Annotated in this window: 37 protein-coding genes, 6 tRNA genes and 6 pseudogenes; 44 read left to right on the plus strand and 5 right to left on the minus strand. The window is 39.3% G+C overall.

Annotation, left to right across the window (positions count from 1 at the left end; translation table 11 throughout):
• The first annotated feature begins 16 nt into the window (after positions 1–16).
• The 22 genes and pseudogenes from HSISS2_RS00005 (at position 17) to HSISS2_RS12095 (ending at position 18,846) form a co-directional block, all read left to right on the plus strand.
• Positions 17–106 (plus strand) — tRNA-Ser (locus HSISS2_RS00005).
• 10 nt (positions 107–116) lie between these two features.
• Positions 117–190: transfer RNA gene (locus tag HSISS2_RS00010), tRNA-Met, on the plus strand.
• 3 nt (positions 191–193) lie between these two features.
• A tRNA-Phe gene (locus HSISS2_RS00015) sits at positions 194–266 on the plus strand.
• A 9-nt stretch (positions 267–275) separates the two neighbouring features.
• Positions 276–346, plus strand: a tRNA-Gly gene (locus HSISS2_RS00020).
• A gap of 32 nt (positions 347–378) precedes the next feature.
• A tRNA-Ile gene (locus HSISS2_RS00025) sits at positions 379–452 on the plus strand.
• 4 nt (positions 453–456) lie between these two features.
• A tRNA-Ser gene (locus HSISS2_RS00030) sits at positions 457–544 on the plus strand.
• Positions 545–606: 62 nt separating this feature from the next.
• Entirely contained in the window at positions 607–1,437 is an 831-nt protein-coding gene (gene mreC, locus HSISS2_RS00035; RefSeq protein ID WP_002888621.1) for a rod shape-determining protein MreC, read from the plus strand.
• Position 1,438: 1 nt separating this feature from the next.
• Positions 1,439–1,965 (plus strand): annotated as a pseudogene (mreD, locus tag HSISS2_RS10550) (rod shape-determining protein MreD).
• A gap of 84 nt (positions 1,966–2,049) precedes the next feature.
• On the plus strand, positions 2,050–3,522 hold the full coding sequence (locus HSISS2_RS00040; RefSeq protein ID WP_021144776.1) for a CHAP domain-containing protein: 1,473 nt from the start codon (positions 2,050–2,052) through the stop codon (positions 3,520–3,522).
• Between the two features lie 208 nt (positions 3,523–3,730).
• Positions 3,731–4,696, plus strand: a complete 966-nt coding sequence (locus HSISS2_RS00045; protein WP_008536329.1) for a ribose-phosphate diphosphokinase — start codon at positions 3,731–3,733, stop codon at positions 4,694–4,696.
• A 91-nt stretch (positions 4,697–4,787) separates the two neighbouring features.
• A pseudogene (locus HSISS2_RS00050) lies at positions 4,788–5,962 on the plus strand (pyridoxal phosphate-dependent aminotransferase).
• Positions 5,949–6,722, plus strand: a complete 774-nt coding sequence (gene recO / locus HSISS2_RS00055) for a DNA repair protein RecO (protein WP_021144779.1) — start codon at positions 5,949–5,951, stop codon at positions 6,720–6,722. The pseudogene HSISS2_RS00050 and the gene recO overlap by 14 nt, the downstream one beginning before the upstream one ends.
• A 214-nt stretch (positions 6,723–6,936) precedes the next feature.
• Complete coding sequence (plsX, locus tag HSISS2_RS00060) at positions 6,937–7,941, plus strand: phosphate acyltransferase PlsX (protein ID WP_021144780.1); 1,005 nt, start codon at positions 6,937–6,939, stop codon at positions 7,939–7,941.
• Positions 7,941–8,186: a phosphopantetheine-binding protein gene (locus tag HSISS2_RS00065; RefSeq protein ID WP_002888609.1), complete on the plus strand. Its 246-nt coding sequence runs from the start codon at positions 7,941–7,943 to the stop codon at positions 8,184–8,186. Before plsX ends, HSISS2_RS00065 begins: the two co-directional genes overlap by 1 nt.
• A gap of 282 nt (positions 8,187–8,468) precedes the next feature.
• Positions 8,469–9,176, plus strand: a complete 708-nt coding sequence (gene purC / locus HSISS2_RS00070) for a phosphoribosylaminoimidazolesuccinocarboxamide synthase (protein WP_002888608.1) — start codon at positions 8,469–8,471, stop codon at positions 9,174–9,176.
• Between the two features lie 56 nt (positions 9,177–9,232).
• Positions 9,233–12,958 carry a phosphoribosylformylglycinamidine synthase gene (locus HSISS2_RS00075; protein ID WP_021144782.1) on the plus strand — a complete coding sequence of 1,242 codons (3,726 nt, stop codon included), beginning with the start codon at positions 9,233–9,235 and terminating at the stop codon, positions 12,956–12,958.
• A 163-nt stretch (positions 12,959–13,121) separates the two neighbouring features.
• Positions 13,122–14,561 carry an amidophosphoribosyltransferase gene (purF, locus tag HSISS2_RS00080; protein WP_021144783.1) on the plus strand — a complete coding sequence of 480 codons (1,440 nt, stop codon included), beginning with the start codon at positions 13,122–13,124 and terminating at the stop codon, positions 14,559–14,561.
• A 207-nt stretch (positions 14,562–14,768) separates the two neighbouring features.
• Positions 14,769–15,791 carry a phosphoribosylformylglycinamidine cyclo-ligase gene (gene purM / locus HSISS2_RS00085; RefSeq protein ID WP_021144784.1) on the plus strand — a complete coding sequence of 341 codons (1,023 nt, stop codon included), beginning with the start codon at positions 14,769–14,771 and terminating at the stop codon, positions 15,789–15,791.
• A gap of 184 nt (positions 15,792–15,975) precedes the next feature.
• Positions 15,976–16,523 (plus strand): annotated as a pseudogene (gene purN / locus HSISS2_RS00090) (phosphoribosylglycinamide formyltransferase).
• Complete coding sequence (locus HSISS2_RS11525) at positions 16,523–17,290, plus strand: hypothetical protein (protein ID WP_021144786.1); 768 nt, start codon at positions 16,523–16,525, stop codon at positions 17,288–17,290. The pseudogene purN and the gene HSISS2_RS11525 overlap by 1 nt, the downstream one beginning before the upstream one ends.
• 9 nt (positions 17,291–17,299) lie before the next feature.
• Positions 17,300–18,439 (plus strand): annotated as a pseudogene (gene purH / locus HSISS2_RS00100) (bifunctional phosphoribosylaminoimidazolecarboxamide formyltransferase/IMP cyclohydrolase); the annotation flags it as partial.
• Positions 18,358–18,846 (plus strand): IMP cyclohydrolase, encoded by a 489-nt coding sequence (locus tag HSISS2_RS12095; RefSeq protein ID WP_276201980.1) that lies wholly within the window; start codon positions 18,358–18,360, stop codon positions 18,844–18,846. The pseudogene purH and the gene HSISS2_RS12095, both read left to right, overlap by 82 nt.
• Positions 18,847–19,027: 181 nt before the next feature.
• Here HSISS2_RS12095 and HSISS2_RS00105 read toward each other — a convergent pair whose 3' ends face one another.
• Positions 19,028–19,570: a TetR/AcrR family transcriptional regulator gene (locus HSISS2_RS00105; RefSeq protein WP_021144789.1), complete on the minus strand. Its 543-nt coding sequence runs from the start codon at positions 19,568–19,570 to the stop codon at positions 19,028–19,030.
• Positions 19,571–19,737: 167 nt separating this feature from the next.
• On the opposite strand from HSISS2_RS00105, the gene HSISS2_RS00110 reads away from it, so the two are divergent.
• A complete protein-coding gene (locus tag HSISS2_RS00110; RefSeq protein ID WP_021144790.1) occupies positions 19,738–20,247 on the plus strand; it encodes an HXXEE domain-containing protein in 510 nt (169 codons plus the stop codon).
• A 318-nt stretch (positions 20,248–20,565) separates the two neighbouring features.
• Here the strand turns inward: HSISS2_RS00110 and HSISS2_RS00115 are convergent, their stop codons facing one another.
• Positions 20,566–21,405 (minus strand): CHAP domain-containing protein, encoded by an 840-nt coding sequence (locus HSISS2_RS00115; protein ID WP_021144791.1) that lies wholly within the window; start codon positions 21,403–21,405, stop codon positions 20,566–20,568.
• A gap of 1,398 nt (positions 21,406–22,803) precedes the next feature.
• On the opposite strand from HSISS2_RS00115, the gene HSISS2_RS00130 reads away from it, so the two are divergent.
• The 10 genes from HSISS2_RS00130 to purB all read left to right on the plus strand — a co-directional run bounded on the left by HSISS2_RS00130 (position 22,804) and on the right by purB (position 31,006).
• Positions 22,804–23,127, plus strand: coding sequence for a hypothetical protein (locus HSISS2_RS00130; RefSeq protein WP_042766861.1), 324 nt, complete (start codon positions 22,804–22,806; stop codon positions 23,125–23,127).
• A 186-nt stretch (positions 23,128–23,313) separates the two neighbouring features.
• Positions 23,314–24,579: a phosphoribosylamine--glycine ligase gene (gene purD / locus HSISS2_RS00135; RefSeq protein ID WP_021144794.1), complete on the plus strand. Its 1,266-nt coding sequence runs from the start codon at positions 23,314–23,316 to the stop codon at positions 24,577–24,579.
• A gap of 201 nt (positions 24,580–24,780) precedes the next feature.
• Positions 24,781–25,269 (plus strand): 5-(carboxyamino)imidazole ribonucleotide mutase, encoded by a 489-nt coding sequence (gene purE / locus HSISS2_RS00140; RefSeq protein WP_014633767.1) that lies wholly within the window; start codon positions 24,781–24,783, stop codon positions 25,267–25,269.
• Positions 25,256–26,347 carry a 5-(carboxyamino)imidazole ribonucleotide synthase gene (gene purK, locus HSISS2_RS00145; RefSeq protein WP_021144795.1) on the plus strand — a complete coding sequence of 364 codons (1,092 nt, stop codon included), beginning with the start codon at positions 25,256–25,258 and terminating at the stop codon, positions 26,345–26,347. The genes purE and purK overlap by 14 nt, the downstream gene beginning before the upstream one ends.
• 259 nt (positions 26,348–26,606) lie before the next feature.
• Entirely contained in the window at positions 26,607–26,948 is a 342-nt protein-coding gene (locus HSISS2_RS00150) for a hypothetical protein (RefSeq protein ID WP_021144796.1), read from the plus strand.
• Between the two features lie 97 nt (positions 26,949–27,045).
• Complete coding sequence (locus tag HSISS2_RS00155; protein WP_021144797.1) at positions 27,046–27,765, plus strand: hypothetical protein; 720 nt, start codon at positions 27,046–27,048, stop codon at positions 27,763–27,765.
• Positions 27,766–27,982: 217 nt separating this feature from the next.
• Complete coding sequence (locus tag HSISS2_RS00160) at positions 27,983–28,210, plus strand: hypothetical protein (RefSeq protein ID WP_021144798.1); 228 nt, start codon at positions 27,983–27,985, stop codon at positions 28,208–28,210.
• A gap of 9 nt (positions 28,211–28,219) precedes the next feature.
• A complete protein-coding gene (locus HSISS2_RS00165; RefSeq protein WP_021144799.1) occupies positions 28,220–29,464 on the plus strand; it encodes a DUF4041 domain-containing protein in 1,245 nt (414 codons plus the stop codon).
• 6 nt (positions 29,465–29,470) lie between these two features.
• Positions 29,471–29,689, plus strand: a complete 219-nt coding sequence (locus tag HSISS2_RS00170) for a hypothetical protein (RefSeq protein ID WP_042766863.1) — start codon at positions 29,471–29,473, stop codon at positions 29,687–29,689.
• An 18-nt stretch (positions 29,690–29,707) separates the two neighbouring features.
• The gene (gene purB / locus HSISS2_RS00175) at positions 29,708–31,006 is read left to right on the plus strand and encodes an adenylosuccinate lyase (RefSeq protein ID WP_021144800.1); all 1,299 of its coding nucleotides are present in this window, start codon (positions 29,708–29,710) and stop codon (positions 31,004–31,006) included.
• Between the two features lie 874 nt (positions 31,007–31,880).
• Here purB and argS read toward each other — a convergent pair.
• A complete protein-coding gene (argS, locus tag HSISS2_RS00180; protein WP_021144801.1) occupies positions 31,881–33,572 on the minus strand; it encodes an arginine--tRNA ligase in 1,692 nt (563 codons plus the stop codon).
• A gap of 154 nt (positions 33,573–33,726) precedes the next feature.
• Here argS and argR point away from each other — a divergent pair, with 154 nt between their 5' ends.
• The 3 genes from argR to mutS are packed head-to-tail and all read left to right on the plus strand — an operon-like array spanning position 33,727 to position 37,064.
• The gene (argR, locus tag HSISS2_RS00185; protein WP_192805705.1) at positions 33,727–34,155 is read left to right on the plus strand and encodes an arginine repressor; all 429 of its coding nucleotides are present in this window, start codon (positions 33,727–33,729) and stop codon (positions 34,153–34,155) included.
• Positions 34,155–34,514, plus strand: coding sequence for a YlbF family regulator (locus tag HSISS2_RS00190; RefSeq protein WP_021144802.1), 360 nt, complete (start codon positions 34,155–34,157; stop codon positions 34,512–34,514). Before argR ends, HSISS2_RS00190 begins: the two co-directional genes overlap by 1 nt.
• An 18-nt stretch (positions 34,515–34,532) precedes the next feature.
• Positions 34,533–37,064 carry a DNA mismatch repair protein MutS gene (mutS, locus tag HSISS2_RS00195; RefSeq protein WP_021144803.1) on the plus strand — a complete coding sequence of 844 codons (2,532 nt, stop codon included), beginning with the start codon at positions 34,533–34,535 and terminating at the stop codon, positions 37,062–37,064.
• 33 nt (positions 37,065–37,097) lie between these two features.
• Here mutS and HSISS2_RS00200 read toward each other — a convergent pair whose 3' ends face one another.
• Together HSISS2_RS00200 and HSISS2_RS00205 are read right to left on the minus strand one after the other, a co-directional pair.
• Positions 37,098–37,553, minus strand: a complete 456-nt coding sequence (locus HSISS2_RS00200) for a DUF3021 domain-containing protein (RefSeq protein WP_021144804.1) — start codon at positions 37,551–37,553, stop codon at positions 37,098–37,100.
• A pseudogene (locus tag HSISS2_RS00205) lies at positions 37,550–37,986 on the minus strand (LytTR family DNA-binding domain-containing protein). Before HSISS2_RS00205 ends, HSISS2_RS00200 begins: the two are co-directional and overlap by 4 nt.
• Positions 37,987–38,164: 178 nt before the next feature.
• Here HSISS2_RS00205 and HSISS2_RS11530 point away from each other — a divergent pair.
• The 8 genes and pseudogenes from HSISS2_RS11530 (at position 38,165) to spx (ending at position 45,238) form a co-directional block, all read left to right on the plus strand.
• Positions 38,165–38,470, plus strand: a complete 306-nt coding sequence (locus HSISS2_RS11530) for a hypothetical protein (protein WP_042766864.1) — start codon at positions 38,165–38,167, stop codon at positions 38,468–38,470.
• A gap of 46 nt (positions 38,471–38,516) precedes the next feature.
• Positions 38,517–40,460: a DNA mismatch repair endonuclease MutL gene (gene mutL / locus HSISS2_RS00215; protein ID WP_021144806.1), complete on the plus strand. Its 1,944-nt coding sequence runs from the start codon at positions 38,517–38,519 to the stop codon at positions 40,458–40,460.
• Between the two features lie 130 nt (positions 40,461–40,590).
• Entirely contained in the window at positions 40,591–40,812 is a 222-nt protein-coding gene (locus HSISS2_RS00220) for a hypothetical protein (RefSeq protein WP_008536296.1), read from the plus strand.
• A 157-nt stretch (positions 40,813–40,969) separates the two neighbouring features.
• Positions 40,970–41,559: pseudogene (ruvA, locus tag HSISS2_RS00225) on the plus strand (Holliday junction branch migration protein RuvA).
• An 8-nt stretch (positions 41,560–41,567) separates the two neighbouring features.
• On the plus strand, positions 41,568–42,122 hold the full coding sequence (locus HSISS2_RS00230) for a DNA-3-methyladenine glycosylase I (protein WP_008536294.1): 555 nt from the start codon (positions 41,568–41,570) through the stop codon (positions 42,120–42,122).
• Positions 42,123–42,216: 94 nt separating this feature from the next.
• Complete coding sequence (locus HSISS2_RS00235; protein ID WP_021144809.1) at positions 42,217–43,488, plus strand: competence/damage-inducible protein A; 1,272 nt, start codon at positions 42,217–42,219, stop codon at positions 43,486–43,488.
• 64 nt (positions 43,489–43,552) lie between these two features.
• Positions 43,553–44,662 carry a recombinase RecA gene (gene recA, locus HSISS2_RS00240; protein WP_042766865.1) on the plus strand — a complete coding sequence of 370 codons (1,110 nt, stop codon included), beginning with the start codon at positions 43,553–43,555 and terminating at the stop codon, positions 44,660–44,662.
• 177 nt (positions 44,663–44,839) lie between these two features.
• Complete coding sequence (spx, locus tag HSISS2_RS00245) at positions 44,840–45,238, plus strand: transcriptional regulator Spx (RefSeq protein WP_002886328.1); 399 nt, start codon at positions 44,840–44,842, stop codon at positions 45,236–45,238.
• Positions 45,239–45,646 lie beyond the last annotated feature (408 nt).

Consider the following 45,646-nt stretch of genomic DNA (forward strand, 5'->3'; position numbering starts at 1 on the left):
ATTGTTTATATTATTTGGAGGATTACCCAAGTCCGGCTGAAGGGAACGGTCTTGAAAACCGTCAGGCGTGTAAAAGCGTGCGTGGGTTCGAATCCCACATCCTCCTTAATTTTTATCGCGGGATGGAGCAGCTAGGTAGCTCGTCGGGCTCATAACCCGAAGGTCGTAGGTTCAAATCCTGCTCCCGCAATTTGGCTCGGTAGCTCAGTTGGTAGAGCAATGGATTGAAGCTCCATGTGTCGGCGGTTCGATTCCGTCTCGCGCCATTTTGTTTAGCGGGTGTAGTTTAGTGGTAAAACTACAGCCTTCCAAGCTGTTGTCGCGAGTTCGATTCTCGTCACCCGCTTTATTTGGAATAAATAGCCAAGCATTTAGCTTGGGCGCGTAGCTCAGATGGTTAGAGCGCACGCCTGATAAGCGTGAGGTCGGTGGTTCGATTCCACTCGTGCCCATATTGGAGAATTACTCAAGAGGCTGAAGAGGACGGTTTGCTAAATCGTTAGGTCGGGTAACTGGCGCGGGGGTTCGAATCCCCCATTCTCCGTATTATGACGAATTATCTTGTAAGATAATTCGTTTTCTTTTACTGTTTACAGAGGTGACAAAATGAAAAATAGTTTTTACAAATTTCTTCTCTATGGATTTATTACTTTTCTATTTTTTGTTATGTTTTTTTCTTTTCTTTTTACAAATAAAAAGTTGACGAAGGATTTATCTTCTAATGTTTCGGGAGTTATTTCTAAGGTGGATTCTGTGGTCTCAATTCCTTTTGTCGCTTTAACTAAATCGCATAATGTCATCTCTGATTTGTTATCAACTTATTCTGAGAACAGGGATTTAAAAAAGTCCTTATCCTCACTTCAGAATCAATCTGCAATCATTTCCAATTTACAAGAAGAAAATGATTCTCTAAGGGCTTCTTTGAATCTTTCAGATAAGCTTAGTCGAGATAATGTTATAACAGCCGAAGTTTCTATGCGACCTTCAGTTAATTGGTTAAAAGAGTTAACGATTAATGTTGGTAAATCTAAGAATGTTAGCAAGTCTATGTTAGCAACATCTAATGGTGGTGTCATAGGTTTTGTGACAAAAGTTTATGATGATAGTACTACCATTTCTTTACTCTCAGGTAGTCTTAGTGATACTTATTTAGCTTCTAGTGTTATTTCTGAGGATGGGAATCAGGTTTTTGGCATCATTTCAAATTATGATAATAAAAAGAAGCTTTTAAAAATGACACAACTTAACTCTTCAGAAAATATTAAGAAGGGTACAGAAGTGGTCACTAGCGGTCTCGATGATGTCTCTGTAAAGGGTGTGCCAATTGGAACTGTTGAATCTGTGAGTGATTATGAAGGAAATCGAACTATTTTTATAAAACCTTATGCAGATTTTGATAAAATTTCTTATGTTACTTTAGTTGGAGATGGTAAATAATATGAATTTCTCTAAGTATTCTTTTGTTCCTTTTTTACTTAGTTTCATTCCTTTTCTATGGGATGGTCATATTTCGATGATACTTAATCATTATTTGTCTCCAGAATTTTTTCTATCATCTCACCTTTTTATTATATATGTCTTTTTAATGACTTTAAACTTATCTACTAGTAGATTGTCATACCTTTATCTCATTTTTCTTGGCTTTATTTATGACACTTACTATTTTAAAACAATTGGTATAGTTATCCTTACTCTTCCCATTTTATGTTTTCTATTGACCCAGTTATCTCGATTTGTTAAACGAAACGCTTACGTTGATTTACTATTAGTCTTCTTATCCTTATTTATTTTTGACATTATCAATTTTGGGTTTGTATTATTATATGGTTACTCAAACGAGTCCATAACTGATTTTATTATTTATCAATTAAGCCCTAGTTTGTTTTTAATCTTTTAATGTTTATTTTAACTAAACCTATTATTGAAAAATTATTTTTGTATCTGTCAGTTGATAGATTTAAATAGAACTGTAATATTGACGTAACAAAGTTTGCGTCATTTTTTGATACAATTATAAGGTCTTATCGAAAAGGAGTAGTATTTTATATTATGAAAAAACGTATTCTTTCAGCAGTGCTGGTAAGTGGTGTAACCCTTTCAGCAGCTGCAACTGTACATGCAGAGGATTATGATTCGCAAATCGCTGCTGCAGATAACACAATTAGTAACCTTGCTTCTCAACAAGAGACTGCGCAAGCTCAAGTTACTACAATTCAATCACAAGTATCAACTCTTAGAACTCAGAAATCAGAATTAGAAGCTAAAAATGCGGAACTTGAAAAAGTATCAGCAGGATTAGAATCTGAGATTCAAGAATTATCAAGTAAAATTGTGGCTCGCCAAGATTCTTTGGCTAAACAAGCTCGTAGTGCTCAACAAAATAATACTGCGACTAGCTACATTAACTCTATTTTGAATTCTAAGTCAATCTCTGAAGCGATTACTCGCATTACAGCTATTTCAAAAGTGGTAACAGCGAATAATGATATGTTGACAAAACAAGAGTCTGATCAAAAAGAGCTTGCTGCTAAGCAAGAAGAAAATCAAGCTGCAATTAATACTATCGCAGCTAATAAGTCAGAACTTGAAACAACAGAAGCTGGTTTGACAACTCAACAAGCAGAACTTGAAGCAGCACAAGTTGCTTTGGCTGCTGAATTGACAACAGCTCAAAATGAGAAAACATCACTTGTTTCTGCTAAATCAACTGCTGAATCTGCAGCAGCTTCAACTGCCGCATCGGTAGCACAATCTCAAGCAGTTGCTGAATCAGAGGCAGCTGCACAAGCTGTGGCTTCTTCAGAAGCGGCAGCATCAGTAGCACAATCAGAAGCGGCAGCAACTTCACAAGCTGTAGCTCAGCCTTCAGAGGCACCAGCTTCTGAAACATCGACAGCTTCAGAGGCTGCACAAGCACCAGCTTCATCAGAAACATCAGAAGCACAAGCACCTGCAGCTTCTACTTCAGAAGCACCAGCAAGTCAAGCGACAGAAACATCAGAAGCAGCACAAGCACCTGCAGCGCCAGCTAGTCAAGAACAACAACCAGAGTCGGCTGCTCCTGCAACTTCAGAAGCTGCTCCTGCCTCTACTTCAGAGGCACCAGCTAGTGAAGCACCAGCTGCATCAGAAGCTCCGGCTCCTGCAGCACCAGCTGAAACAGCTAAAGTTGAAGCCGCTGCGACACCTAACACATATCCAGTTGGACAATGTACTTGGGGTGCAAAATCATTGGCTTCATGGGCTGGTAATAACTGGGGTAATGCTAAAAACTGGATTGCTAGTGCGCAAGCAGCTGGTCACTCAGTAGGTACAACTCCTGTAGCCGGTGCAATTGCAGTTTGGCCAAATGATGGTGGTGGTTACGGTCACGTAGCTTACGTTACATCAGCATCAGGTGCAAACTCAATTCAAGTTATGGAATCAAACTACGCTGGTAACATGTCAATTGGTAATTACCGTGGTACATTTGATCCTACATCATCAGCTCACGGTGGTTCTGTATACTATATTTATCCATAATTGATATTAAAGATACGATTCGAATGTTTTCGAATCGTTTTTTGTTTTTCAAAATGGGTGTTATGATATAGACATTTAGATAGAAAATTACTGTTATTAATAATTGTATCTTATGATACTTGTTAAGTTCCTATGACACCATTTATTTGACGTTGAAAATCAGTTTAAAAAAAGGTAGAATGGAGTAGTAAATATTTTGGAGGAAATCATGTCTTATACGAATTTAAAGTTGTTCGCTTTGTCGTCTAACCAGGAATTGGCAGCAAAAGTTGCTGATAAAATGGGTATTGAACTTGGAAAATCAAGTGTTCGTGAGTTTTCAGATGGCGAGATTCAAGTTAATATTGAAGAGTCTATCCGTGGTCATCACGTCTTTATTCTTCAATCTACAAGCTCTCCTGTAAATGATAATTTGATGGAAATCTTGATCATGGTTGATGCGCTAAAACGTGCGAGTGCTGAGACAGTTAGTGTTGTCATGCCTTACTATGGTTATGCACGTCAAGACCGTAAGGCTCGTTCACGTGAACCAATCACATCTAAATTGGTTGCTAATATGCTTGAGGTGGCTGGTGTTGATCGTCTTTTGACTGTGGACCTTCATGCTGCCCAAATTCAAGGATTCTTTGATATTCCTGTAGACCATTTGATGGGTGCTCCTCTTATTGCTGATTACTTTGATCGTGCTGGTCTTACTGGAGATGATGTAGTTGTTGTTTCTCCGGACCATGGTGGTGTGACTCGTGCGCGTAAATTGGCACAATGTTTGAAAACGCCAATCGCTATCATTGACAAACGTCGTAGTGTTGATAAAATGAACACTTCTGAAGTTATGAATATCATTGGTAATGTTGAAGGTAAAACATGTATCTTGATTGATGATATGATTGATACTGCAGGTACTATCTGTCATGCGGCAGATGCGCTTGCTGAGGCTGGTGCAACTCATGTTTTTGCATCATGTACACACCCTGTATTGTCAGGTCCAGCACTTGATAATATTCAAAAATCTGCTATTGAAAAACTTGTCGTGCTTGACACGATTTATCTTCCAGAAGAACGTTTGATTGATAAGATTGAGCAAATTTCTATTGCTGATTTAATTTCTGAGGCAATCATTCGTATTCATGAAAAACGTCCGTTGTCACCATTGTTTGAAATGGGCCATAAATAGACTAAAGCTAGCCTAGGCTAGCTTTTTTGGTGTTTAAATGCGTTTGAGTTTTTGATATAATGTAAGGCATAATTGCAAAGAGGTGACCGTGATGGATTTAACACAACGTTTTAATAAAAATTTAGATAAGATTGAAGTTTCAATGATTCGTCAGTTTGACCAATCAATTTCAGATGTACCAGGGATCAAAAAGTTGACACTTGGTGAACCTGATTTTACAACTCCAGATCATGTAAAAGAAGCTGCTAAAGCTGCTATCGATGCTAACCAGTCGCACTATACAGGTATGGCAGGTCTTCCTGTTTTACGTCAAGCAGCTGCGGATTTTGTTAAGGAAAAGTATAATCTTACTTATAACCCAGATAATGAGATTTTGGTGACTATTGGGGCAACAGAAGCCCTTTCTGCGACTTTGACAGCTATCTTAGAACCCGGTGATACAGTTCTTCTTCCTGCACCAGCATATCCTGGATACGAACCTATTGCTAATCTAGTTGGTGCTGAAATTGTTGAAATTGATACAACTGCTAATGATTTTGTTTTGACTCCAGAGATGTTAGAAAAGGCAATTTTGGAGCAGAGAGATAATCTTAAAGCAGTTTTGCTTAACTATCCAACCAACCCAACTGGTGTGACCTATTCGCGTCAACAGATTTCAGATTTGGCTGAAGTCTTGAAAAATACGATATTTTTGTTGTTAGTGATGAAGTCTACTCTGAGCTAACTTATGTGGATCAACATGTCTCTATTGCGGAATATTTACCAGAACAAACGATTTTGATCAACGGCTTGTCTAAGTCTCATGCGATGACAGGCTGGCGTATTGGATTGATTTTTGCACCAGCAATTTTGACGGCTCAGTTGATTAAGAGTCACCAGTATTTGGTGACGGCTGCAGCTACTATGGCACAATTTGCAGCTATTGAAGCCTTATCTGCTGGTAAGGATGATGCACAACCAATGAAAGTTGAGTATTTGAAACGTCGTGATTATATTCTTGAAAAAATGTCTGAACTTGGTTTCAAGATTATTAAACCTGATGGTGCTTTCTACATCTTTGCTAAGATTCCAGAAGGCTATACTCAAGATTCCTTTAAGTTCTGCCAAGACTTTGCACGTGAAAAGGCTATTGCGATTATCCCTGGTGTTGCCTTTGGGAAGTATGGTGAAGGCTATGTTCGCTTGTCATATGCAACTAGCATGGATACTATTGAAACAGCTATGACTCGTTTGAAAGAGTTTATGGAAGAACATGCAGAAGCTTGAGAGTAGAGGGCTTGTCCTCTTCAATCGTAATTATCGTGAGAATGATAAGTTGGTTAAGATTTTTACTGAACAAGCTGGTAAACGGATGTTTTTTGTTAGAGGTGGTGGGGCAGGTAAATTAAGTGCTGTTATTCAACCTTTGACCATTGCTGAATTCATGATGACTGTAAATGATGAAGGTCTATCTTTCATAGAAGATTATAGCCAGGCAGAGTCCTTCAAGAAAATTACATGCGATATTTTCAAGCTGTCTTATGCGACTTATTTGGCTGGATTGACGGATGCCGCTATTGCTGATGATATGGTGGATGCGCAATTATTTGCATTTTTGGAGAAGACGCTTGAATTAATGGAAGAAGGTTTAGATTACGAAATTCTGACCAATATCTTTGAGGTTCAGGTTTTGGACCGTTTTGGTGTAAAATTGAATTTTCACGAGTGTGTCTTTTGTCATCGTGTAGGGCTTCCTTTTGATTTCTCGTATAAGTACTCAGGTTTACTTTGTCCAAATCATTATGTTGAGGATGAAAGGCGCAGTCATTTAGACCCTAATGTGCCTTATCTTTTAGATCGCTTTCAGGGACTTTCGTTTAAAGAATTGAGAAGCATATCTGTGAAGGATGACATGAAACGAAAGTTGCGACAATTTATTGATGAGCTATATGATAATTATGTTGGGATACATCTTAAAAGTAAGAAGTTTATTGATAATCTAAATTCATGGGCTCATATCATGGATAAGGAAGATAGTGCTGATTAGGCATTGTCTTTTTTGTTTCACGTGAAACAGTGAATCAAAGGTTTTCAGGCTCAGGGGTTAAAATGCAGGTCAGTTCGTGCTATAATAAGAAGATAATAAGCTGAAAGACTCTGCTTAAAATAGAAAATTGGATATATCTATTTTAATTATAGATTGTTTGATTGATGAAAATTCGAGTCTATTTTTTAGAGCAGAGGATGAGAGGGAGAATGCTATGCATGTAATTGCAGTTGATGCTATGGGTGGCGATAATGCGCCACAAGCAATTGTAGAAGGAGTCAATCAGGCTTTGTCAGATTTCAAAGATATTGAAATCCAGCTTTATGGTGATGAAACTAAAATTAAGACCTATTTGACAGCGTCTGAACGTGTTAGCATTGTACATACCGATGAAAAGATAAATTCAGATGACGAGCCAGCTAAAGCCATTCGCAAGAAAAAGAAAGCATCTATGGTTTTGGGTGCACAAGCTGTTAAGGAGAAAACGGCAGATGCAGTGATTTCTGCAGGGAATACAGGTGCTCTTCTGGCAGCAGGTCTCTTTGTGGTTGGACGTATTAAGGGAGTTGAGCGTCCAGGTCTGATGTCAACAATGCCAAGTTTTACAGGTCAACCCTTTGATATGCTTGATTTAGGTGCTAATGCAGAAAATACAGCTAGTCACTTGCATCAATATGCGATTTTAGGATCCTTCTATGCAAAAAATGTTCGTGGAATTGCCAACCCTCGTGTAGGTCTACTTAATAATGGGACTGAGGAAACTAAGGGTGATAGTCTTCGTAAGGAAGCTTTCGAACTCTTGTCTCAGGAGCCCAGTATTAACTTCGTCGGAAATGTTGAGGCGCGTGAAATCATGTCTGGTGCTGCTGACGTTATTGTGTCTGATGGCTTCACAGGAAATGCGGTTCTTAAAGCAATCGAAGGAACGGGACTTGGTGCCATGAAGACTCTTAAGTCGGCCATCATGAATGGTGGGCTTAAAGCTAAGTTAGGTGCTCTTCTCTTAAAGGATAGTCTACAAGGTATGAAAAAGACTATGGATTACTCAAGTGCCGGAGGTGCGGTTCTCTTTGGTCTTAAAGCTCCCGTAGTAAAATGTCATGGATCTAGTGATGCTAAGGCAGTTTATTACACCATTAAGCAAGTTCGTACGATGCTTGATACTAAGGTAGTTGACCAACTAGTTGAAGCCTTTAGTCCGAAAGAGGAGGCTGAATGATGAGTAGAGTAGAAATTCTTCATAAAATGCAACTTGTTATTCAGGATCAGATGGGGAATAAAGACATTGTTTTAACCGAAGATACTAAATTAGATGACTTGGGTGTGGATTCAATAGAACTTATGGAATTCATTATTAATTTGGAAGATGAGTTTGCTCTTGAAATTTCTGATGATACTATTGATCATATGGATAAGGTAGCCGATTTGTTGGATTATTTGTCTGAGCAATTGAATAACAGATAAGCTAGTTAAACTTTAGTTTCTAGATTTCAAGTGAATCTAGTACTGCAGTTATGCCAGCATTTATAGTTCATATCTTATAGGAGTGGGACAAGAAACTAAATGTTACCTTGATTTAGTTCTGTCAGGCTCCTTTTTTTCTATACATTATTTATTAAAAAATCTAAATAAGCCACTAAACACGAACGATTTAATTTTACCTAAGTAACAAAGTTTGTTATATGTTGGTTTTTTGTTTTTGTATGGTATAATGAAGAAGAAAAAACTTGAAAGGCGAACAATTCCATGTCAAACCAACTGATTTATACTGGGAAAGCTAAAGATATTTATAGTACAGAAGACGAAAATGTGATTAAGTCGGTCTATAAGGACCAAGCAACCATGCTTAATGGTGCTCGTAAGGAGACTATTAAGGGTAAAGGTGTGCTGAATAATCAGATTTCGTCTCTTATTTTTGAAAAATTAAACGCTGCCGGTGTGGCAACACACTTTATCGAACGTATTTCTGACACAGAACAACTCAATAAAAAGGTGAAAATCATTCCTTTGGAGGTTGTTCTTCGTAACGTGACTGCAGGTTCATTTTCAAAGCGTTTTGGTGTTGAAGAAGGAATAAACTTGGATACACCTATTGTTGAGTTTTATTATAAAAACGATGATTTGGATGATCCGTTTATCAACGACGAACACGTGAAATTCTTGGGTGTTGCAAATGATGAACAAATTGCTTATATCAAGGAAGAAACACGTCGTATCAATGAATTGTTGAAAGATTGGTTTGCACAAATTGGTCTTCGTTTGATCGACTTCAAATTGGAGTTTGGCTTTGATAAGGACGGCAAGATTATCTTGGCAGATGAATTTTCACCAGATAACTGCCGTCTTTGGGATGCTAAAGGTCACCACATGGATAAGGATGTTTTCCGTCGTGATCTCGGTAGCTTGACAGATGTTTATGAAGTTGTATTGGAAAAATTACAAGGCTTGAAGTAATTTTTTGAATTCCTCTCCAATGCAGTTTTTAAGTAGAAATAAATAAAGGAAATAAAATGGATAAACGTATTTTCGTTGAGAAAAAAGCTGATTTTCGTGTGAAATCTCACTCTTTAGTAAAGGAATTACAGCATAATCTTCAGTTGAAAACCTTGAAGGACCTTCGTATTGTACAGGTTTACGATGTCTTTAATTTGGCAGAGGATTTGTTTGCGCGTGCAGAAAAACATATCTTCTCTGAACAAGTGACAGATACTGTTTTGGATGAAGCTGCAGTGAAGGCTGATCTTGAGAAGTATGCTTTCTTTGCCATTGAAAGTTTGCCTGGTCAATTTGACCAACGTGCGGCCTCTTCACAAGAAGCTTTGCTATTGCTGGGTAGTTCAAATGATGTAACGGTGAATACTGCTCAATTGTACTTGGTTAACAAGGATATTGCTGCTAATGAATTGGAAGCTGTCAAAAACTACCTATTGAACCCAGTGGACTCTCGTTTCAAAGATATCACTGTTGGCATTGCGAAACAGGATTTCTCTGAGTCCGACAAGACTATTCCAAACTTGGATTTCTTTGAAACTTATACGGCTGAAGATTTTGCTAAGTATAAGGCAGAGCAAGGATTGGCAATGGAAGTGGATGACCTTCTCTTCATTCAAGATTACTTCAAGTCTATTGGACGTGTGCCAACTGAGACTGAGTTGAAGGTTTTGGATACTTACTGGTCTGACCACTGCCGTCATACAACTTTCGAGACTGAGTTGAAAAACATCGACTTCTCAGCTTCTAAATTCCAAAAACAATTGCAAGCGACTTATGATAAATATATCGCCATGCGTGATGAGTTGGGACGTACAGAAAAACCTCAAACTTTGATGGATATGGCGACTATTTTTGGTCGTTATGAGCGTGCCAATGGTCGTTTGGATGACATGGAAGTGTCTGATGAAATCAATGCCTGCTCAGTTGAAATTGAAGTGGATGTCAATGGTGTGAAAGAACCATGGCTTCTTATGTTCAAGAACGAAACTCACAACCACCCAACTGAAATTGAACCATTTGGTGGTGCGGCTACTTGTATCGGTGGTGCCATTCGTGACCCATTGTCAGGTCGTTCATACGTTTACCAAGCTATGCGTATCTCAGGTGCTGGTGATATCACAACACCAATTGCTGAAACTCGTGCTGGTAAATTGCCACAACAAGTGATTTCTAAAACGGCGGCTCATGGTTATTCTTCATACGGTAACCAAATTGGTCTTGCAACAACTTATGTTCGTGAATACTTCCACCCAGGTTTTGTTGCTAAGCGTATGGAGTTAGGTGCCGTTGTTGGTGCGGCTCCTAAGGAAAATGTTGTCCGTGAAAAACCAGAAGCAGGTGATGTGATTATCTTGCTCGGTGGTAAGACTGGACGTGACGGTGTTGGTGGTGCGACAGGTTCTTCTAAAGTTCAAACGGTTGAATCTGTTGAAACAGCTGGTGCTGAGGTTCAAAAAGGGAATGCCATCGAAGAACGTAAGATTCAACGTCTTTTCCGTAATGGTGAAGTGACACGTCTCATCAAGAAATCAAATGACTTTGGTGCTGGTGGTGTCTGTGTGGCTATCGGTGAATTGGCAGATGGTCTTGAAATTGATCTAGACAAAGTGCCATTGAAATACCAAGGTTTGAACGGTACAGAAATTGCCATCTCTGAATCTCAAGAACGTATGGCCGTGGTGGTTCGTCCGGAAGATGTAGATGCCTTCGTTGCTGAATGTAACAAAGAAAATATTGATGCTGTTGTCGTTGCAACAGTGACTGAAAAACCAAATCTTGTCATGCACTGGAATGGCGAAACCATCGTTGATTTGGAACGTCGATTCCTTGATACTAATGGGGTACGTGTAGTTGTAGATGCTAAGGTGGTTGACAAGAATGTCAAGCTTCCAGAAGAACGCCAAACCTCTGCTGAAACCCTTGAAGCAGATACTCTTGAAGTCTTGGCTGACCTTAACCATGCTAGTCAAAAAGGTTTACAAACCATCTTTGATAGCTCAGTTGGTCGTTCAACAGTCAATCACCCACTTGGTGGTCGTTACCAAATCACACCAACTGAAGCTTCAGTACAGAAATTGCCAGTCCAACATGGAGTGACTCATACGGCTTCTGTCATGGCGCAAGGGTTCAACCCATATATCGCAGAATGGTCCCCATATCATGGTGCTGCTTATGCGGTCATCGAAGCAACAGCCCGTTTGGTTGCTGTTGGTGCAAACTGGTCTAAGGCTCGTTTCTCTTATCAAGAATACTTCGAGCGTATGGATAAACAAGCAGCCCGTTTTGGTCAACCAGTATCAGCTCTTCTTGGATCAATCGAAGCTCAGATTCAACTTGGTTTGCCATCTATCGGTGGTAAAGACTCTATGTCTGGTACTTTTGAAGAATTGACAGTACCACCAACCTTGGTTGCCTTTGGTGTGACAACAGCAGATAGCCGTAAGGTTCTTTCTCCGGAGTTTAAAGCTGCTGGTGAAAACATCTATTACATTCCAGGTCAAGCTTTGGCACAAGAAATTGACTTTGATCTTATCAAGTCTAACTTTGCTAAGTTTGAAGCTATCCAAGCCAATCATAAAGTCACATCTGCCTCAGCTGTTAAATATGGTGGTGTCCTTGAAGCTCTTGCCCTTGCAACATTCGGTAACCATATCGGTGTCACTGTAACCCTTGAAGATCTTGAGACTGCCTTAACAGCTCAATTGGGTGGATTTGTCTTCACATCTCCGGAAGATATTGCAGGGGTTGCCAAGATTGGACAAACAGCAGCTGACTTTACACTTACTGTCAATGGTGTAACGCTTGATGGACACAAACTTGACAGTGCCTTCCAAGGTAAATTGGAAGAAGTTTACCCAACGGAATTTGCACAAGCAACTGAGTTGGAAGAAGTACCTGCGGTGGCGTCAGATGCTGTTATCAAAGCTAAAGAAAGAGTCGAGACACCAGTGGTTTACATCCCGGTATTCCCAGGTACTAACTCTGAGTACGATTCAGCTAAGGCCTTTGAAAAAGAAGGTGCAAAAGTCAACTTAGTACCATTTGTAACACTTAACGAAGAGGCTATTGTCAAGTCTGTTGACACCATGGTTGACAATATCGAAAAAGCTAACATTATCTTCTTTGCAGGTGGCTTCTCAGCAGCGGATGAACCAGATGGATCAGCTAAATTCATCGTAAACATCTTGCTCAATGAAAAAGTACGTGCAGCTATCGATAGTTTCATCGAAGGTGGTGGTTTGATCATCGGTATTTGTAACGGATTCCAGGCGCTTGTCAAATCAGGTCTCCTTCCATACGGTAACTTTGAAGATGCAAGCAGTACGAGTCCAACCCTCTTCTACAATGATGCCAACCAACACGTGGCTAAGATGGTTGAAACACGGATTGCCAACACGAACTCACCATGGCTTGCTGGAGTGGAAGTTGGTGACATCCATGCCATCCCAGTATCACACGGTGAAGGTAAATTTGTCGTAACAGCTGAAGAGTTTGCTGAGCTTCGTGACAATGGTCAAATCTTTACACAGTATGTTGACTTCGAAGGTAAACCAAGCATGGATTCTAAATACAATCCTAACGGATCTGTTAATGCTATTGAAGGTATCACAAGCAAGAACGGTCAAATCATTGGTAAGATGGGCCACTCAGAGCGTTTTGAAGACGGACTCTTCCAAAATATTCCAGGAAGCAAAGACCAACACCTCTTTGCCTCAGCTGTGAAATATTTTACTGGGAAATAATCGAGCGTGGTGAGCTCATTAGGGATATTTTTCACTACAGCAGTAGTCTTAGAGAGCTTGAAAATGATGCATTTTTGAGTTCAACACTTAGAAAAAGATGTTAGAAATGTCTGCTTTTGTTTAGGCTAGCTAAGGAAAATATCAAAAATAAAAGGTATAAAAAATGACATACGAAGTTAAATCTCTTAATGAAGAATGTGGTGTTTTTGGTATCTGGGGTCACCCAGATGCTGCCAAATTAACTTATTTCGGACTTCACAGTCTCCAACACCGTGGTCAAGAGGGAGCAGGAATTCTCTCTAATGATGCGGGCCAATTGAAGCGTCATCGTGATATGGGGCTTCTCTCAGAAGTTTTTCGTAATCCAGCCAATTTGGACAAGTTGACTGGTACAGCTGCTATCGGTCATGTCCGCTATGCGACTGCTGGTGAGGCTTCTGTAGATAATATTCAACCTTTCATGTTTAAGTTTCACGATGGACAATTAGGTCTTGCTCATAATGGAAACTTGACTAATGCAGAGTCACTTAGACGAGAGTTGGAAAAGAATGGGGCTATTTTTAGCTCAACTTCTGATTCAGAAATCTTAGCTCACTTGATTCGTCGTAGCCACAACCCATCATTTATGGGTAAAGTTAAAGAAGCTTTGAATACTGTTAAAGGTGGATTTGCTTATCTTCTTATGGTTGAGGATAAGCTCATTGCAGCCTTGGATCCAAATGGGTTCCGTCCACTTTCTATTGGTAAGATGGCCAACGGTGCTATCGTGGTTTCATCTGAAACTTGCGCTTTTGAAGTGGTTGGAGCAGAGTGGATTCGCGATGTAAATCCAGGTGAGGTTGTTATCATCGATGATAATGGCATCACTTACGATACCTATACAACGGATACGCAATTGGCTGTTTGTTCGATGGAGTATATCTACTTTGCCCGTCCTGATTCAAATATCCAAGGGGTCAATGTCCATACAGCTCGTAAACGTATGGGTGCTCAATTGGCACGTGAGTTCAAACATGAAGCAGATATTGTCGTTGGTGTGCCTAATTCATCACTTAGCGCAGCCATGGGATTTGCGGAAGAATCAGGCTTGCCAAATGAAATGGGCTTGATTAAAAACCAATACACCCAACGTACCTTTATCCAACCAACACAAGAATTGCGTGAGCAAGGGGTTCGTATGAAGCTCTCTGCCGTATCAGGTGTTGTTAAAGGAAAACGTGTGGTTATGATTGACGACTCTATTGTACGTGGGACAACATCACGTCGTATCGTTAATTTGCTAAAAGAAGCAGGAGCGACAGAGGTCCACGTAGCAATCGGGAGCCCAGCCCTTGCCTACCCATGTTTCTACGGTATCGATATTCAAACACGTAAGGAATTGATTGCGGCCAATCATACAGTTGAGGAAACACGCGAAATCATTGGAGCGGATAGCTTGACTTACTTGTCTATTGATGGATTGATTGATTCTATTGGAATTGACACAGATGCACCAAACGGTGGCCTTTGTGTGGCTTACTTCGATGGTAAATATCCAACACCATTGTATGACTACGAAGAACGCTATTTGGAAAGTTTGAAAGAACACACTTCTTTCTATTAAGAGCAGTGCAGAAGAAAAAGAGGAAAAAATTATGTCTAAAAATGCTTACGCTCCACGTCTCACTACTAACTAAAAGCTAAAGCATTTGTCAGTAGACACTTTGCCCTATGGGGTCAAAGCTAGAGACCTGACTAGTATTTTTAGATAAAAAGATGGTTCATCTAAAAATACGTCGCACTCTTTCTCGAAAAAAAAGGAATAAATAAAATGACAAATAAAAATGCTTACGCTCAATCGGGTGTGGATGTTGAAGCAGGTTATGAAGTTGTTGAACGTATCAAAAAACACGTTGCCCGTACAGAGCGTGCAGGTGTTATGGGAGCTCTCGGTGGCTTCGGTGGTATGTTTGACCTTTCAAAAACAGGTGTCAAAGAGCCTGTTTTGATCTCAGGTACAGATGGTGTCGGTACTAAACTCATGCTTGCTATTAAGTACGACAAACACGATACTATCGGTCAAGACTGTGTGGCTATGTGTGTTAACGATATCATCGCCGCAGGTGCTGAGCCCCTTTACTTCCTTGACTACGTAGCAACTGGTAAAAATGAACCAGCTAAATTGGAGCAGGTCGTTGCTGGTGTTGCTGAAGGTTGTGTGCAAGCTGGTGCAGCCCTTATTGGTGGTGAAACTGCTGAAATGCCTGGTATGTATGGTGAAGACGACTATGATTTGGCAGGTTTCGCGGTAGGTATCGCAGAAAAATCTCAAATCATCGACGGCTCAAAAGTAGCTGAAGGTGACGTGCTTCTTGGACTTGCTTCAAGTGGTATCCACTCAAATGGTTACTCACTCGTGCGTCGTGTCTTTTCTGATTACACAGGTGAAGAAGTTCTTCCAGAACTTGAAGGCAAAAAACTTAAAGACGTTCTTCTTGAACCAACTCGTATCTACGTCAAAGCAGCTTTGCCACTCATCAAAGAAGAATTGGTTAACGGTATTGCTCACATCACAGGTGGTGGTTTCATCGAAAATGTACCACGTATGTTCTCAGATGACTTGGCTGCTGAAATTGATGAAAGCAAAGTGCCAGTTCTTCCAATTTTCAAAGCCCTTGAAAAGTATGGCCAAATCAAACATGAAGAAATGTTTGAAATCTTCAACATGGGTATTGGTCTCATGCTTGCGGTTAAACCAGAAAATGTGGAACGTGTCAAAGAACTTCTTGACGAACCTGTTTATGAAATCGGTCGTATTGTGAAGAAAGATGGCGCTAGTGTGGTGATTAAATAATGGTGCTATCACCATTTTGTACGGAGAAATTGTAGAAAGGAGTGTTTGGTTAGTAAGCCTAACTGAACACGGGACTCATTTTCTAGGAAAAAAGAGAAATCATTTTGTGTGCAAGCACCCAGCAATGATTTCCTATTTTTCTACGAAACTGTTCGGCTAGCCGAAACGTCCCTTTGTATCGAATATGAAGATTGCTGTTTTTGCCTCTGGCAACGGCTCAAACTTTCAGGTGATTGCGGAACAATTTCCAGTAGAATTTGTTTTTCAGATCACCGTAATGCCTATGTCTTGGAACGTGCCAAGAATCTTAATGTGGTTAGCCATGCCTTTGAACTCAAGGAATTTGACAATAAAGCGGCTTATGAAGAGGCTATCGTCAAACTCTTGGATGATCACCAGATTGATTTGGTTTGTTTGGCTGGTTATATGAAAATCGTCGGCCCAACCTTGCTAGCAGCTTACGAAGGCCGTATTATCAACATTCATCCGGCTTATCTTCCTGAATTTCCAGGTGCTCATGGCATTGAGGATGCTTGGAATGCAGGTGTAGACCAGTCTGGTGTAACTATTCACTGGGTGGATTCTGGCGTTGATACAGGTAAGGTCATCAAACAAGTCCGTGTCCCACGCCTTGAAGGTGATACCCTTGATACTTTCGAAACTCGCATCCACGAAGCAGAGTACAAACTCTATCCAGAAGTGTTGGATAGTTTGGGCGTAAGGAGATTATAGTGAAAGAGGAATATCAGAAAATTGATGGGTATACGGAGTTCTTTAGTTTCTTTTTTAATGAAGATGATAAAGAAAAGATATCGGAAAAATTGTGGGCATTCGCAGAAAATAGCATGCATATGATAGATGAAAATAAAGACAAAGCGTGGGAATCTCTTAACAATGGAATAAAAACTAGAAGGGAGTGTTCAGAGAAAGAAATTAAAGAACAAGAAGTTACTAAAGTATATGTTAGGACATTTGGAGATAAAGGTAATAGTGAAACAAAATCACTTTTAGAATGCTTTTATAAGTATGTTTTTGGTAATAAAGAAGTAATTTCTTTTGACTCCACAAATAATAGAGCTCCGTCAGATACTTTAAATAAATATACAAAGTACACAAAAAAGAAAAGTCATAAATCTAAAAATATATTGTTTAATTACCAAGTATCTCATATTTTTGGAAAAACATTAAATTGTTATGCATTTACAGCACCTTGGAATATTGTATATTTACCTAAAATTCTGGACCCATTTACAGGTCATGAGAGTAACGGTGAACTGACTGAGCAGTTCACTCAAAAATTACAAGAATTTGCTAAATTAAATTATAAAAAACAGATTGAACAATTTAATAAACAGATGGAGAAATTAACTCCTAAAATTAATGAATTCAAAGATAAACTTAAAAAAGAGAAAAAATTTGATGAACATTCATTTGATGAACAGTCAATTAAACGATTTTTTAAGAGTCTAGATGAAAATTTTTCTCAAATTGATTTATAAGGAGAACAAATGACTAAACGAGCACTTATTTCAGTCTCAGACAAAGCGGGCATCGTTGAATTTGCCCAAGAACTCAAAAAATTAGGTTGGGATATCATCTCAACAGGTGGTACCAGAGTTGCCCTTGACAATGCTGGGGTAGACACTATCGCCATTGACGATGTGACTGGTTTCCCAGAAATGATGGACGGTCGTGTGAAGACCCTCCACCCAAATATCCACGGTGGTCTCCTCGCTCGTCGTGACCTCGATAGCCACCTTCAAGCGGCTAAGGACAATAATATCGAATTGATTGACCTTGTTGTGGTAAACCTTTACCCATTCAAGGAAACCATCCTCAAACCAGACGTGACTTACGCTGACGCAGTTGAAAACATCGATATCGGTGGGCCATCTATGCTTCGTTCAGCAGCTAAAAACCACGCTAGCGTAACAGTTGTGGTAGACCCTGCTGACTATGCGGTTGTGCTTGACGAATTGTCAGCAAACGGCGAAACAAGCTACGAAACTCGCCAACGTTTGGCAGCAAAAGTATACCGTCACACAGCTTCATACGACGCTTTGATTGCAGAATACTTCACAGCTCAAGTGGGTGAAACAAAACCTGAAAAACTCACTTTGACTTATGACCTCAAGCAACCTATGCGTTACGGTGAAAACCCTCAACAAGACGCAGACTTCTACCAAAAAGGTTTGCCAACGGCTTACTCAATTGCTTCAGCTAAACAACTTAACGGTAAAGAATTGTCATTCAATAATATCCGTGATGCTGATGCTGCTATCCGTATCATCCGTGATTTCAAAGACCGTCCAACAGTTGTGGCTCTCAAACACATGAACCCATGTGGTATCGGTCAAGCTGATGACATTGAAACAGCTTGGGACTACGCTTATGAAGCTGACCCAGTGTCAATCTTCGGTGGTATCGTCGTTCTCAACCGTGAAGTTGACGCTGCGACGGCTAAGAAAATGCACGGTGTCTTCCTTGAAATCATCATTGCACCAAGCTACACAGACGAAGCGCTTGAAATCTTGACTACCAAAAAGAAAACTTGCGTATCCTTGAGTTGCCATTCGATGCTCAAGATGCCAGCGAAACAGAAGCAGAATACACTGGTGTTGTCGGTGGACTTCTCGTTCAAAACCAAGACGTTGTTAAAGAAAGCCCAGCTGACTGGCAAGTGGTTACCAAACGCCAACCAACTGAAACAGAAGAGACAGCTCTGGAGTTTGCTTGGAAAGCTATCAAGTACGTCAAATCAAATGGTATCATCGTGACTAACGACCACATGACACTTGGTGTTGGCCCTGGTCAAACTAACCGTGTGGCATCTGTCCGCATCGCCATTGATCAAGCTAAAGACCGTCTTGACGGCGCTGTTCTTGCTTCAGATGCCTTCTTCCCATTTGCAGATAACGTGGAAGAAATCGCTAAAGCAGGTATCAAGGCTATCATCCAACCAGGTGGTTCAGTACGTGACCAAGAGTCAATCGAAGCAGCTGATAAACATGGTTTGACAATGATCTTTACAGGCGTGAGACATTTTAGACATTAATGAGTATTTAAAAATTAGCTCATTATCAACTATTATGAATGATTTATCGCTAACAATGAGAGAAGGTACAAGTGGTCTTCTCTTTTTGTATGTCTAAAATAATAAGCATTTTAGTTTTAGAAATTATTAAAACGATTTGTTAGAATTGTTCGTAACTAATCTCGAAAAATCAGCTTCTCACTTAACTATTCTTCATACGTTTTAGGGTGTTTAAGGCTGTAGTGACTAGCTCATTAACAGGCATTTCCTGATAATCTCCTTTTAACCATTCATCAAAAATATTGTATAGACCGCCGGTAATGAATCTACTATCATAGGTGATTTGTCTTTGATTAATGTCTGTGACATGCCAAGGTGCCATGACAGTGGTATAAGCGGCAGGAAGCTTATCATAAGACCTTTGCAAGATAAACACGAGCAAGTTTGCATCTTGCAAAATTTTTAATGGCTCAGTGTACTGGCTCCAATACTGAAAGAAAAGGTTCACTAAATCTTCAAAATTAGTTAGTTTTGCTGTTTGAAGTTCGGTAATATAGTCTTGGATTAAGCGGTCTAAATAATTCGTAAGGACTTGCTCTTTTGAATGGTAATAACGATAAAACGTTCGTCTAGCAATCTGAGCATGTTCGCTGAGTTCAGCAACACTGATATTACGTAGGGATGTCTTAGTTGCTAATAAATCGAACAAGGCTTCCTCCAGCCATTGCCGTGATTGGTATTCCATGGTAGTTCTCCTTTCCTGTCACACTTTTGGTCAAACTGTGCCAATTTCACTTAACTTCTTGTTTTTGTAACAGTTTGTCTTTATACTAAATTTGTTGCGCGTGATGTATGATTATCATTTATTCTGAACATTGTACAATTGTTAGATATTATTAAGGAGGTAAAGAGATGAGCATTCTTTTTAATGTTTGGATGCTGCCTATTTTATTTATTTTACATGATTTCGAAGAGATGATTTTTATGCCCTTGTGGAAGAAACGGTATCACCAAAAGTTACTGACTTTTAAGAAACCGTTCTTTGGTTCTGTTACACAGGGTTCTGCCTTTGCAGTGGGTGTTTTAGAGGAGTTTGTCATTTTGCTGTTTGTTTCTGGTCTTTGTCAGATGACTCACAACACTGTACTCTATTTCTCATTTGTAATAGCTTATACATCTCATTTCATGATCCATTATATCATGTGCCTGCAATTTAGAGGCTATGTTCCTGGAGTTGTCACAGTAACTCTAGAATTACCCATTGTTTTAATGATTATTTTCCACTATTGGCCTTCTGAGGTTTCTCTGCTGTCAGTCATTTCATATCTTTTCGTAGCGATGGCATTAGCCTATACGAATCTTAAAGTCATGCACCAAATTATGCCAAAAATTCAAATAAGCTTAGAAAAGTACATTAAATAAAAAATGATGAATTGAGACCTATTTTAAGCTTCTGAAGAACAAATTTAAGAAGTGACCAAGAGTCAATCGAAGCAGCTGATAAACATGGTTTGACAATGATATTTACAGGCGTTCGTCACTTCCGTCATTAAGAATTCACAAAGCATCCAAGAAATTGGATGTTTTTTAGATCCCTTAAGTTTCCTTTAAGCTACCCAAGCTATACTAATACCATCCTAAAAAACTTTTCTTTTTCATAAATCTCCTAAGAGCTCAGCACTAGCTGGGCTTTTTTTCAGAGTATGAAAAAACAACCGTTTGCACGATTGTTCAATAGATTTAAACCTTTTCAAGGACAGACTGGGTTACCCAAGTCTTGCGATTTCCGATTTGGACGAGAACGCCATCGCTTGGTGGATCAATGGCAAGCACTTTGAAGTTACCTGGAATAGTAAAGGTCTCACCAGGATTGAGGTATTGATCTGATGTTGGATTGCCTCGTCCATCAACTTCAAGAACGGGTCCAGGATCTACAATATTGTGTTTGGTTGGTGTACCTCCAGCTAGGTCTTGGCTGGTGATATTACTTCCTACGATTGATGTGACACGGAAGGTCCCTGTGAAGCAGACAGTATCACCGATGTTGATAGAAGAGTTGGTTGGCTTACTATTCTGAGTTCCTGATTCAAGATCTTTAAAATGGATATAGCCAGATACTTGACTCTTATGGAAACTACGTTTATGGTATTTCTCAGGCCCTTGCCCAGCATTATAGTTGTATTCTTCAATAGTTACCTGATCGCCATTCACCTCGGCGACCCAAGCAACATGCCCCATGTAGCCAGCTCCGTTGACACCATCTGAAAACCAAGCGATACTTCCAACAGCAGGATTCATGTCTACACGATGTCCATTCGCTCGTGCAATTGGTCCCCAAGTGATGGCATTTCCATAACCTACAGGTAGGGTGAATCCATTGGTGTTGCTGAGTCGATAGGCCGCAAAGGATGTACACTGACGCCAGTACATGGTCCAAGGATCTACGCCGAAGCCACCATATTTCCAAGAGGAAGGATAGTCATCTCCGAGGACAGCCGCCTGTGTGGGAGCGCCCCAAGAAATTAGCACCGTAGCTAAACCGGTTAGTGATAAAAGACATTTAACGATTTTTTTCTTCATTTTAACCTCCACCTACCTATTCGCAGTTTTTCAGGAAAATGGAGATAATTTTTGCGTTTAAGCCTCCCTTAAGCTGTTCAGACTAGACTCTCACCAATCCTAAATAACTTTTTTGATAAACAGTTTACTATTTTTAATAGAACTTTAATTAAGTTTTGGTATATTGTATAATTCTTTTATCAATAATAAAATGAGGGACGGACAATGAATGTAAATATAAAACAAAAAAGAAGTTGAAGCATAGACAAAAAGAATACAAAAAAAGTTTGAAGTTCAATAAAGTCAAGAAAAGAGGACATAGTAAGAAAAGAAAAGCTTTTCAACTTAGTGTATTACTAAACACTTTACCAATAATATTTTTTATTATATATAAAATATCAGTTCTTATTATAAGGAGAATGATATTAACTGGTAATATTGCTTATTCATCACTATTTATTTGGGAACAAATCTTTTATATTCTATATTTTATACTATGGTTTATTCCTATTGTTTGGATAATTATATCGATGTTTGATGGATTAGTAATAATTGAAAAATTTAAATATAAATCCTTTTTTATTTATATATCAGAGTTAATATTTCTGGCTCTATCTACAAATCTAACATTATATCCTAGTATTTTTGATAGGATAATAGGGCTAAACCCAATCTTTATTACTCTACGAATAATATATGATATAAAACAATTGCTTATACCTTTAATTTTACTAGCAGTGCCAACTATAGTAGCTAAGGTATACATAGGATATTCAAGAATCAAAGGAAGAATACCAACTATAATAGAATTTTTATTTTGGTTGTTCCAATATATACTGATTATTTTTTAGTTTCATATTCATATCTTGGTTTAACCATATACTCTAAATTATTAGTTAACAGTTCAACTTGGCTGAAAGATGTGTCTATGGTTTTGAGATCTTCTTACTCCGTAGGTATGGCAGTTTTGATTTTTAGTTTCTCAGAATTAATTCAAACAACAATTCTTACCCAAAAATATAAATTACAATATATATTAGTATCGTTTTTCAAAGAAATTAGTCCGAATCTAGTTAATGTCACAGTAACGTTTCTGACGATGCTGGCAACGCTACAAAAGAATAATGTATTGTTTGCGTTTTGTCTGATATCTATGATTGTAATAAAAGTTTACTTAGCAAAATATTATTTTCAATTTTTCTATTCATCTATTGAGTCAGTTGTTATTTTAGGAATATCGACATTTATGACTGCTCAATTATCATCGAAACTTGCATTTGATAATATAAGAGAGCTATCAATACTGACGACAATTTTAATTTTGTTTGAACTTTGCTCATTTATCCTTATATCAATAGTTAAACGAGATAGATCGTTATTTAATGATTTTCAACTATTTTATACACAGTTAAAGAAAAAATGTCATTCGAAAAGTTAACAATTGATATTTTATCAGGTATCGTAGTAGCATTCTTAATATCGAAAAATTTTATTTATATAGTCTTGGTACTAATATTAAGATATGTTGTAGATAGACTTAAAAGTAGTATGAATTATATTTCTGAGATAGAAGATTCCTTTTCAGAAATACTAAAGTTTGATTTTATTTTTATTTTTATTTTATTTACAACAGGTATCAAAGAAGCTGTAGATGTTTTAAACGGATATTTATTATCCGCAATATGGATGATGGTAATCAAGATAACCTTAATGTATGATTATTTACTAAAAAATGACAAATAGAGCAATGTTTATCGCTATTCTATGGCTGCCGCCTTTTTTATGTCCAAATTTGGATACATACCCATATCTCCGAACAAATATGTTATAATGGTTATGTATAATTCGTGAAAATTGCTAATTTTTCCGAATGATTGTCGTTAACGGGCATTTGCCCCTAGTCTTATTTGATATTGAGGTATCTTTCAAATGAAACTTTTGGTTGTTGGTTCTGGTGGTCGTGAACATGCGATTGCCAAGAAATTATTGGAGTCTAAGGACGTTGAGCAAGTTTTCGTGGCTCCTGGTAATGACGGGATGACATTGGACGGTCTTGATTTGATCAATATCGGAATTTCCGAACATTCTAAGCTGATTGACTTCGCAAAGGCGAACGATATTGCTTGGACCTTTATCGGTCCAGATGATGCCCTTGCGGCTGGAATTGTGGATGATTTCAATGCAGCTGGTCTTAAGGCTTTTGGTCCGACCAAGGCTGCGGCTGAGCTGGAGTGGTCTAAGGATTTCGCTAAGGAAATCATGGTCAAATACGACGTTCCGACAGCAGCCTATGGCACATTTTCAGATTTCGAGGAAGCCAAGGCCTACATCGAGGAAAAAGGCGCTCCAATCGTCGTCAAGGCAGACGGCTTGGCCCTAGGTAAAGGTGTCGTCGTTGCTGAAACGGTTGAGCAAGCCGTCGAAGCTGCTCACGAGATGCTTTTGGACAATAAATTTGGTGACTCAGGTGCGCGAGTGGTCATCGAGGAATTTCTTGACGGGGAAGAGTTCTCTCTCTTTGCCTTTGTCAATGGGGACAAGTTCTACATCATGCCAACGGCTCAGGACCACAAACGTGCCTATGATGGCGACAAGGGTCCTAACACTGGTGGGATGGGTGCCTATGCGCCGGTTCCTCACTTGCCACAGAGCGTGGTTGACACAGCGGTTGACACTATTGTCAAGCCAGTTCTTGAAGGCATGATTAAAGAAGGTCGTCCTTACACTGGTGTGCTTTACGCTGGTCTTATCTTGACAGCTGACGGACCTAAAGTCATCGAGTTCAACTCACGGTTCGGAGATCCTGAGACGCAAATCATCTTGCCTCGTTTGACATCTGACTTTGCGCAAAATATCACTGATATTTTGGATGGTAAAGAGCCAGTCATCACTTGGACCGACAAGGGTGTGACACTGGGTGTGGTTGTAGCATCAAACGGTTACCCACTCGCTTATGAGAAGGGTGTCAAGCTTCCAGCCAAGACAGAGGGTGACATCATCACTTATTATGCAGGTGCTAAATTCGCTGAGAATGGGCAAGACCTCCTCTCAAACGGAGGACGTGTCTACATGCTTGTCACAACAGCAGACACCGTCAAAGACGGCCAAAACATCATCTACAACGAACTCAGCAACCAAAACACAGAAGGCCTCTTCTATCGAAATGATATCGGTAGCAAGGCGATAAAAGATTAACAGACATTATTATTTGTCAATGGCGAGCGAAAGCGAGCCTAACTAAGATAATGGTCGCCGTGGTGAAAAGACCAGAACAGTCTTTGTTCTGGTCGGGGGAAACTTTGAGACCTTAGGCTCAAAGTTTAGGAATGAAACCGAAGGTTTGCTTCCGTCCCCACCACCTAAGACCATTATCAAAAAAGAAAAAGGATATTAACTATGAAACCAGTAATTTCCATTATCATGGGCTCAAAATCCGACTGGGCAACCATGCAAAAAGCCGCTGAAGTCCTCGACAACTTTGGTGTCGCTTACGAAAAGAAAGTTGTTTCCGCACACCGTACACCGGACCTCATGTTCAAACATGCTGAAGAAGCACGTAGCCGTGGCATTAAGGTCATCATCGCTGGTGCGGGTGGCGCAGCTCACTTGCCAGGTATGGTTGCTGCCAAAACAACCCTTCCAGTCATCGGTGTACCAGTCAAATCACGTGCTCTTAGCGGTGTAGATTCGCTCTATTCTATCGTTCAGATGCCAGGTGGTGTACCAGTCGCAACCATGGCTATCGGTGAAGCTGGTGCGACTAATGCTGCCCTCTTTGCCCTCCGTCTTCTCTCAGTAGAAGACAAGGCCATTGCGGATGCGCTTGCTAACTTTGCTGAAGAACAAGGAAAAATCGCAGAGGAGTCTACAAATGAGCTCAACTAAAACCATTGGTATCATCGGTGGTGGCCAGCTCGGTCAGATGATGGCTATCTCAGCTATCTACATGGGCCACAAGGTTATCACCCTTGATCCTGCAGCAGATTGTCCATCTTCTCGTGTGTCTGAGGTTATCGTGGCACCCTACGATGACGTAGATGCCCTTCGTCAGTTGGCAGACCGCTGTGATGTTCTTACCTATGAATTTGAAAATGTCGACGCTGACGGCCTTGACGCTGTTATCAAAGACGGTCAGCTTCCACAAGGGACAGACCTGCTTCGCATTTCACAAAACCGTATTTTTGAGAAGGACTTCCTCTCAAACAAGGCTAAAGTAACCGTTGCTCCTTACAAGGTCGTGACATCTAGCCTTGATTTGGAAGATATTGACCTTTCTAAAAAATACGTCCTCAAGACTGCGACAGGTGGTTACGATGGCCACGGTCAAAAAGTCATCACATCAGCTGACGATTTGGAAGAGGCAAATGCCCTTGCTAACTCGGCCGAGTGTGTCTTGGAAGAGTTCGTTAACTTCGACCTTGAAATTTCTGTCATCGTGTCTGGTAACGGCAAGGATGTGACGGTTTTCCCAGTTCAGGAAAATATCCACCGCAACAATATCCTCTCTAAAACTATCGTGCCTGCTCGCATTTCTGACAGTCTAGCTGAGAAAGCTAAAGCTATGGCAGTGAAGATTGCCGAGCAACTTAACCTCTCTGGCACTCTCTGTGTGGAAATGTTTGCGACAGCTGATGACATCATCGTCAACGAAATCGCACCACGTCCGCACAATTCAGGACACTACTCAATCGAAGCCTGCGACTTTTCACAGTTTGACACGCACATCTTGGGTGTTCTCGGAGCACCACTTCCAGCAATCCACCTTCATGCACCAGCTGTCATGCTCAACATCCTCGGCCAACACGTCGAAGCAGCTGAGCGTTATGTCACAGAAAATCCAAGTGCTCACCTCCACATGTATGGTAAACTAGAAGCGAAGCACAACCGCAAAATGGGTCATGTGACTTTGTTTAGTGATGAACCAGATAGTGTGGTTGAGTTTGGGAAAGGAATTGATTTTTAAATGGATAGAACTTCAAGATATTTAATCATCTCGAAAGAAAATAAGTCAAAAAAAATATACATTCTGATATACACAAATTATTACAGTCGATTAATGATACTACAGGTTTATCTTGTGATAAGAATCTTGTTAGTGTTCAAGGACGTTCGTTTAGATATGAATTAAAGATGATGAACACTGATTCCCAAGAAGATAATAAAAAATTTTTCGTATTAATTTTTACTTAGAAAAAGAGTCAGATATCGAACAGTTTGAGTTCATGGATAGTGAGCTTAATAATTTTATTGAGTCATACAATAATTTAGAAATGTTTATATTAGAGGATGCTTTATCTCAATATTATAGCAAGGAAGCTTATGAATTAATTCATGTTATTGAAAATAAGACTCGTGCATTAATCTCTGAGGTAATGTTTTTGAAATCTAATACTCAAAATTGGGAGACCCGTCTGACAAATAGTTTATCAATTAGAGACAATAGAAAATCGAAAGAGAAAAAATATAAACCTTTAGATGGCAAATATTTTAGTGATTTATCCAAAATATTATTTACTATCTATGAAGAAAAAATGATGAAAACCATGGCCAAGAAAATTTTATAGAAGCTCTAGGAAATTTAGATTCAGTTATATCAAACATTTCAAAAAATCTAGAAGTAGGGGACTTAAATAATTGGCAGGATATAGAAAAAAACTACGGATGGCAAATAGCGAAATTTTAAAGACTTCTCCAAGGTCTATATGGGATAGATATATATCAGATAGCATCAAAGAGAGTGATAAACTATCAAATAGTTTGAGTACTGTTCTTAGTCAGTCTATCGCAAAAAGAAATGCTATTGCTCATAATACGTTTTTTCGCAAAGATGACTATGAAACATTAAAAAAGGATGTTGAAAAGGTTGTTTCTCAAATATCAAAAGCCTTAAATTCTTTTGAAGATAATCTTATTTCTAAATATACTTATGTTGAAGAAAATGAAATGTTGGATACATTGGACGCTTTAGTTGGTGTAGATTCAGATAAAGAAAACAATCCAGATGATATAGAAGATGATTTAACGATAATAGTCCCAGCACAAGAAGAAGGGTTTCAACAAGTATTCTTAGAAGATCATGAATGGTATGATATTCGTATAGGTAAGACAAAGAAAAATAAAATTCGATATATTGCGGGCTATGAGGTTGCACCTAGAAGTGGTATACAATATGTTGCAAAAGTAAAAGATATTGTTGAATCAGATAATTTTTTAGGATATTGGAAACTTATTTTTGATGGGAAACCAGAAAAATATGCCAACTTAATTCCGTTAGGAGATACTTACCCACCACAAAATATTAGATATACAACAAAACATGCACTAGATGAAGTTGCAAAAAATGGTGAAACTCTAGAAAAAATTTTTAATAATCCGTACTAAATAGAAATTATTGTATGAAATTAAAATATGATTATAGAATGACTAAGAATATGTCAATCCTTTTATAAACAAAAATTTAAAGAAAAGGTAAAGTTCTAGTATTTTTACTTAGGTTAAAAACATCTTTTTATTTATAAAAAATATAAATAAAAAGAAAGGAACATGGGTACTTGTATTTTCTAAAACGGAATACAGTGTTCGAATTTAATCAATTTTTATGATTCAACTCATCGTCAGCGCATTTGTTGAGAAAGATAAGACTGGAGCAGTCGTTGAAGTCTTGTATGCTAGTAGCAATCACGAAAAAGTGAAAGCTAAGTATGAAGAGTTGGTTGCTCAATATCCTGAAAACTATATAGCTATCTATGATTTGCCGATGGATACTGATTTGAATAAACTAGATCACTATCCATCAGTGTGGATTGGGAAAGAGGAGTTTGAGTAGGAGACCTTAATGGCGATATTTAATTTTGGAAAACCCAAAGATGAAGCTTTAGAAAATAAAATTCAGAGATTAAATCAAGAGATTGCTATTCAAAAAGCAAAACTGGCAGATTTAAAAGCTCAAATAAAGATAGCAGACGATATAGTCTCGTTAAATACTGAGTTATCTCAGAAACGGTCAGAATTATTTGCTATTCAGAACGAGATTTCCTTAGCTAATGACACACTTGGATTACAAGAGTTTGGATTTTTTGAAAGACAGTATAAGTTTTCTGATAGCACAAAATATAAGGAAGCTTTAGATAATTTGAGAAAACAGCAGAAAGACTTAGTTAAATCTGGTCAGGCTGGTAGAATTATAGTACCTATGCTTTTAGATAATAATCAAAGCAAGGGAAGGGCAATGCAGAATCAGCTTATTAAAGCAGCTATTCGTGGCTTTAATGGTGAAGCGGATGCCTTGTTAGTAAAAGTTTCTGTTTCGAATGTTGAAAAGAAAATTCAGGCATTGAAGAAAGCATTCCAACAACTGAATAGAATGTATTCACGTAATCAAATTGAAATTACGATACCCTATCTAAATTTGAAAATTGAAGAATTACGTCTAGCTGCTGAGTTTGAGCTACAAAAGCAAGAAGAAAAAGAATTACTTCGAGAGCAAAGAGCAAAAGAGCGTGAGGACAAAAAACTTCAGGCTGAAATTAAAGCACGTCGAAAGCAATTGGAAAAAGATAGAACTCACTTTAAAAATATGGTTTCTAAGGTTGAGGAACTTTTGAAAAATGCTACTGGTGAAGAGTTTGAAGAACTTCAGAGACAGTTATCTGAGTACCAAGATAAATTATCTGAATTAGATGAAATCGAAGAAGATATTGATTATCGTGAAGGTCATGCAACTGCCGGCTACGTATATGTAATCTCTAACATTGGTTCTTTTGGTGAAGATGTTTATAAAATTGGAGTTACTCGTCGTTTAGAACCTCTTGAACGCATCAGGGAATTAAGTAGTGCGTCTGTACCTTTTCAATTTGATGTTCATGCTTTGATTTTTAGTGAGGAAGCCTTTGCATTAGAGACTGAATTACATAATCAACTAAGTGAGTATAAGGTTAATAAAGTAAATAACCGTAAAGAATACTTCAAGGTTCCATTTGAAAAAATTAAGGCACTTTTGGATAAACACGAAGAGTTAACTATAGAATTAAATGAGAACGCTGAAGCATTCGAATATAGACAGACTCTACTGAAGGGGTAGCTATAGATGAAGTGGTTATTTTTAGTATTATTTATTGGGTGTGGGGTAAATGCATTAGGTTTATCTTCTGATGATAATGAAGATGAATTAGATGAAAACGAAACATTTTATTCAAATGTAACTTCTGCAGAACAACCTCAGACCTCTAAAGAAGAAAGACTAAAGTGGGCAGTTGCTACGGCAGTATTTCTAGTTTTATTTTTGATATTTGCATTTTTTAGATAATTTAAAGGAGAAACAACAATGATCGAACGTTACTCTCGCCCTGAGATGGCGAATATTTGGACTGAAGAAAATAAATACCGTGCTTGGCTTGAGGTGGAAATCTTGGCTGACGAAGCATGGGCTGAGTTGGGGGAAATCCCTAAGGAAGATGTGGCTTTGATTCGTGAAAAAGCGAACTTTGACATCGACCGTATTTTGGAAATCGAGCAGCAAACTCGTCACGATGTGGTTGCCTTCACACGTGCGGTTTCTGAGACGCTTGGTGAAGAGCGTAAGTGGGTTCACTATGGTTTGACGTCTACTGACGTGGTCGACACTGCCTATGGTTACCTCTACAAACAAGCCAATGAAATTATCCGCAAGGACCTTGCAAACTTTACTAAAATCGTGGCAGATAAGGCCAAAGAACACAAGTTCACCATCATGATGGGTCGTACCCACGGTGTGCACGCTGAGCCGACAACTTTTGGTCTTAAATTGGCGACTTGGTACAGCGAAATGAAGCGCAACATCGAGCGTTTCGAGCATGCGGCTGCTGGTGTGGAAGCTGGTAAGATTTCTGGTGCGGTTGGTAACTTTGCCAATATCCCACCATTCGTTGAAAAATACGTCTGCGATAAGTTGGGTATCCGTGCTCAAGAAATCTCTACACAGGTCCTTCCTCGTGACCTTCATGCTGAGTACTTTGCGGTTCTTGCTAGCATCGCCACTTCTATCGAGCGTATGGCAACGGAAATCCGTGGTCTTCAAAAATCTGAACAACGTGAAGTGGAAGAGTTCTTTGCCAAAGGTCAAAAAGGGTCTTCAGCAATGCCGCACAAACGGAACCCTATCGGTTCTGAAAACATGACAGGTCTTGCGCGTGTGATCCGTGGTCACATGGTAACAGCTTATGAAAACGTAGCCCTTTGGCATGAACGCGATATCTCTCACTCATCAGCTGAGCGTATCATCGCACCAGACACAACAATCTTGATTGATTACATGCTCAACCGTTTCGGAAACATCGTTAAGAACTTGACAGTCTTCCCAGAAAACATGATCCGCAACATGAACTCTACATTTGGTCTTATCTTCAGCCAACGTGCGATGCTTACTTTGATTGAAAAAGGTATGACACGTGAGCAAGCTTACGACCTTGTTCAACCAAAGACTGCCCAATCATGGGATAACCAAGTAGACTTTAAACCACTTCTTGAATCAGATCCAGAGGTAACATCTCGCCTCACTCAAGAAGAAATCGACGAAATCTTCAACCCAGTTTACTACACTAAACGTGTTGATGAAATCTTCGAACGCATCGGTTTGGGTGACTAATCTAAACAAAATAGCAGAAAGCAGGTTTGCCCTGCTTTTTTTGATGGTGACATTTATGTCACTAGTTTTGTTTTCTTTTCAGCCTTATAATAGGGTCATGGCAAGAAAACTATCAGAAAGGAGAAGTTAGTAATCTTAAAAGGACGACTTAACTATTTACCGGAACTTAGCCTCTTAATAGTAAGCATTGCTTATAATATCATCCGCATCATGAATGATCTAGGAAGTATTAAAGCCCCCTCTTGGTTTTTAGATATGGATATTCCTAGTGGTTCCTTACTATTACTTATTTTGCTTATCATTTTAAAAAGTGACAAAAGATAATAATCTCTTAAGCTACTTTTAAGTTTATTAAGATATATTATAACCATCCTAGTAAGGAACTAGCTTTTGTGAGCTAGAGGTAACATAATTTTTTTCATAACAAATCTCCCCGAAGAAAGTCTAGAAATCTAGGCTTTTTTCTTCTTTTTTGAGGTTTTATTAGGATATTTTAAGAAAATACTTGAAAACCCTTCCAAAACAAGGTAATATAGTTATATAAAGATTCTATTGGACAAGCGGTCACCTTGGAGGATTAGGAAGAAGAGGTTGGGAAGCCTGTACAATCGTATCTTTTCAGCGGTCTTTGGACTGTTGTGAAAATCCCTTAGGGGATTTTTTCTGCGATTTAAGGTTTCTTTAAGGAAGTCAGGTTATACTTTAAGTCTCCTAAATAACTTTTACTGAACGCCGTTCAGTAAGTCTCGTTGGCTTACACTTTTTGTAGAACAACGAACTTTTCTTTTTCATAATCTCCAAAAGAGCTCAACACGCTGTGTTGGGTTCTTTTTTTGGTCACTAAAAAAACGCCCTTAGGCGTTTTGAATATGGCTTACATCTCGTCTGGAGCTTCAACACCGAGAAGGCGAAGAGCTTCTTTGAGGACTGTTGCTGTTGCGTAGCAAAGAGCCAAACGGCTATCACGTTCTGGGCTTTCATCCAGGATACGTGTGTGCGCATAGTATTTGTTAAAGGCTTGGGCCAAGCTGATAGCAAATTTAGCAACGATAGATGGTTCAAAGTTGTCTGAAGCACGGTTGATGATGCGTGGGAAGTCTTGGATGAGTTTGATGATTTCCCAGCTTTCAACGTCGTTTAGGCTGTATGTAGCATCTGCAGATGGCGTGAAGTCAGCCTTGCGCAAGATAGATTGGATACGAGCGTGTGCATATTGAACGTAAGGTCCAGTTTCTCCCTCAAAGGATACCATAGCATCAAGGTCGAAGTCGTAACCATTCATACGGTCTGTTTTAAGGTCGTAGAACTTGATAGCTCCAACACCGACAGCATGAGCAACAGTTTCCTTGTTAGGTAAGTTTGGATTCTTAGCTTCGATTTGAGCTTGGGCACGGTTGACAGCTTCAGCGATAGTTGGCTCAAGCAAGATAACATTACCCTTACGAGTTGACAATTTTTTACCGTTCTTAGTGACAAGACCAAAGGCAACGTGAGTCATGTCGTCAGACCAGTCGTAGCCCATTTCTTTAAGAACAGCTTTCAATTGTTTGAAGTGGGCAGATTGTTCATTACCAACCACATAGATGGCTTTGGCAAAGTCGTAAGTACGTTTACGGTAGAGGGCAGCAGCCAAGTCACGTGTGATGTAGAGTGTCGCACCATCTGATTTTTTGATGAGGGCTGGGTGTTCAATACCGTATTTTTCAAGGTTAACCACTTGGGCACCTTGAGATTCTTGGAGAAGTCCTTTTTCTGTCAAGATGTCAACGACTTCATCCATCTTATCATTGTAGAAGGCCTCACCATTGTAGCTATCAAAAGAAACACCGAGTTCATCGTAGAGACGGTTGAATTCCACCAAGCTTTCGTCACGGAACCATTGCCAGAGGGCAGTTGCTTCCTCATCACCAGCTTCCAATTTACGGAACCACTCACGAGCTTCTTCGTCTACAGATGGGTCTTCTTCAGCTTCGGCATTGATACGTACATAAAGTTGAAGGAGTTCATTGATAGGATTGGCTTTGACAGCTTCCTCGCTACCCCATTTTTTATAGGCAACAATCAGCATACCAAACTGTTTACCCCAGTCACCCAAGTGGTTGATGCGGACTGGTTTGTAACCTTGTTTAGCTACGATGTTGGCAAGAGCGTCAGCGATAACTGTTGAACGCAAGTGACCGATAGAGAAAGGTTTAGCGATGTTAGGACTAGACATATCAAAGACAATGTTACGTCCGTGGCCGATATTTTGGTCAGCGTAGTGGTTACCTTGAGCAATAACTTGTCCAAGAACGTCTGCTGAAATTTTTGATTTATCAAGGAAGAAGTTGATATAAGGACCAACAGCTTCAACCTTTTCAAAGTTTGAGGCATCGATTTTTTCAGCGATGTCTGCTGCAATCATTTGAGGAGCCTTGCGCAAGACTTTTGCCAATGAGAAGGCAGGAAAGGCGAGGTCCCCCATGTCAGCGTTTTTAGGGGTTTCAAGCAGATTTTGAATGTTTTCTTGTTCCAATTCGGGAACAACTTTGGCAATCTCTGCTGCAATGAGTTCTTTAGTATTCATAGGTACTCCATTTCAAATCTTGTCATTAACTTCTATTTTACCATTATTTCAGTTAATAGGGTAGGGACAAGAAGCTATCTCTTAGGAAGTATTCCATGAAAAAATACAAAAATTCTGTTATAATATGCAAGGAATATACATAAAAAGAGGAAAGATAATGAAGAGAGATCGCCAAGCTGTTATCAAACAGATGATTTCAAGAGAGAAGATTGGGACACAAGAGGAAATTAAGCAACGTCTAGAGGCGGAAGGTATCACGGTTACACAGGCTACCTTATCACGTGATTTGCGTGAGATTGGCCTCTTGAAGCTTCGTGATGAGGAAGGTAGACTTTACTACAGTCTGTCTGAACATGTGCTTCCAAGTTTGGACCCTACGGTTAAGGACTATGTCAAATCCGTTTCCCGTGCCCAGTTTATGCTGGTCCTTCACACAGAGTTGGGTGAAGCTGATGTTTTGGCCAACCTGATTGATAGTGACGGCAATCCTGAAATTTTAGGAACTGTTGCTGGCGCAGATACCCTTTTAGTTATCTGTAAGGACGCTATGGTTGCTGAAAAATTGGAAAGCGAGTTTCACTGATGAACACTTCTCATCAGGATCTCCAAAAAGCCAAAGAAGAGTTAATTGACCTCCTCAAACACCATGAGGCGGTTCTTGCTTTTCAAGAGGCTGAGAAAGCTATCGGGCAGGTCCCTCAAATCAGTCATATGGCTGGACAGATGAAGGCTTACCAACAAGAAGCCGTGCTTTTTCAAAAAATTGAGAAACAGCGTGCCTATGAGGAGGCAGGTGAGCAGGCAGATTTGATTCAGAATGAGTTGGAAAATTTACCCATTGTTCAGGACTACCGTCAAAAAATGCAAGATGCCAGTGACTTGATCCAATATGTGACCAAGTCTATCGAAGAAAGGATTAACGAGGAGTTAAGACATGGCTAAGGAAAAATATCTCCAGGGATGCAGCAGTATTTGGATATCAAGGAAAATTATCCAGATGCTTTTTTGCTATTCCGTATGGGGGATTTTTACGAATTATTTTACGAGGATGCCGTTAAGGCTGCCCAAATATTGGAAATTAGCCTAACCAGTCGTAATAAGAACGCAGATAATCCCATTCCTATGGCAGGTGTTCCTTATCATTCGGCTCAAGCCTATATTGATGTCTTGGTTGAGATGGGCTACAAAGTAGCCATTGCTGAGCAGATGGAGGATCCTAAACAGGCTGTTGGTGTGGTTAAGCGTGAGGTAGTTCAAGTTATCACGCCAGGGACAGTGGTTGATAGTTCTAAACCTGATAATGCCAATAATTTCTTGGTGGCCATTGACAAGGTTGAAAGTCGATTCGGACTGGCCTATATGGATGTGTCAACGGGTGAATTTTTTGCGACAGAGTTGGATGATTTCAGTTCAGTTTGTAGTGAAATTCAGAACCTTAAAGCACGTGAAGTAGTGGTTGGTTATGATTTATCTGAAGTTGACGAACAAGTTTTGGTCAAGCAACTCAACCTTCTACTCTCCAAGGAAACAGATGTTTACGATGATGTCCACTTGATTGACACTAGCTTGACAGATTTGGAAAGCAGTGTGGCTGGTAAACTTCTCCAGTATGTGCACCGTACTCAGATGCGTGAGCTTAGTCATTTACAAAAGGCTCAGCACTATGAGATTAAGGATTACTTGCAGATGTCCTATACGACCAAGTCGAGTTTGGATTTACTGGAAAATGCTAGAACGGGCAAGAAACATGGATCTCTTTTCTGGCTCTTGGATGAAACCAAGACAGCTATGGGAATGCGTCTCTTGCGAACTTGGATTGATCGTCCTTTAGTGAATCAAGCCACTATCACCAAGCGTCAGAATATTATCCAAGTTTTCTTGGATAATTTCTTTGAGCGTAGTGACTTGACCGAGAGTCTTAAAGGGGTTTACGATATTGAGCGCCTAGCTAGTCGTGTTTCCTTCGGAAAGGCTAATCCAAAAGATTTGATTCAGTTAGGTCATACCCTAGCTCAGGTTCCGGTCATTAAGGCGATTTTGGAGTCTTTTAATGACGATGCCTTGTCAGCCCTTTTACAAGACTTAGATACTCTGCCAGAATTAGAGAGTTTGATTCGGTCGGCTATTGATCCTGATGCCCCTGCAACCATTACAGAAGGTGGCATTATCCGTGCTGGTTTTGATGAGACCTTGGACAAGTATCGCAAGGTGATGAGTGAGGGAACGTCATGGATCGCAGATATCGAAGTCAAGGAACGTGAAGCGTCTGGTATTACAACACTAAAGATTGATTATAACCGTAAAGATGGTTATTACTTCCATGTGACCAACTCTAACCTTAGCTTGGTTCCTGACCATTTCTTCCGCAAGGCAACCCTGAAAAATTCAGAGCGCTTTGGAACTGCTGAGTTGGCTAAAATTGAAGGTGAAATGCTTGAGGCACGTGAAAAGTCATCAACGCTAGAGTATGATATTTTCATGCGTGTCCGTGAGCAGGTTGAACGCTATATTGACCGTTTGCAATCTTTGGCTAAGGCTATTGCTACAGTTGATGTGCTTCAGAGTCTAGCTGTTGTAGCAGAGACCAATCATTATGTCCGCCCTATTTTTAATGATGAGCATCGTATTGTTATTGATCAAGGCCGTCATGCAGTGGTTGAGAAGGTTATGGGCGTTCAGGAATACATTCCAAATACGATTACCTTTGACAGTCAGACCAATGTTCAGCTCATTACAGGGCCAAATATGAGTGGTAAATCTACCTATATGCGTCAGTTAGCCTTGTCAGTAGTTATGGCTCAGATGGGGTCTTACGTGCCAGCAGATAGTATTGACTTGCCAGTTTTTGATGCTATCTATACACGTATTGGTGCTGCAGATGACCTGATTTCAGGGCAGTCGACCTTCATGGTTGAGATGATGGAGGCTAACCAGGCTATTAAGAGGGCGACACCTAATTCCTTGATTATTTTTGATGAGTTGGGACGTGGGACAGCCACTTATGATGGTATGGCTCTGGCCCAGTCTATCATTGAGTTTATTCACGACAAGGTAGGAGCTAAGACCATGTTTGCTACCCATTATCATGAGTTGACAGCCCTGTCAAATACTTTGACACACCTTGTCAATGTTCATGTTGCGACACTTGAAAAGGATGGTGAGGTGACTTTCCTTCACAAGATTGTCGATGGACCAGCCGACAAATCTTATGGTATTCATGTAGCTAAGATTGCAGGTTTACCAGCAGATTTACTGGAACGTGCTGACACCATCTTGACACAACTAGAGGGCGAGACAGTTACCATCCAACCTCAGGAAAAGGTATCGCCTCAAGAGAAGACTATCACTGAAACACATGTCAACGAGCAAATCTCTCTCTTTGAGGATTTTACTGAAAATCCGGTTCTTCAAGAGTTACGTGATTTAGACATTTACAATATGACACCGATGCAAGTCATGATGGCTGTAGCCGATTTAAAACAGAAACTATAAAAGAAGCTTGTCAATTGACAGGCTTCTTGTCTTTTATAGATGTTTTAATTCTTGATTCAGTTTCTCAATTTCTTTTTTCATTTTCCAATAAGAGATGACCCAAACGATGAGATAGATAAGGCTGAATTCAATGACGAGTTCCAAGTAGAAAGCCAAACGTAGAGGAAACCATCCGCTGAGGGTAGCTAGTGGAATGAAACCGATGCAAGTCAAGGCATAGTGAGTGAGGGTTGCACGAAGCAAACTCCATTCAGCCTTACGGAAAATATAACTAGCGACTTCAAAAAGAATACCGATAGCAAACCAAGTGATAAGGCAGTAGGCCAATACGAAGGATCCGTGAATCTGATGTGAGGTCATCCATTGTCCAATGGCTGAGTGAGGATTTAGGGGCATGTAGCTTGGCGCCCAGATAAGAGACATAACCATGGATACGGTAAGTCCAATAAGAATGCCAATTGTGCCTGATTTAAAAAGTTGCTTTTTCATTGTAATTTCTCCTTTATTGCTTTTAGGTAACGGCGTGATGAGTAGGTGGTTTCCTTGTTTTTAAGGTGAATTTCAACGAAGCCGTTAGGGGTGATGTTGAAACGTTCAATTTCTTTGAGGTTGACAATCTCTGATTGTGAGATTTTGAGAAAATGTGATGGCAGTTTTTCTAAAACTTGATAGAGACGTAGGCCTAAGTGATACTCTCCTTGAGTAGTTTCAGCTAGAACTTGACGATTTTCGATGTAAATTCTGGAAATAGCATCAGGTTCGATGAGGTAAGTTTCGCCATCTTTTTTCCTTTGAGTCGGTGGTTGCTATCCAAACTTTCGACAAACTCGACGACTTGCTGAATCTTAGGCGTCCGACCAGGAGCCTGAATCTGCAATATTTCTTCTTGAAATGCTGAGTCAATCTGAACTTTTATTTTCATAACTATCCTTTCTTATTTGTAATTGAGGAGGCCTCCTCCCTTCCACACCTTTATTAAACACTATTTACTAGCCCACAGCAATAGCACTTGTCTATGTGGTCCTATATGGTGTCTAAGTGGTTGAAAATATTTTAGAAAACCCCTATACTTAATGAAAACGTACTGACGAGGTAATCACATGAAATCTATAATGAAGTGGCTAGCAGGAATTTTTCTTGCCTGCAGTCTAATTTTGAGCTTTTTTACACCTTTTGAAAAGTCACTAACACTGAACTTGCTCTTGCTTTATTTCTTCGTGAAGCAGTTTATGGATTCGACAAGCTTTACTAAAACCTATCAATGGATTTTCAAAGTCATCTACCTCTTGATTTTTTCTGGACTCATTTGGTTCAACCTTCGTCATGGAGATATGATTGTTATAGTCACAGCCTTATCTTGGCTAACAGTTGTGTGTGAGTTATGGTTGTATAGTAAGCATCAGTAACAGTTAGAAACAGTAGTCTCTCAACTTTTTAGAAGGGAAAATAATTATGCCAAAAATCATCGAATTGCCCGAGGTGCTAGCCAATCAGATTGCTGCTGGTGAGGTCGTAGAGCGCCCAGCCAGTGTTGTCAAAGAGTTGGTGGAAAATGCTATTGATGCAGGTAGCACCCAGATTACCATTGAAGTTGAAGAATCAGGCCTCTCAAAAATTCAAATCACAGACAATGGCGAAGGAATGTCACAAGCTGATGTAGCTATGAGTTTGCGCCGTCATGCAACAAGTAAAATCAAAAATCAAGGAGATCTCTTTCGTATTCGTACTTTGGGTTTTCGAGGTGAAGCCCTGCCATCAATAGCTTCTATCAGTCACCTAACTATTGTGACCGCAGTGGATGGAGAAGCCTACGGGACTAAACTGGTTGCCAAAGGTGGAGAAATTGAGAGTCAGGCTCCTATTTCAACCCCAGTGGGAACAAAGATTACCGTTGAAAACTTATTTTATAACACCCCAGCTCGTCTCAAGTATATGAAGAGTTTACAGGCTGAGTTGGCTCATATTGTCGATGTTGTCAATCGTCTGAGTCTAGCTCATCCTGAGGTTGCCTTTACCTTGTTTAATGACGGTCGTCAGTTGACACAGACCTCAGGTACTGGAGACCTCCGTCAAGCTATTGCCGGGATTTATGGTTTGACAACGGCTAAAAAAATGGTGGAAATTTCAAATTCTGACCTTGATTTTGAAGTTTCTGGCTATGTCAGCCTTCCTGAATTAACTCGTGCGAATCGTAACTACATCACGATTCTCATTAACGGACGTTATATAAAAAACTTCCTACTTAACCGTGCTATTTTTGATGGTTATGGTTCTAAACTCATGGTAGGGCGCTTCCCTATTGCGGTTATTGATATTCAAATTGATCCTTATTTGGCTGATGTCAATGTTCACCCAACAAAGCAGGAAGTACGTATCTCTAAAGAAAAGGAGCTTATGGCTCTCATCAGCTCTGCCATTGCTCAAAGCCTTAGAGAGCATGATTTGATCCCTGACGCCCTTGAAAATCTAGCTAAGTCAAGTACTAGAGGTGTAGCTAAACCAGTTCAAACGAGTTTACCTCTCAAACAAACCAATCTTTATTATGATAGCAGTCGTAATGATTTCTTTGTTAAACCAGAGACTGTCCAAGAAGATATCAAACCTCTAGTATCAGAGTCCAAGTCTATAGCAACACCGGATGAAAGCAAGGCGAAGCCAACTGTAAAACAGGCACAGCGTTCGGTAGATGAAGGTGATAACGAACACGAAAAACTTGATTATAAAAACAAGTCGAAAATGAAGCGCATGCTTGAAAATCTGGACAATGAGGAAACATCAACCTTCCCTGAGTTGGAGTTTTTTGGTCAGATGCATGGAACCTATCTCTTTGCACAAGGACAAGGTGGACTTTACATCATTGACCAGCATGCTGCCCAAGAACGTGTCAAGTATGAGTACTATCGCGAAAAGATTGGTGAGGTTGACAGTAGTTTACAACAGCTCTTGGTTCCCTATCTCTTTGAATTTTTAGGTTCAGATTACATTAGCTTACAAGAAAAAATGCCCCTTCTTAACCAGGTTGGTATCTATCTAGAGCCTTATGGAAATAACACCTTCATTCTTCGTGAACATCCTATCTGGATGAAGGAAGAAGAAATCGAATTTGCAGTATATGAGATGTGCGACATGCTTCTTTTGACGAATGAAGTATCCGTCAAGACATATCGTGCTGAGTTAGCTATCATGATGAGTTGTAAACGTTCAATCAAGGCCAATCATGCTCTGGATGATTACTCTGCGCGTGATCTACTGGTACAGCTTGCCCAGTGTAAAAATCCCTACAATTGCCCTCATGGACGTCCAGTTCTTGTCAACTTTACCAAGTCCGATATGGAAAAAATGTTCCGTCGTATCCAAGAAAATCATACGAGTCTACGTGACCTAGGTAAGTATTAAAACTTTTTTTGGTCTTGCTTTACGAATAGGCATGTTAGATTTATAATAGTGGTGAAGATAAGGAATCTTCTAATGTTTTAGCATATCATTGTAGGATGATTGCCTGATTTTTAAGTTAGGAGGTAGAGTGATGAGACACCTAACAAAAACTAATAAATACTTTTTACTTGTTGGCTTAACATTTTTAGCGACTAGCTTGATTTTCTACATTTTAGCTTGGTTAGGTCGACCAAGTTTGGAGAATACTCTAGTAAACGTGTCTAGCATTGCCCTCACCTTAGGCATTTCAACATATGTTCTCTTAGGCTTGAAGATGATTATTGATATTTTAAAGACGAGTAGTCATCCTTAAAATAGAGCAAACAGAATCCACTTTCGAGTGGATTTTTTGTTACAATAGTACAGCAGTACTTGAGATGAGAAGATAAACACTCAAGACAATTATCTTACAAATATAAAATGATAAAGTAATCCATTGAAGATACGAACGAGAAAGGAAATCACACACTATGTATGATTACATCAAAGGAACTCTAGTAAAAATTACTGCCAAGTATATTGTTATAGAAGCAAACGGTCTAGGTTACATTGTCACTGTAGCAAATCCATATAGTTTTCTGACCAAATGAATCAGACTATCCAAGTCTACCTTCATCAGGTTATTAGAGATGATGCCCACCTTCTTTTTGGTTTTCATACTGAAGATGAAAAAGAAGTTTTCCTTAAGCTTATTTCGGTTTCTGGAATAGGGCCGACCACAGCTCTAGCTATTGTTGCCGTAGATGATAATCAAGGTTTGGTTGCTGCTGTTGATAATAGTGACATCAAGTACTTGATGAAGTTTCCGAAGATTGGTAAAAAGACTGCTCAACAAATGGTTCTGGATCTGGCAGGAAAATTTGCAGAGTTACCATCAGAAACGACCAAAACCACACCAAATCAGCCTGCAGGAAATCATCAGTTGGATGAAGCTATGGAAGCCTTGCTTGCTCTTGGTTACAAAGCCACAGAGCTTAAGAAAGTAAAAGCCTTCTTTGATGGTACCAATGAAACGGCAGAGCAATATATTAAGTCAGCTCTTAAAATGTTGATGAAGTGAGGTAAGCAATGGTCAATCGATGTCGTTGGGTTCCAACCGACAACAAACTCTATTGTGATTATCATGATAAGGAATGGGGAAAGCCTATTGGTGATGATCAAAAACTTTTTGAGCTTCTTTGCTTAGAAAGTTATCAGTCAGGGCTTTCCTGGTTAACGGTTTTAAATAAGCGTCAGGCTTTTAATCGTGTTTTTCATAACTATGATATTGAGTGTGTTGCCCAGTTTAGCCTAAGTGAACTTGAAGAAGCGCTTCAAAATCCGGATATCATTCGTCACAAACTTAAACTAGAAGCAACTGTAAATAATGCCAAACAAGTACTTAAACTCCAAGATGCATTTGGCTCCCTATCCCAATATTTTTGGCATTTCTTTGACGGGAAGCCCTTGATAAATAACGTTCCCACATATAAGGACGTCCCATCATCAACAGACCTTTCTAAACAAATAGCAAAGGATTTAAAAAAGCGAGGGTTTAAATTTTTAGGCCCGACTACCATTTACTCATTTTTACAAGCTACAGGATTTGTGAACGATCATGAAAATGATTGCGACTTTAAATAATGAGTATATTTGATTGACAATATGACAAAAACGTGTTAGTTTATAAACAAACATATTTTTGAGATTTTTTACGAATAATAATATAGGTGAACCAATGAAAGCTGAATTGATTGCAGTAGGAACTGAAATTCTTACAGGGCAAATCACCAATACCAATGCCCAATTTTTATCTGAAAAACTAGCTGAACTAGGAATGGATGTGTATTTTCACACAGCAGTAGGTGACAATGAAAACCGCCTTCTTTCAGTTCTAGATCAAGCTAGTAAACGTAGTGACTTAGTCATACTTTGTGGTGGACTTGGCCCTACGGAGGACGACTTAACCAAGCAAACACTGGCTAAGTTTCTAGGAAAAAAACTTGTCTTTGACGAGGAGGCAAGTAAAAAACTGGATAGTTTCTTTGCTACTCGTCCTAAACATATAAGGACACCTAATAATGAACGCCAAGCGCAAATTGTTGAGGGGTCTGTGCCCTTGCAAAATCTCACAGGTTTAGCAGTTGGGGGGATTATCACTGCTAAAGGAGTGACTTATGTCGTCTTGCCTGGTCCACCAAGTGAACTCAAACCAATGGTGAACCAAGAGCTTATTCCAGCGCTTACAGAGAATCATACTACTCTTTATTCTAGAGTTCTAAGATTTTTTGGTGTTGGAGAAAGTCAATTGGTTACTATCCTGAAGGATCTTATTGTTAACCAAACAGATCCAACCATAGCTCCATACGCTAAAGTGGGCGAGGTGACACTGCGCTTGTCAACCAAGGCTTCCTCGCAAGAAGAAGCAGATCAGAAATTAGATGTTTTAGAAAAACAAATTCGTTCTACTAAAACTTTAGATGGTAAGTCCCTATCCGATCTCATTTATGGATATGGAGAATCAAATAGTTTAGCTTATGAAGCATTTCAATTGCTTAAGAAATATGGCAAAACCATTACTGCAGCTGAAAGTTTGACAGCTGGCTTATTTCAAGCTAGTATTGCTGATTTTTCAGGAGCTTCGCAAGTGTTCAAAGGTGGATTTGTTACCTATAGCATTGAAGAAAAATCTAAAATGTTGGGTATTTCTTTGTCTCAATTAGAAGAACATGGTGTTGTTAGTCATTTTACTGCAGAAAAAATGGCAGAAGGTGCTCGAGCTAAAACAGATAGCGATTACGGAATTGCACTTACCGGTGTAGCTGGACCAGATTCATTAGAAGGACACCCAGCAGGCACAGTATTTATTGGTATTGCTGATAGGAATCAAGTAAGATCAATCAAGATTGTTATAGGTGGAAGAAGTCGTTCTGATGTTAGATATATTAGTACCCTCTATGCCTTTAACCTAGTTCGCCAAGCTTTATTACAAGAAGACAACTTGATTTAAATTTGTCTTTAACTATAGAAAGAAGAGGAAAATAAGTGGCTAAGAAAACAAAAAAACAGAAGAAATTACTAAGAAATTCGGTGATGAGCGTCGTAAGGCCCTTGATGATGCATTGAAAAATATTGAAAAGGATTTTGGTAAGGGTGCTGTAATGCGCCTTGGTGAGCGTGCAGAGCAAAAGGTTCAAGTGATGAGCTCAGGCTCACTAGCTTTGGATATTGCTCTTGGTGCAGGTGGTTATCCTAAAGGTCGTATTATCGAAATTTACGGACCAGAGTCATCAGGTAAAACAACTGTGGCCCTTCATGCTGTAGCTCAGACACAAAAAGAAGGTGGCATCGCAGCTTTTATTGATGCCGAACATGCTCTTGACCCTGCTTATGCGGCAGCCCTAGGTGTTAATATCGATGAGCTCCTTTTGTCACAACCTGATTCAGGTGAACAAGGTCTCGAAATTGCAGGTAAGCTGATTGACTCTGGTGCAGTTGATTTGGTTGTTGTTGATTCAGTTGCGGCCTTGGTACCACGTGCAGAAATTGATGGAGATATTGGTGACAGTCATGTCGGACTTCAAGCACGTATGATGAGTCAAGCTATGCGTAAGCTTTCTGCATCTATCAATAAAACGAAGACAATTGCTATTTTCATTAACCAGTTGCGTGAAAAAGTTGGTATCATGTTTGGTAATCCTGAGACTACACCTGGCGGACGTGCCCTAAAATTCTATGCGTCAGTACGTCTTGATGTCCGTGGAAATACACAAATCAAAGGAACTGGTGATAAGAAGGATCAGAATGTTGGTAAAGAAACCAAAATTAAGGTTGTTAAAAATAAAGTTGCTCCACCATTTAAAGAAGCTTTTGTTGAAATTATGTATGGTGAAGGTATTTCACAAACAGGTGAGCTTGTTAAAATTGCTAGTGATTTAGGTATCATTCAAAAAGCAGGAGCTTGGTTCTCATACAATGGTGAGAAGATTGGTCAAGGATCTGAAAATGCTAAAAAATATTTAGCAGATCACCCAGAAATTTTTGAAGAAATCGACCATAAGGTACGTGTACACTATGGTTTAATTGAGCCAGATGAAGAAGATGTTGTTGAAGAAAAGCAGGTTGACGAAACGTCAGATGAACTCGTTTTAGACCTTGACTCAACAATCGAAATTGAAGAATAAGTCGAAAAAGAGCTGAAAGGCTCTTTTTCTTTGTCCAAGTGTAGTTTTTGAAAATAAAGAGATGTTTAATATCTCAATAAGATATCCCTTAAGTATAAAATAGGTCGCTAGACCGATTTCTAAAATAAAGGACAGTGATAAGATTATAGTATCATGTGACAGAAAGAGAGAATTAACATGATTAAAATTTATACAATTTCAAGTTGTACAAGTTGTAAAAAAGCAAAAACATGGTTGAATAACCATCAACTTCCTTATAAAGAACAAAACCTTGGTAAAGAACCACTTACAAAAGAAGAAATCCTCAATATCCTTTCAAAAACGGAGAACGGTGTTGAAAGTATTGTTTCATCAAAAAATCGTTATGCAAAAGCTCTGAATTGTGATATCGATGAACTAAGTGTTAGTGAAGTCATTGATTTGATTCAGGAAAACCCTAGAATCTTAAAAAGTCCAATACTAATTGACGATAAAAGATTGCAAGTGGGTTATAAAGAAGATGATATTCGTGCTTTCTTACCACGCTCAATACGTAATGTCGAAAATTCACAAGCACGTATGCGTGCAGCACTTTAAAACAAAAAAGAAGATTGCCTAGATCTTCTTTTTTAATGAAATTCATGATAAAGAAAAGAAAAGGTATTGACTTTAGTTCATAAACTTGATAGACTATTAAGGTCTCAAGCGTACAACCAAGTAACAAAGTAATTAAAACTTTAAAAAAGTTATTGACAAGGTAAGCAAGAGATGATAATATGAATAGGCTACATCGGAGGATGAAGCAGAGACACGAGGAAGTTTGGAAAAAACTTTTCAAAAAGTGTTGACAAGATATTCTAGATTTGCTAGAATATAGGAGTTGTCTTAAGAGAGACAAAGACCTTTGAGAACTGAATAAGAAACCAAGTGCAGGGTTATGATAGAAGAAATTATAACCTGTCAATTTACAAGAAAAAAACGTCAGAAGACGGAAATGAGTTAACG

The sequence above is a fragment of the Streptococcus sp. HSISS2 genome (assembly GCF_000448665.1).
Taxonomy (GTDB): domain Bacteria; phylum Bacillota; class Bacilli; order Lactobacillales; family Streptococcaceae; genus Streptococcus; species Streptococcus raffinosi.

What these genes read in the sequence shown, in the direction of transcription:
- mreC (WP_002888621.1), top strand. Translation starts at nt 607, where the DNA reads ATGAAAAATAGTTTTTACAAATTTCTTCTCTATGGATTTATTACTTTT.
- HSISS2_RS00040 (WP_021144776.1), top strand. Translation starts at nt 2,050, where the DNA reads ATGAAAAAACGTATTCTTTCAGCAGTGCTGGTAAGTGGTGTAACCCTT.
- HSISS2_RS00045 (WP_008536329.1), top strand. Translation starts at nt 3,731, where the DNA reads ATGTCTTATACGAATTTAAAGTTGTTCGCTTTGTCGTCTAACCAGGAA.
- recO (WP_021144779.1), top strand. Translation starts at nt 5,949, where the DNA reads ATGCAGAAGCTTGAGAGTAGAGGGCTTGTCCTCTTCAATCGTAATTAT.
- plsX (WP_021144780.1), top strand. Translation starts at nt 6,937, where the DNA reads ATGCATGTAATTGCAGTTGATGCTATGGGTGGCGATAATGCGCCACAA.
- HSISS2_RS00065 (WP_002888609.1), top strand. Translation starts at nt 7,941, where the DNA reads ATGAGTAGAGTAGAAATTCTTCATAAAATGCAACTTGTTATTCAGGAT.
- purC (WP_002888608.1), top strand. Translation starts at nt 8,469, where the DNA reads ATGTCAAACCAACTGATTTATACTGGGAAAGCTAAAGATATTTATAGT.
- HSISS2_RS00075 (WP_021144782.1), top strand. Translation starts at nt 9,233, where the DNA reads ATGGATAAACGTATTTTCGTTGAGAAAAAAGCTGATTTTCGTGTGAAA.
- purF (WP_021144783.1), top strand. Translation starts at nt 13,122, where the DNA reads ATGACATACGAAGTTAAATCTCTTAATGAAGAATGTGGTGTTTTTGGT.
- purM (WP_021144784.1), top strand. Translation starts at nt 14,769, where the DNA reads ATGACAAATAAAAATGCTTACGCTCAATCGGGTGTGGATGTTGAAGCA.
- HSISS2_RS00105 (WP_021144789.1), bottom strand. Translation starts at nt 19,570, where the DNA reads ATGGAATACCAATCACGGCAATGGCTGGAGGAAGCCTTGTTCGATTTA.
- HSISS2_RS00110 (WP_021144790.1), top strand. Translation starts at nt 19,738, where the DNA reads ATGAGCATTCTTTTTAATGTTTGGATGCTGCCTATTTTATTTATTTTA.
- HSISS2_RS00115 (WP_021144791.1), bottom strand. Translation starts at nt 21,405, where the DNA reads ATGAAGAAAAAAATCGTTAAATGTCTTTTATCACTAACCGGTTTAGCT.
- HSISS2_RS00130 (WP_042766861.1), top strand. Translation starts at nt 22,804, where the DNA reads ATGTCATTCGAAAAGTTAACAATTGATATTTTATCAGGTATCGTAGTA.
- purD (WP_021144794.1), top strand. Translation starts at nt 23,314, where the DNA reads ATGAAACTTTTGGTTGTTGGTTCTGGTGGTCGTGAACATGCGATTGCC.
- purE (WP_014633767.1), top strand. Translation starts at nt 24,781, where the DNA reads ATGAAACCAGTAATTTCCATTATCATGGGCTCAAAATCCGACTGGGCA.
- purK (WP_021144795.1), top strand. Translation starts at nt 25,256, where the DNA reads ATGAGCTCAACTAAAACCATTGGTATCATCGGTGGTGGCCAGCTCGGT.
- HSISS2_RS00150 (WP_021144796.1), top strand. Translation starts at nt 26,607, where the DNA reads ATGGATAGTGAGCTTAATAATTTTATTGAGTCATACAATAATTTAGAA.
- HSISS2_RS00155 (WP_021144797.1), top strand. Translation starts at nt 27,046, where the DNA reads ATGGCAAATAGCGAAATTTTAAAGACTTCTCCAAGGTCTATATGGGAT.
- HSISS2_RS00160 (WP_021144798.1), top strand. Translation starts at nt 27,983, where the DNA reads ATGATTCAACTCATCGTCAGCGCATTTGTTGAGAAAGATAAGACTGGA.
- HSISS2_RS00165 (WP_021144799.1), top strand. Translation starts at nt 28,220, where the DNA reads ATGGCGATATTTAATTTTGGAAAACCCAAAGATGAAGCTTTAGAAAAT.
- HSISS2_RS00170 (WP_042766863.1), top strand. Translation starts at nt 29,471, where the DNA reads ATGAAGTGGTTATTTTTAGTATTATTTATTGGGTGTGGGGTAAATGCA.
- purB (WP_021144800.1), top strand. Translation starts at nt 29,708, where the DNA reads ATGATCGAACGTTACTCTCGCCCTGAGATGGCGAATATTTGGACTGAA.
- argS (WP_021144801.1), bottom strand. Translation starts at nt 33,572, where the DNA reads ATGAATACTAAAGAACTCATTGCAGCAGAGATTGCCAAAGTTGTTCCC.
- HSISS2_RS00190 (WP_021144802.1), top strand. Translation starts at nt 34,155, where the DNA reads ATGAACACTTCTCATCAGGATCTCCAAAAAGCCAAAGAAGAGTTAATT.
- mutS (WP_021144803.1), top strand. Translation starts at nt 34,533, where the DNA reads ATGCAGCAGTATTTGGATATCAAGGAAAATTATCCAGATGCTTTTTTG.
- HSISS2_RS00200 (WP_021144804.1), bottom strand. Translation starts at nt 37,553, where the DNA reads ATGAAAAAGCAACTTTTTAAATCAGGCACAATTGGCATTCTTATTGGA.
- HSISS2_RS11530 (WP_042766864.1), top strand. Translation starts at nt 38,165, where the DNA reads ATGAAATCTATAATGAAGTGGCTAGCAGGAATTTTTCTTGCCTGCAGT.
- mutL (WP_021144806.1), top strand. Translation starts at nt 38,517, where the DNA reads ATGCCAAAAATCATCGAATTGCCCGAGGTGCTAGCCAATCAGATTGCT.
- HSISS2_RS00220 (WP_008536296.1), top strand. Translation starts at nt 40,591, where the DNA reads ATGAGACACCTAACAAAAACTAATAAATACTTTTTACTTGTTGGCTTA.
- HSISS2_RS00230 (WP_008536294.1), top strand. Translation starts at nt 41,568, where the DNA reads ATGGTCAATCGATGTCGTTGGGTTCCAACCGACAACAAACTCTATTGT.
- HSISS2_RS00235 (WP_021144809.1), top strand. Translation starts at nt 42,217, where the DNA reads ATGAAAGCTGAATTGATTGCAGTAGGAACTGAAATTCTTACAGGGCAA.
- spx (WP_002886328.1), top strand. Translation starts at nt 44,840, where the DNA reads ATGATTAAAATTTATACAATTTCAAGTTGTACAAGTTGTAAAAAAGCA.